Annotated in this window: 51 protein-coding genes (2 of these 51 cut by a window edge); 41 read left to right on the top strand and 10 right to left on the bottom strand. The window is 68.7% G+C overall.

What is annotated here, in order from left to right; genetic code table 11:
• From tsf to AAHA49_RS06130, 7 genes are all read left to right on the top strand, one after another.
• Positions 1 to 30, top strand: partial view of a translation elongation factor Ts gene (gene tsf / locus AAHA49_RS06160; RefSeq protein ID WP_339392542.1) — the final stretch only. The gene continues 798 nt to the left of window position 1, outside the view; the window shows 30 of its 828 coding nt (coding positions 799–828); its start codon lies off the left edge, out of view; it ends in the stop codon at positions 28 to 30.
• 161 nt (positions 31 to 191) lie between these two features.
• Positions 192 to 944, top strand: coding sequence for a UMP kinase (gene pyrH, locus AAHA49_RS06155; protein ID WP_339392541.1), 753 nt, complete (start codon positions 192 to 194; stop codon positions 942 to 944).
• A gap of 88 nt (positions 945 to 1,032) precedes the next feature.
• The gene (frr, locus tag AAHA49_RS06150; protein WP_339392540.1) at positions 1,033 to 1,590 is read left to right on the top strand and encodes a ribosome recycling factor; all 558 of its coding nucleotides are present in this window, start codon (positions 1,033 to 1,035) and stop codon (positions 1,588 to 1,590) included.
• Positions 1,590 to 2,738 carry a phosphatidate cytidylyltransferase gene (locus tag AAHA49_RS06145; protein ID WP_342037617.1) on the top strand — a complete coding sequence of 383 codons (1,149 nt, stop codon included), beginning with the start codon at positions 1,590 to 1,592 and terminating at the stop codon, positions 2,736 to 2,738. The genes frr and AAHA49_RS06145 overlap by 1 nt, the downstream gene beginning before the upstream one ends.
• Before the next feature lie 176 nt (positions 2,739 to 2,914).
• Positions 2,915 to 4,153 (top strand): 23S rRNA (adenine(2503)-C(2))-methyltransferase RlmN, encoded by a 1,239-nt coding sequence (rlmN, locus tag AAHA49_RS06140; protein ID WP_342037766.1) that lies wholly within the window; start codon positions 2,915 to 2,917, stop codon positions 4,151 to 4,153.
• Between the two features lie 184 nt (positions 4,154 to 4,337).
• Positions 4,338 to 4,898: a DivIVA domain-containing protein gene (locus tag AAHA49_RS06135; protein ID WP_342037616.1), complete on the top strand. Its 561-nt coding sequence runs from the start codon at positions 4,338 to 4,340 to the stop codon at positions 4,896 to 4,898.
• Positions 4,891 to 5,601, top strand: a complete 711-nt coding sequence (locus AAHA49_RS06130; protein ID WP_342037615.1) for a hypothetical protein — start codon at positions 4,891 to 4,893, stop codon at positions 5,599 to 5,601. The genes AAHA49_RS06135 and AAHA49_RS06130 overlap by 8 nt, the downstream gene beginning before the upstream one ends.
• A gap of 95 nt (positions 5,602 to 5,696) precedes the next feature.
• On the opposite strand, the gene AAHA49_RS06125 is transcribed toward AAHA49_RS06130, so the two are convergent.
• Positions 5,697 to 6,896 carry an acyl-CoA dehydrogenase family protein gene (locus tag AAHA49_RS06125; protein WP_339392535.1) on the bottom strand — a complete coding sequence of 400 codons (1,200 nt, stop codon included), beginning with the start codon at positions 6,894 to 6,896 and terminating at the stop codon, positions 5,697 to 5,699.
• Between the two features lie 96 nt (positions 6,897 to 6,992).
• Here AAHA49_RS06125 and dxr point away from each other — a divergent pair, with 96 nt between their 5' ends.
• Genes dxr through AAHA49_RS06110 form a run of 3 tightly spaced genes read left to right on the top strand, consistent with a single transcriptional unit; the run spans position 6,993 to position 10,448 of the window.
• The gene (dxr, locus tag AAHA49_RS06120; protein ID WP_342037614.1) at positions 6,993 to 8,264 is read left to right on the top strand and encodes a 1-deoxy-D-xylulose-5-phosphate reductoisomerase; all 1,272 of its coding nucleotides are present in this window, start codon (positions 6,993 to 6,995) and stop codon (positions 8,262 to 8,264) included.
• Positions 8,261 to 9,796, top strand: coding sequence for a M50 family metallopeptidase (locus tag AAHA49_RS06115; protein WP_342037613.1), 1,536 nt, complete (start codon positions 8,261 to 8,263; stop codon positions 9,794 to 9,796). Before dxr ends, AAHA49_RS06115 begins: the two co-directional genes overlap by 4 nt.
• A gap of 4 nt (positions 9,797 to 9,800) precedes the next feature.
• Complete coding sequence (locus tag AAHA49_RS06110; protein WP_342037612.1) at positions 9,801 to 10,448, top strand: hypothetical protein; 648 nt, start codon at positions 9,801 to 9,803, stop codon at positions 10,446 to 10,448.
• Between the two features lie 128 nt (positions 10,449 to 10,576).
• On the opposite strand, the gene AAHA49_RS06105 is transcribed toward AAHA49_RS06110, so the two are convergent.
• Together AAHA49_RS06105 and AAHA49_RS06100 are read right to left on the bottom strand one after the other, a co-directional pair.
• Positions 10,577 to 12,022: a serine hydrolase domain-containing protein gene (locus AAHA49_RS06105; RefSeq protein WP_342037611.1), complete on the bottom strand. Its 1,446-nt coding sequence runs from the start codon at positions 12,020 to 12,022 to the stop codon at positions 10,577 to 10,579.
• Positions 12,019 to 13,461, bottom strand: a complete 1,443-nt coding sequence (locus AAHA49_RS06100; RefSeq protein ID WP_342037610.1) for an APC family permease — start codon at positions 13,459 to 13,461, stop codon at positions 12,019 to 12,021. The genes AAHA49_RS06105 and AAHA49_RS06100 overlap by 4 nt, the downstream gene beginning before the upstream one ends.
• A 251-nt stretch (positions 13,462 to 13,712) precedes the next feature.
• Between AAHA49_RS06100 and ispG the strand changes: the two genes are divergently transcribed.
• Together ispG and AAHA49_RS06090 are read left to right on the top strand one after the other, a co-directional pair.
• Positions 13,713 to 14,861, top strand: coding sequence for a flavodoxin-dependent (E)-4-hydroxy-3-methylbut-2-enyl-diphosphate synthase (gene ispG, locus AAHA49_RS06095; RefSeq protein ID WP_342037609.1), 1,149 nt, complete (start codon positions 13,713 to 13,715; stop codon positions 14,859 to 14,861).
• Positions 14,862 to 14,872: 11 nt separating this feature from the next.
• Positions 14,873 to 15,751, top strand: a complete 879-nt coding sequence (locus tag AAHA49_RS06090) for a GNAT family N-acetyltransferase (protein WP_339392529.1) — start codon at positions 14,873 to 14,875, stop codon at positions 15,749 to 15,751.
• On the opposite strand, the gene AAHA49_RS06085 is transcribed toward AAHA49_RS06090, so the two are convergent.
• The gene (locus AAHA49_RS06085; protein ID WP_342037608.1) at positions 15,673 to 16,155 is read right to left on the bottom strand and encodes an RNA-binding S4 domain-containing protein; all 483 of its coding nucleotides are present in this window, start codon (positions 16,153 to 16,155) and stop codon (positions 15,673 to 15,675) included. The genes AAHA49_RS06090 and AAHA49_RS06085 overlap by 79 nt on opposite strands.
• Before the next feature lie 9 nt (positions 16,156 to 16,164).
• Entirely contained in the window at positions 16,165 to 16,938 is a 774-nt protein-coding gene (locus AAHA49_RS06080) for an NUDIX hydrolase (protein WP_342037607.1), read from the bottom strand.
• 154 nt (positions 16,939 to 17,092) lie between these two features.
• Between AAHA49_RS06080 and AAHA49_RS06075 the strand changes: the two genes are divergently transcribed.
• On the top strand, positions 17,093 to 19,003 hold the full coding sequence (locus AAHA49_RS06075; protein WP_342037606.1) for a proline--tRNA ligase: 1,911 nt from the start codon (positions 17,093 to 17,095) through the stop codon (positions 19,001 to 19,003).
• A 10-nt stretch (positions 19,004 to 19,013) separates the two neighbouring features.
• Positions 19,014 to 19,823 carry a TSUP family transporter gene (locus AAHA49_RS06070; RefSeq protein WP_342037605.1) on the top strand — a complete coding sequence of 270 codons (810 nt, stop codon included), beginning with the start codon at positions 19,014 to 19,016 and terminating at the stop codon, positions 19,821 to 19,823.
• 48 nt (positions 19,824 to 19,871) lie between these two features.
• Here the strand turns inward: AAHA49_RS06070 and AAHA49_RS06065 are convergent, their stop codons facing one another.
• On the bottom strand, positions 19,872 to 20,891 hold the full coding sequence (locus AAHA49_RS06065; RefSeq protein ID WP_342037604.1) for an aminoglycoside phosphotransferase family protein: 1,020 nt from the start codon (positions 20,889 to 20,891) through the stop codon (positions 19,872 to 19,874).
• Positions 20,888 to 21,910 carry a hypothetical protein gene (locus AAHA49_RS06060; protein ID WP_342037603.1) on the bottom strand — a complete coding sequence of 341 codons (1,023 nt, stop codon included), beginning with the start codon at positions 21,908 to 21,910 and terminating at the stop codon, positions 20,888 to 20,890. Before AAHA49_RS06060 ends, AAHA49_RS06065 begins: the two co-directional genes overlap by 4 nt.
• Before the next feature lie 154 nt (positions 21,911 to 22,064).
• Here AAHA49_RS06060 and AAHA49_RS06055 point away from each other — a divergent pair, with 154 nt between their 5' ends.
• The 21 genes from AAHA49_RS06055 (at position 22,065) to AAHA49_RS05955 (ending at position 45,972) form a co-directional block, all read left to right on the top strand.
• A complete protein-coding gene (locus AAHA49_RS06055; RefSeq protein WP_342037602.1) occupies positions 22,065 to 22,529 on the top strand; it encodes a ribosome maturation factor RimP in 465 nt (154 codons plus the stop codon).
• Positions 22,530 to 22,638: 109 nt separating this feature from the next.
• Positions 22,639 to 23,601, top strand: coding sequence for a transcription termination factor NusA (nusA, locus tag AAHA49_RS06050; RefSeq protein WP_339393533.1), 963 nt, complete (start codon positions 22,639 to 22,641; stop codon positions 23,599 to 23,601).
• Between the two features lies 1 nt (position 23,602).
• Positions 23,603 to 23,983, top strand: coding sequence for a YlxR family protein (locus AAHA49_RS06045; RefSeq protein ID WP_342037601.1), 381 nt, complete (start codon positions 23,603 to 23,605; stop codon positions 23,981 to 23,983).
• Between the two features lie 133 nt (positions 23,984 to 24,116).
• Positions 24,117 to 26,963 carry a translation initiation factor IF-2 gene (gene infB, locus AAHA49_RS06040; RefSeq protein WP_342037600.1) on the top strand — a complete coding sequence of 949 codons (2,847 nt, stop codon included), beginning with the start codon at positions 24,117 to 24,119 and terminating at the stop codon, positions 26,961 to 26,963.
• A 115-nt stretch (positions 26,964 to 27,078) separates the two neighbouring features.
• Positions 27,079 to 27,516 carry a 30S ribosome-binding factor RbfA gene (gene rbfA / locus AAHA49_RS06035; protein ID WP_342037599.1) on the top strand — a complete coding sequence of 146 codons (438 nt, stop codon included), beginning with the start codon at positions 27,079 to 27,081 and terminating at the stop codon, positions 27,514 to 27,516.
• Positions 27,517 to 27,721: 205 nt separating this feature from the next.
• On the top strand, positions 27,722 to 28,579 hold the full coding sequence (locus tag AAHA49_RS06030) for a VldE C-terminal domain-containing protein (protein WP_342037598.1): 858 nt from the start codon (positions 27,722 to 27,724) through the stop codon (positions 28,577 to 28,579).
• A 19-nt stretch (positions 28,580 to 28,598) separates the two neighbouring features.
• Entirely contained in the window at positions 28,599 to 29,531 is a 933-nt protein-coding gene (gene truB, locus AAHA49_RS06025; RefSeq protein WP_342037597.1) for a tRNA pseudouridine(55) synthase TruB, read from the top strand.
• 119 nt (positions 29,532 to 29,650) lie between these two features.
• Positions 29,651 to 30,289, top strand: a complete 639-nt coding sequence (locus AAHA49_RS06020; protein ID WP_342037596.1) for a hypothetical protein — start codon at positions 29,651 to 29,653, stop codon at positions 30,287 to 30,289.
• A gap of 110 nt (positions 30,290 to 30,399) precedes the next feature.
• Positions 30,400 to 31,338 carry a bifunctional riboflavin kinase/FAD synthetase gene (locus AAHA49_RS06015; RefSeq protein WP_342037595.1) on the top strand — a complete coding sequence of 313 codons (939 nt, stop codon included), beginning with the start codon at positions 30,400 to 30,402 and terminating at the stop codon, positions 31,336 to 31,338.
• A 93-nt stretch (positions 31,339 to 31,431) separates the two neighbouring features.
• A complete protein-coding gene (gene rpsO / locus AAHA49_RS06010; protein WP_342037594.1) occupies positions 31,432 to 31,701 on the top strand; it encodes a 30S ribosomal protein S15 in 270 nt (89 codons plus the stop codon).
• 348 nt (positions 31,702 to 32,049) lie between these two features.
• Complete coding sequence (locus AAHA49_RS06005) at positions 32,050 to 34,287, top strand: polyribonucleotide nucleotidyltransferase (RefSeq protein WP_342037593.1); 2,238 nt, start codon at positions 32,050 to 32,052, stop codon at positions 34,285 to 34,287.
• Positions 34,263 to 35,660, top strand: a complete 1,398-nt coding sequence (locus tag AAHA49_RS06000) for a M16 family metallopeptidase (protein ID WP_342037765.1) — start codon at positions 34,263 to 34,265, stop codon at positions 35,658 to 35,660. The genes AAHA49_RS06005 and AAHA49_RS06000 overlap by 25 nt, the downstream gene beginning before the upstream one ends.
• 114 nt (positions 35,661 to 35,774) lie before the next feature.
• On the top strand, positions 35,775 to 36,470 hold the full coding sequence (locus tag AAHA49_RS05995; RefSeq protein WP_342037592.1) for a TetR/AcrR family transcriptional regulator: 696 nt from the start codon (positions 35,775 to 35,777) through the stop codon (positions 36,468 to 36,470).
• Positions 36,471 to 36,585: 115 nt separating this feature from the next.
• Positions 36,586 to 37,815, top strand: a complete 1,230-nt coding sequence (locus tag AAHA49_RS05990; protein ID WP_342037591.1) for a glutamate dehydrogenase — start codon at positions 36,586 to 36,588, stop codon at positions 37,813 to 37,815.
• Positions 37,816 to 37,822: 7 nt separating this feature from the next.
• Positions 37,823 to 39,961, top strand: a complete 2,139-nt coding sequence (locus tag AAHA49_RS05985) for an acetate--CoA ligase family protein (RefSeq protein ID WP_342037590.1) — start codon at positions 37,823 to 37,825, stop codon at positions 39,959 to 39,961.
• A gap of 16 nt (positions 39,962 to 39,977) precedes the next feature.
• Positions 39,978 to 41,606, top strand: a complete 1,629-nt coding sequence (locus tag AAHA49_RS05980; protein WP_342037589.1) for a thiamine pyrophosphate-dependent enzyme — start codon at positions 39,978 to 39,980, stop codon at positions 41,604 to 41,606.
• 100 nt (positions 41,607 to 41,706) lie between these two features.
• Entirely contained in the window at positions 41,707 to 43,041 is a 1,335-nt protein-coding gene (locus AAHA49_RS05975; protein WP_342037588.1) for an acyl-CoA dehydrogenase family protein, read from the top strand.
• 57 nt (positions 43,042 to 43,098) lie between these two features.
• A complete protein-coding gene (locus AAHA49_RS05970; protein WP_009378466.1) occupies positions 43,099 to 43,725 on the top strand; it encodes a superoxide dismutase in 627 nt (208 codons plus the stop codon).
• A 229-nt stretch (positions 43,726 to 43,954) separates the two neighbouring features.
• Positions 43,955 to 44,497 (top strand): GNAT family N-acetyltransferase, encoded by a 543-nt coding sequence (locus tag AAHA49_RS05965; protein WP_342037587.1) that lies wholly within the window; start codon positions 43,955 to 43,957, stop codon positions 44,495 to 44,497.
• A 285-nt stretch (positions 44,498 to 44,782) separates the two neighbouring features.
• Complete coding sequence (gene dapB, locus AAHA49_RS05960; protein ID WP_342037586.1) at positions 44,783 to 45,523, top strand: 4-hydroxy-tetrahydrodipicolinate reductase; 741 nt, start codon at positions 44,783 to 44,785, stop codon at positions 45,521 to 45,523.
• Positions 45,523 to 45,972, top strand: coding sequence for a tetratricopeptide repeat protein (locus AAHA49_RS05955; RefSeq protein WP_342037585.1), 450 nt, complete (start codon positions 45,523 to 45,525; stop codon positions 45,970 to 45,972). The genes dapB and AAHA49_RS05955 overlap by 1 nt, the downstream gene beginning before the upstream one ends.
• A gap of 24 nt (positions 45,973 to 45,996) precedes the next feature.
• Here AAHA49_RS05955 and AAHA49_RS05950 read toward each other — a convergent pair whose 3' ends face one another.
• Entirely contained in the window at positions 45,997 to 47,238 is a 1,242-nt protein-coding gene (locus AAHA49_RS05950; protein ID WP_342037584.1) for a heparan-alpha-glucosaminide N-acetyltransferase domain-containing protein, read from the bottom strand.
• A 56-nt stretch (positions 47,239 to 47,294) separates the two neighbouring features.
• Between AAHA49_RS05950 and ypfJ the strand changes: the two genes are divergently transcribed.
• The 3 genes from ypfJ (at position 47,295) to AAHA49_RS05935 (ending at position 50,884) form a co-directional block, all read left to right on the top strand.
• Positions 47,295 to 48,173, top strand: coding sequence for a KPN_02809 family neutral zinc metallopeptidase (ypfJ, locus tag AAHA49_RS05945; RefSeq protein WP_342037583.1), 879 nt, complete (start codon positions 47,295 to 47,297; stop codon positions 48,171 to 48,173).
• Positions 48,174 to 48,263: 90 nt separating this feature from the next.
• Complete coding sequence (locus AAHA49_RS05940; RefSeq protein WP_342037582.1) at positions 48,264 to 50,252, top strand: oxidoreductase; 1,989 nt, start codon at positions 48,264 to 48,266, stop codon at positions 50,250 to 50,252.
• Positions 50,249 to 50,884: a TetR/AcrR family transcriptional regulator gene (locus AAHA49_RS05935; RefSeq protein WP_342037581.1), complete on the top strand. Its 636-nt coding sequence runs from the start codon at positions 50,249 to 50,251 to the stop codon at positions 50,882 to 50,884. Before AAHA49_RS05940 ends, AAHA49_RS05935 begins: the two co-directional genes overlap by 4 nt.
• Before the next feature lie 97 nt (positions 50,885 to 50,981).
• On the opposite strand, the gene AAHA49_RS05930 is transcribed toward AAHA49_RS05935, so the two are convergent.
• Positions 50,982 to 52,289, bottom strand: a complete 1,308-nt coding sequence (locus tag AAHA49_RS05930) for an ATP-binding protein (protein ID WP_342037580.1) — start codon at positions 52,287 to 52,289, stop codon at positions 50,982 to 50,984.
• 148 nt (positions 52,290 to 52,437) lie between these two features.
• Between AAHA49_RS05930 and dapA the strand changes: the two genes are divergently transcribed.
• The 3 genes from dapA (at position 52,438) to AAHA49_RS05915 (ending at position 55,938) form a co-directional block, all read left to right on the top strand.
• On the top strand, positions 52,438 to 53,358 hold the full coding sequence (dapA, locus tag AAHA49_RS05925; protein WP_342037579.1) for a 4-hydroxy-tetrahydrodipicolinate synthase: 921 nt from the start codon (positions 52,438 to 52,440) through the stop codon (positions 53,356 to 53,358).
• Positions 53,359 to 53,396: 38 nt separating this feature from the next.
• Positions 53,397 to 55,043: a ribonuclease J gene (locus AAHA49_RS05920; protein ID WP_339393581.1), complete on the top strand. Its 1,647-nt coding sequence runs from the start codon at positions 53,397 to 53,399 to the stop codon at positions 55,041 to 55,043.
• Positions 55,044 to 55,185: 142 nt separating this feature from the next.
• Positions 55,186 to 55,938, top strand: coding sequence for a class I SAM-dependent methyltransferase (locus AAHA49_RS05915; protein WP_342037578.1), 753 nt, complete (start codon positions 55,186 to 55,188; stop codon positions 55,936 to 55,938).
• 135 nt (positions 55,939 to 56,073) lie between these two features.
• Here AAHA49_RS05915 and AAHA49_RS05910 read toward each other — a convergent pair whose 3' ends face one another.
• A protein-coding gene (locus AAHA49_RS05910) for an L-lactate permease (RefSeq protein WP_342037577.1) crosses the window boundary here: on the bottom strand, positions 56,074 to 57,671 show its 3' portion. Its footprint extends 316 nt past the window's final position; 1,598 of the gene's 1,914 nt are visible here — the last part of the coding sequence; the start codon falls outside the window, past its right edge; it ends in the stop codon at positions 56,074 to 56,076.

Raw genomic sequence — 57,671 nt, 5'->3', positions numbered from 1 at the left:
GGCTTCCTCCGCTACCGCGTGGGAGCCTGAACCGCCGCTTGATCATTGCGGGACTCGCCTGAGCCTCCCGTGCGATCCGATGACGGGGTCGGACCGATTGGTCCGGCCCCGTTTTCGCTAGACTGACCCAGACGAACCACCCGGATCGGCGCTGCCTGCGGCGGCGCCGAACGCATGGAAGAAGGACCTCAATGACATCCACCCCGGTACACGAATCGAGTCACGCCAGCCGTGCGGTGCGCACCCACCGCCGTCGCGTGCTCCTCAAGCTCTCCGGCGAGGTCTTCGGCGGTGGCAGCATCGGCGTCGACCCCGATGTCGTCGCTGCCGTCGCCCGGGAAGTCGCCCCCACCGTCGACGAGGTGGAAGTGAGCATCGTCGTCGGCGGCGGCAACTTCTTCCGCGGCGCCGAACTCTCCCAGCGCGGCATGGACCGCACCCGCGCCGACTACATGGGCATGCTCGGCACCGTGATGAACTGCCTCGCCCTCCAGGACTTCCTCGAACAGCTCGGCGTCGACACCCGCGTCCAGACCGCGATCCCCATGTCGCAGGTCGCCGAGTCCTACATTCCCCGCCGCGCGATGCGGCACATGGAGAAGAACCGCGTCGTCATCTTCGGCGCCGGCGCCGGTCTGCCCTACTTCTCCACCGACACCGTCGCCGCCCAGCGCGCCCTGGAGATCCACGCCGACGAGGTGCTCATCGCCAAGAACGGCGTCGACGGCGTCTACACCGCCGACCCGAAGATCGACCCCAACGCGGTCAAGATCGACGAGATCACCTACCAGGAGGCGCTGCAGAAGGGCCTCAAGGTCGTCGACGCCACTGCGTTCTCCCTCTGCATGGACAACAAGCTGCCCATGCACGTCTTCGGCATGGAAGGCGAGGGCAACCTGCGCAAGGCCATCGCCGGGGAGAAGATCGGCACCCTGGTCAAGTAGCCCAAACCGCAACGGTCCGTGTCAGCACAACGTGACGTCGGACCCATAGAATGTTCACACAGCTCCAATCGACTGAAAAGAGTGTCTCGTGATTGAAGAAACACTGGCAGAGGCCAGGGAGAAGATGGACAAGGCCGTGGAATTCACGCAAGAGGACTTTGCGTCGATCCGCACCGGCCGCGCGAATCCCGCCCTCTTCGCGAACATCGAGATCGACTACTACGGCGCTCCGACGCCGCTGCAGCAGCTCGCGTCGTTCCAGACGCCGGAAGCCCGCACGATCCTCGTCACCCCCTACGATCGGGGCACCCTCGGCGACATCGAGACCGCTCTGCGCAACTCCGACATCGGCGCCAACCCGGCCAACGACGGCAACGTCATCCGCGTCGTTCTGCCCGACCTCACCGAGGAGCGCCGCAAGGAGTACGTGAAGATCGTCAAGGGCAAGGCCGAAGACGGCAAGGTCTCGATCCGCAACATCCGCCGCCACGCGAAGGAGACCCTCGAGCGGATCAAGAAGGACGGCGAAGCCGGCGAGGACGAGGTCACCCGGTCGATCTCCGAACTCGACGACATCACGAAGAAGAAGGTCGACGCCATCGACAAGCTGCTCGCCCAGAAGGAAGCCGAGCTGCTCGAGGTCTGATGATCGCGTTGACCGGGCCGAACAGTCCCACCTCCGATCCGACCCCCGAGAAGGGGTCGGATCGGGGTACCCCTGCATCGGCCGAGCAGGCTTCCCCCGCGCCCATCCCGCCCCCACCGTCGTCACCGCCGACGGTGCCGGCGTGGACCGCGGGGGCTCCTGCGCCGACTCCTGAGACCCCCGCGGCTACCGCCGAGGCTCCTGCCCCGCCCGCAGGGGCTCCTGCGCAGAAGCCGTTCCCGAGGCGGCGTGACCTGCGCGGCACCGACACCGTCTACACCCAGGAGACGCTTGCCGCCGAGGTGGAGGTCGAGGTCGTCCCCGAACCCAAGGACTACGGCCGGGCCGGCCGCAACCTCCCCGCGGCGATCGGGATCGGGCTGCTCATCGGCGGAGTCGTCCTCGTCTCCCTGATCTTCTTCCCCGTCTCCTTCCTCTTCATCATCCTCGTCGCGATCGTCGCCGCGATGTGGGAGCTGGCGAACGCGCTCTCCCGCTCGGGCTCTCTCGTCTCGCGCATCCCGACGATGATCTCCGCGGCCTGCATGGTCGTCGCCACCTACTTCGGCGGCCGCGAGGCACTGTGGGTGACCTTCGCCGCGAGCGCCGGCGCCGTCATGCTCTTCACGATGGTCGAACGCCGCAAGAACGCCGTCAAGGACGTCTCCCTCTCGCTCTTCGCGCTCACCTACGTCGGCCTCATGGCCTGCTTCGTCGTCTACCTGCTCACCCAGCCCGACGGCAACCTCTACGTCATCCTCTTTCTCGCCAGCGTCGTCGCCTCCGACACCGGCGGCTACGTCTTCGGCGTCCTCTGGGGCAAGCACCCCATCGCCCCGCGGATCTCGCCGAAGAAGTCCTGGGAGGGCTACCTCGGTTCGGTCGTCTTCACCGCCGCCGTCGCCACGACGCTGGCCGTCACCCTCTTCGACGCCCCGTTCTGGACCGGGCTGGTCATCGGCGTCGTCATCCCCGCGTTCGCCACCCTCGGCGACTTCAGCGAATCGATGATCAAACGCGACCTCCACCTCAAGGACATGGGCACCCTGCTGCCCGGCCACGGCGGCGTCATGGACCGCCTCGACTCGATCCTCCCAACCGCGCCCGTCGCGCTGGTCATGTTCTCCTTCCTCCCCGGCTACCTCTGAGCGGTCCCGGCTCTGCCTCGCCGAGGCGGTCCGCCGAGGTTCGCCTCACACTGCGGTCCCGGAACTGAGTGGAGTCCGGGCGACCATGAGACAATAAGGAAGTGAATTCACCAGCCGGAAGCAGACAGGTCAGGCCCGTCGTCGAGCACGCCGACGGAACCACGTCGACAACGCCGATGCGCGACGGTCGCCCGCTGCTGAACTTCAAATCCCCCCGTGTCACCCAGCCGCAGCAGCATCTGGCGGACATGACGATGGACGAACGCGTCGCGGCCGTCACCGAGATGGGTCTGCCCGCGTTCCGCGCCAAGCAGCTCTCCACCCACTACTTCACGCGGTATCACACGGATGTCGAGTCGATGACCGACCTGCCCAAGGACCTGCGCACACCCCTGCAGGAGCGCTTCTTCCCGCCCCTGCTCACCGAGGTGCGCCGTCTGACGACGACCAACGGGGACACGATCAAATTCCTTTGGCGCCTCTTCGACGGCGCTCTCGTCGAATCCGTGCTCATGCGCTACCGCAACCGCATCACGCTGTGCGTCTCGAGCCAGTGCGGGTGCGGCATGAACTGCCCGTTCTGCGCCACCGGTCAGCAGGGTCTGACCCGGAACATGTCGACGGCCGAGATCGTCGAACAGGTCATCCGCGCCAACCAGGCCATCGCCGCCGGTGAACTCGCCCCCGCGAAGGCGAACACCGATGCCGACGACGAGGTCGCCCTCGGCGCCGAAGCCGACGAGGAGCAGGGGGAGACCCCCGGCGAGACCGACTCCACGGGGCCCGGCGCGGGCACGGCCGCCTCGGCGGGAGGACCCGAGAGGGTGACGAACATCGTCTTCATGGGCATGGGCGAACCCCTGGCCAACTACAAACGCGTGATGAACGCGGTGCGCCGCTTCGTCGCCCCGGCCCCCGAGGGCCTCGGCATGTCGGCGCGCCGGATCACGGTGTCGACGGTCGGGCTCGTGCCCGGCATCAACAAGCTCGCCGCCGAGGACATCCCCGTGACCTTCGCGCTCAGCCTCCACGCCCCCGACGACGAACTCCGCGATGAGATGATCCCGGTGAACACGCGGTGGAAGGCCGACGAGGCCATCGACGCCGCCTACAACTACTACAAGGTCACCGGTCGACGCGTGAGCATCGAATACGCGCTGATCAAGGACATGAACGACCACGCGTGGCGCGCGGACCTGCTCGCGAAGAAGCTCATCGCGCGCGGGCGCGGCTGGGTGCACGTCAACCCCATCCCGCTCAACCCGACCCCGGGTTCGGTGTGGACCGCCTCGGACCCGGCTGTGGCCGACGAATTCGTCCGCCGCCTCGTCGACGCGGGCGTGCCGACGACGATCCGCGACACCCGCGGCTCCGACATCGACGGAGCCTGCGGCCAGCTCGCCGCCGCGGACTGAGCCGGCGGCGGACCGAGCCGGCTGCGGCCCGACCCCGCTGCGGACCGACCCGGCCGGCCGGTCCCTGCTGACCCGACGGGACCGAATCGGCTCGCCGATGACGACCTGCCTGCCGCCTGCCGCGGCACACGACCGATGCTTCCATCTATCATGGTGGAAACGACACACGCTAAACGGAGGAATCATGGCGGACACGACGTTCCCCCGCATGTCCGGATGGAAGAACGGCTACGACCCGAAGCAGGTCGACAGCTTCTTCAAGAGGGCCAGGGAGTCCTTCGAACGACCCACCCCGCAGCCCGGTGACCTCGACTCCCGGGCCGTGCGCACCGTCGGCTTCGACCTCGTCCGCAAGGGCTACCACGTCGCCGTCGTCGACGCCGCCCTCGACCGTCTCGAGGACGCCTTCGCCAAGCAGGCCCGTGACCGGCTCATCGCCCAATCCGGTCAGGATGCTTGGGTGCAGGAGCTCACCCGCGTCGCCGCGTCCCTGCGGGGACGCCTCGTCCGGGAGTCGGGGGAGCGGTTCGACAACCCGCCCGCCAGCGTCATCGGCTACGACATCGCCCAGGTCGACGACATGTGCGAGAAGGTCAACTCCTACTTCACCCAGGGTGTCGCGATGAGCGTCGACCAGGTCCGCCGCGTCCTGTTCAAGACCGCGAAGGGCAACAAGGCCTACGACGAGGACCAGGTCGACGCGTTCATCGACCGCGTCGTCGAGGTGATGGCCTCCGTTGACTGACTTCCACTACTTCACCAAACCCGACGCGTCGACCCCCGGCACCCTCAACCCGGTCTACGAGGTCCTCGACTACCCGATCGTCATGGGGCGCGCCGACGACACCGTCGTCACCGGGGACGTCCCGGAGACCCCGCTCGTCGACGGCCGCGAGGTCACCGACCCTCGCCTCATCAAGGCGCTGTCCGTGCCGGTCGAACTCGACCGCGCCGAGGCGCTCGACCGGTCCGCGAAGCTCGCCGGCATTCTCCGGGCGATGGGTGTCGACAACGGGTCCACCCGTCTGCGCATCGCCCCCGACGTGCCTGCCGTCTCCCGTGCCCTGAGCATCCTGGCCGCCATGCGCCTCGGCGTCGTCGTCGACGCGCGCACCGGCGGGGCTGCCGGAGACGGTGCCGGCGGTGACAGTGCCGCCGGCGACGCCGATGCCGCTCCCGTTCTCGTCGATGTCGAGACCATCGACGCCGATCCGATCGCACCGGGCCGCGCCTCGGTCAAGGTCGTCCGCTCCCGCTTCGAGGGCGTGGGCGTGAGCATCGCCGGGCAGACGGCGAACCTCGACCAGGCGATGCGCGACTCCCGCGTCGAATCCGCCGAGGTCGTCGCCCTCGATCCGAACCGACTGCTCGTCCTCACCGACGACGGTCCGCTCACCGCCGCCGAGAGCCTGCCCTGGCTGCGGGAGACGCTGGGCACCGAGGGCTGATACGCGAACCGCCCCGCACCTCGGCGCTGGTGACGGCACGGAGGAACGGGGCGGGAACGACTGTGCCGGCCGGATTCCCCGACCGGCGCGCAGCCTCAGTTCGCGAAGGCGTTGATCCCGGTGAGAGCCCTGCCCAGCGTGAGCTGGTGGACCTCATGGGTGCCTTCGTAGGTGAGCACGGTCTCGAGGTTGACGGCGTGACGCAGCGGCGGGTACTCGCTCGTGATGCCCGAACCGCCGAAGAGCGCACGCAGGTCCCGGCAGACGTTCATCGCCGTGTCGACGTTGACCATCTTGCCCAGGCTGATCTGCTCGGGGCGCACACCCTTCTCGGAGTCCTTGAGCCGGCCGAGGTGAGCGGCGAGCAGCGTGATCTGCGAATACTGGCCGAAGGCCTTCGCGAGCTTCTGCTGCGAGATCTGGAACGAGGAGATCGGACGGTCGAACTGGATCCGGGTCCCCGTGTACTCGATGGCCGAGAGCAGGGCGTCGCGGGCGGCACCCGTGACACCGAAGACGATGCCGAAGCGGGCCTCGGACAGGCAGCTCAGCGGGGCCTTGAGTCCCTTCGCCTTCGGCAGCATCGCATCCTCGGGGAGGCGGACGTTGTCGAGGACGATCTCACCGGTGATCGAGGCGCGCAGCGAGATCTTGCGGTGGATCTCCGGGGTCTGGACGCCCTCGGTGTCCGAGGGGACGACGAAGCCGCGGATGACCGGGCGGCCCTTGTCGTCGGTCTCCTCGGTCTTCGCCCACACGACCATGACGTCGGAGACCGGCGAGTTGGTGATCCACATCTTCGCGCCGTTGAGGATCCAGTCAGAGCCGTCGCGGCGGGCCGTGGTCTTCATGCCCGACGGGTCGGAGCCGACGTCGGGTTCGGTCAGACCGAAGCAGCCGAGCGCCTTGCCGGCGGCCATCTTCGGCAGCCACTCCTCCTTCTGCGCCTCCGAACCGTAGTGGTGGATGGCGAACATCGCGAGCGATCCCTGCACGGAGACGAGCGAACGCAGTCCCGAGTCGATGGCCTCGAGCTCACGGCAGGCGAGACCGTACTGGGTGGCCGTCGACCCGCCGCAGCCGTAGCCCTCGAGGTGCATGCCGAGCACGCCGAGCTCACCGAGGCCCTCGGCGAGCTCACGGGCGGGAATCGTCGCATCGAGGAAGTAGTCGCCGATCTTCTCGCGGACGTTCTCGTCGAGCCACTTGCGGACGACGTGCGCGAACTCGAGGTCATCGGCGTCGAAGACCGAATCCAATCCCAGAATCTCATCGGGGCTCATCGTTGCACTCATCTATACCTCTCTCGCCATTGATCTGGTGTGCTTCGCCCACGCCGAGAACTCCTGTGTCGAGTCATTTCCCAGAGAACTTTGGCATCATCGGTAGGCGTGAACGAACGTAATGTCATTGTAGTCGGGTCGACCGGGTCGGTCGGCACTCAGGCCCTCGACGTCCTGGCCGAGAACGCAACGGATTTCGCAGTCGTCGGCCTCGCCGCAGGGTCCCAGATCGACCTTCTGCTGGGGCAGGCGCTCGACTTCTCCGTCCCCGTCATCGGGCTGACCTCGCCCCCTGCCGGCGGCGAAGCAGAAGTGCGGAAACGGTTGTCAGAACTCGCCGCAGACCGCGGAATCGATGTTCCCGTGTCCGAGATTCATCTGGGAGACACCGCCGCCGAGGCAGTCGCCGCCCATTCCGCCGACATCGTCCTCAACGCGGTGACCGGTGCCGCCGGGCTCGGCGCGACCCTCGCGGCCCTTGCGGCCGGCACCGATGTGGCTCTGGCGAACAAGGAGTCCCTCATCATCGGCGGCTCTCTCGTCCTCGACGCCGCCGCAGCCTCGGGGGCCAGGCTCATCCCCGTCGACAGCGAGCATTCGGCGATCGCGCAGGCCCTGCGCTCAGGCACCCACGGTGAAGTCGCCAAGCTCGTCATCACCGCCTCGGGCGGGCCGTTCCGCGGCATGACCCGGGAAGCGCTGAGCCGGGTCACTCCCGCCCAGGCGCTCAAGCATCCGACATGGTCGATGGGGTCGATGATCACGATCAACTCGGCCACCCTCGTCAACAAGGGGCTCGAAGTCATCGAGGCCCACCTGCTCTTCGGCATCGACTTCGACCACATCGAGGTCGTCGTCCACCCGCAGAGCCAGATCCATTCGATGGTCGAGTTCGCCGATGCCTCGACGATCGCCCAGATCTCCCCACCCGATATGCGACTGCCCATCGCGTACGCCCTGGGCACCCAGGACGACGGCAGCACGAGGCGGATCGCCTCGGGGGCCGTGCCGAACAACTGGGGTCAGCCCATGCACTGGTCGTTCGAACCGGTCAACCATGTCGCGTTCCCCGCGCTCGGCCTCGCCATCGAGGCGGGGAAGAAGGCGCGCAGCTACCCGGCGGTCTTCAACGCCGCCAACGAGGTCCTCGTCGAGGCGTTCATCGCCGGCGACATCCCGTTCACGGGAATCGACTCGGGGCTGGAGAAGGCACTGGCCGTGCACGAGCCGGCACCCGAGCACACGGTCGAGACCGTGCTCGCCGCCGATGCCTGGGCAAGGGACTTCGCCCGGGAGCATGTCGCCGGTCAGGCCGGCTCCGTCCAGCCCGGCTCCCGCACGGCTGTCGCCGCCGGTGCTGCGGGCGAGGGCGTACGATGACCGCGGTCCTCTTCATCATCGGGATCCTCCTCTTCCTGCTGGGGATCTCGATCTCGATCGCCCTCCACGAACTCGGCCACCTCACCCCGGCGAAGAAGTTCGGGGTCAAGGTCACCCATTACATGGTCGGATTCGGTCCGACCCTCTTCTCGTTCAAGCGCGGTGAGACCGAGTACGGGATCAAGGCGCTGCCGCTGGGCGGATTCATCGCGATGCCGGGCATGTACCCGCCGCTCGAGGCGACGAAGAAGCGCATGGGGGAGCCCGCCCTCACCGCCCCGGTCGATGACGAAGCCACGACCGACCGCCTCGGCGAGGCGGCAGCGACGCCGGCGGCATCGACAACCCCGGACCCCGAGACTCAGCCGGCAGGGTCGAGCGATGAGGACGTCCTCGGCGCGGACGCAGACGGCACACGGCCGCGGAAGCGGAAGGGGCGGCTGTTCGAGAACACGATGGCCGATGCCCGGGAGATGTCGAACGACGAGATCGCGCCGGGGGAGGAGCATCGAACGTTCTACGCGCTCAGTGTGCCCAAGCGGCTCGTCGTCATGTTCGCCGGACCGTTCGTCAACCTCGTCCTCGGGATCATCATCATGGCGATCTCGCTCATGGGGATCGGCGTGATGACGCCGACGACGACGGTGGCCACCGTCGTCGAGTGCGCCGTGCCCGCCTCGGAGGCGGCGCAGCGCCCGGCCGCGCAGCAGAACACGTGCCAGCCCGGCGACCAGCTCACCCCCGCGTGGGAGGCCGGGTTCAAACCCGGCGATGAGATCACCTCGGTGGCCGGGGTGAAGACCGGAAACTGGGACGAACTCTCCTCCGTCATCAAGGACCACGCCGGTGAACGGGTCGAGATCGACTACGTCCGTGACGGACAGGCGCAGACGGTGACCGTGCCGATCATCGCCCACGAGCGCCCGCGCGTCGACGATCGCGGACGGCCGATGACGAACCCCGACGGCACCCCGCAGACCGTGACGCAGGGATTCCTCGGCATCGGTCCCGTCCAGGAGCGACAGCCGCTGCCGCTGGACGAGTTCCCCGGTGCGGTATGGGATCAGGTCACCGGAGTGTTCAAGGCCATCATCACCCTGCCCGTCAAGCTCGTCGACATCACCCAGGTCGCGACCGGCGCGAAGGAACGCGACGCGGAAGGACTCGTCGGCATGGTCGGCGTCGGCCGGGTCGCCGGTGAGATCGTCTCGACCGATGAGCTGCAGGTCGTCGAGAAGGCGCAGCTGGGCCTCGGCGTGCTCGGTTCCCTCAACATCTTCCTCTTCGCGTTCAACATGATCCCGCTGCTGCCGCTCGACGGCGGACACATCGCCGTCGCCCTCTATGAGGGGGCCAGGCGGCGGATCAACCGCTGGCGGGGCCGAGGGAAGATCGGGCCGTTCGACACCGCGAAGCTGCTGCCGCTCACGTATGTCGTCATCAGTCTCATGCTCGCCATGACGGCGCTGCTCGTCTACGTCGACCTCGTCAAACCGATCACCCTCGACGCGATCTTCCGTTCGGCCGGGTAAGACGGTGACGCGCCGGCGCATCGACCTCGACCTCGACGTCCATCGCGGGGCCGCGGAGTCGTTCGGGCACGGCTCCCTCGTCGACGGCGCACGGCTGCCCCATGCGGGGCGAGAGTTCCTCAGGGGTCCCGACGGTCCGCCGCCGACGGTGTGCGCGGCGACCGCAGATGGGTGGGCAGGTCCCAGCGTGCCGGTCCTCGTCCGCGGTGCCGCAAGGATCGTGCCCCTGGCGTGGCGCGGAGACGTCTCCCGCGGAGGCGGAACCGGGGTGAGCGCCGAAGAGGTCGAGGCCTACCGCTTCGCGATCGAAGCGGACGGCATGCAGTGGGCAGGGTACTGGCACATGATCGACCTCGAGGAGCAGCCCGTCGACCGCATCGGAGAGTACGCGACAGCGCTTCGCAACGCGGGTGGCACCCGAGCCGAACGCTGGGTCCTCAGTCCGACGCTCGGTGCTGTCCTCGTGTGGGCCGGTGACGTCGATCGCGGCGACGCCTCGCTTGCACTGCACATCGTCCCCGCCGACTGGGTCTCCGATGTCAGCTGGGTGACCCGGAATCGGGGGCCCGATTCGGCGGGCGACCTCGACGTGCGCTGGTCGTGGGCCGACGTCATCGCGCTGACCGGCGAACACGGGTCGCCGACGACATGACGGATGACCCCACGGGAGTGATCGCGCCCCGCCGCTGACGGCGTCGTCTCGCCGCCGTCCACGCGACGGTCGCCGTCTGCGCAGAGGTCGCCGCCGTCCACGCGACGGTCGCAGTCGGCGCCTCGGACTCAGTCGCTCAGGGTGATCGCCTGCACGTCGCCGAGGTGGTCGAGCCGGACCGTGACCGTCACTCCTTCCGCGATCGCCACCGATCCGAGCAGACGGTGCTCCATCGTCAGGTCGTCGACCGTGACCGGCCGGGTCATGTCGACGCCGTTCTCTCTCACCCATTCCGCGGTGCGTTCCCTCCTCTCCGCTCGCGGTTCGTCGAGGTCCATGTTCACCGCGAAGTGCGCATCGGCGAACGCGTCGTCCCAGTTCAGGGTCGCAGCGACGGCACCGAGCACGGTTCTGCCCGTCCGCGGCCCCGACGGCAGCGGGTGAGTTGCTGCGGGGACGGACTCGCGGGCGAGGACGGGTGTCGCACTGACCAATGGCTCATCGGTTCCGAGGTCAGGGATCTCCTCGGCCCGTCCGGTCGCAGTCAGCCAGCCGGCGTCGACGGCATCGCGGACGATGCGCTCGGCCGGGTAGTACGTCGTGTTGCCGAGCACGACGATGCCGAAATCGAGGTCGGGGAACCACCGCATGTGCGAGCCGTAACCGGGGTAGCCGCCCGAATGGCAGAGCACCGTCCCGAAACGGGAGTCGGCCCGGTGCATGAGCCCGTAGCCGTAGTGGACCTCCTCCGTGTGGTGGCGGCTGGTCTCGACGGAGATCGGGCGCCGCGGCTGCTGGTTGTCGGCGAGCACATGCGACCACGCTCCGGGGGCCGTGCTCGCCTCGGAGTCGAGTGAGTCCATGTGGACGTTCATCCAGTTGCAGATGTCGGCGACCGTGGAGACCATGCCGCCGATCGGGGAGAACGCACCGGGCCGAGTGGGTGCGAGAGGGTGTGCTCCGCCGTACCGGTCGATGCGCAGCCCGGGGACGAGGTCGGGGAAGTCGGCGACGTCGAACCCGGTGCGGGTCATCTGCAGGGGAGCGGTCACCTCGGTGGTCACCATCTCCGGGAACGTTCGTCCGGTCACGGATTCGGCGGCGAGGCCGAGCAGCGCATAGCCGAGGTTGCAGTACTCGAAACCGGTGCCCGGTTCGGCGATGGGGATGAGCGGGCGTTGGAGGAAGGTGAGGAAGTCGAAGGTGCTCATCGACTCCATCCGGTCCGCCCACGGATCGTCCTTGGCGAATCCGGTGCCCATCGTCAGGCATTCGCGGGCGGTGAGCTCGCCGACGGCGGTGCCCTTGAGGTCGGGGACCATGAAGTACATGGGGTAGTCGTAGTTGAGTCCGCTGTTCTCGAGCGAACCCATGATCGCGGCCGTGAACGACTTCGTCATCGACGCGATCCGGTAGGGCCGGTGCGGACTCGGCGACACTGCCTGCGCATCGCCCGGCCCGCGCCGGTGGAGCACCCCGTAGGACAGCTCGCCGCCGATCGCCGCCAGCTCGTCGGCGGCACGACGCAGACGAGCCGTGACGACGTCGAGGTCGGGGCGCACGAATTCGTTCATCGGGTCTCACCGGAATTCGACTCAGCCGTGGCTGCCCGCCGTGCGGGAATCTCTCCGTCGGGTAAGTCATGTCCGAGCAGAGCCCTGAGCGACGTCTGCGGGTCGGTGCGCCGAGACACCGCGTAGAGAATGGTGCCGAGGACGAACCAGACGAGGAGGATGAGGTACTCCGAGGGCCACACGAGAGAGGAGCCCGTGCCCGGCCACAGGGCGAGGACGATGACCGCAAGCGCGCCGACCGCACCGACGACGCTGAGCACGGTGGCCGGCAGCGATCGGGGCACGCGTGAGGCCGGCAGCCGAAGATTGGCGATGACGACCATGATCCACACGACGCCGAGGTAGATCCCGCCAGTGTCGAGGAACCACGTCACCGCCCCGGGCCCCAGCCAGCCCAGACCCAAGGTGATGACGAGGGTGAAGACCAGGGCCGTGCGGGGCGTGCCCGTGCGTTCGTCGACGGCAGCCAACCGGCGAGGCAACAGGTCGGCCCGACCCATCGCGACGAGGATCCGCGAGGAGGCGACGAAGAGGCCGAGGAAACTCGTGAGCAGACCGAGCACCGCGATGCCGTAGGCGACGGTGCTCAGGGCGGGGAACCCTGCGGCCCGGAACGCATCGACAGTGCCGAGCTTCATCGCCGCGACCTCCTCCCACGGTTGGACCCACGCGGTGGCGAGGAGGACGAGGACGTAGAAGCTGCCGGCCACGATCACCGTCCACACGACTGTCAGCCCGATCTTGCGCGGGGAGATCTTCGCGTCCTCGGCGAGCACGGCGACGAGTCCGAAGCCGGCGAGGAATGTCATCCCGGGCACGACGAAGCGCAGCGTGTCGAGCAGCGGGGAGGCGTCGGGGGCGAAGGCCGGGAAGAAGTTCTCCGGACTGCCGACGGTGAACCCCGTGACGATGAGAGCGAGGCCGCCGAGGATGATGAGGGCGAACATGAGGATCTGCACCTGGGCTCCGACGCTGATCCCGAACCAGTTGAGCGCGAAGAACGCGAACGTCAGTGCGACGCCGATCGCCAGCCCCGGCAGGTACACGGTTTCGCCGTTGATCGTGTAGAGCTGGAGCGTGTCGAGCGCGGGGATGAACCGGCCGAGCAGGTAGCCGAAGGCCGTGACGTAGAACGCGAGCGAGGAGACGTAGGCGCCCAGAAGCATCCACCCGGTGAAGAAGGACGGGCCGCGACCGAGCGCGGCGAAGGAGAAGACGACCTCCCCGCCGGCCCGCGGGAACGCCTGGGCGAGGCGCGCGTACGCGAGCGCCACACACGCGGCCAGGGCCACGCCGAGGCACAGACCGAGGATGACGCCGCCGGCCCCGTAGGCGGCGAAGAATGTGGAGTTCGTGTAGATCCAGCTCGCCCCGACCACGCCTGCGACTCCGAAGGCCAGCAGTTGGAGGGTTCCGAGGCTCTTCCTCAGCTCGCTCATGATCACTCCCTCGTCGACGACACCGGACTGCTCCGCACCCTACCGAAGACCACTGACATGTCGTGACGGCGATCACGGCTGTGACTGCGGACGCCTTGGCACTGACAGGCAACGCCCAGGTCGTGAGGGATCCCACCGGGGCCGACCGGTTGCAGAGGCAGTTGTCGTCCTACAATGAGACTGACTCGTACTTACCCGGCTGCGACGGCTGCGATCCAGCCGCTGACAGCCGAAATGAAGGGATCGTCTTCGTGACATCGGTCAACCTCGGAATGCCCGCGCCTCCGCCTCCCGTCCTCGCACCTCGGCGGAAGACCCGGCAGATCCACGTCGGGAAGGTGGGAGTCGGATCCGACTACCCGATCAGCGTGCAGTCGATGACGACGACGCCGACGACGGACATCAACGCGACCCTCCAGCAGATCGCCGAGCTCACCGCCTCCGGCTGCGACATCGTCCGCGTCGCCTGCCCCTCGGCCGACGACGCCGCCGCTCTGCCTGCCATCGCGCAGAAGTCGCAGATCCCCGTCATCGCCGACATCCACTTCCAGCCGAAGTACGTCTACGCCGCGATCGACGCCGGCTGTGCCGCCGTGCGCGTCAACCCCGGCAACATCCGCAAGTTCGACGACCAGGTGAAGGAGATCGCCGCCGCAGCCAAGGACGCCGGGACCTCGATCCGCATCGGCGTCAACGCCGGATCCCTCGACAAGCGGATCATGGAGAAGTTCGGCAAGGCCACCCCTGAGGCCCTCGTCGAATCCGCCGTCTGGGAGGCCTCGCTGTTCGAAGAGCACGACTTCCACGACTTCAAGATCTCCGTCAAGCACCACGACCCCGTCATCATGGTCCGGGCGTACGAGATGCTCGCCGAACGCGGCGACTGGCCCCTCCACCTCGGCGTCACCGAGGCGGGACCGGCGTTCCAGGGCACGATCAAGTCCGCGACGGCCTTCGGTGCCCTGCTCTCCCGCGGCATCGGCGACACGATCCGCGTCTCGCTGTCCGCGCCGCCGGTCGAAGAGGTCAAGGTCGGCAATCAGATCCTCGAGAGCCTCAACCTCAAGCCGCGCAAACTCGAGATCGTCTCGTGCCCGTCCTGCGGTCGCGCCCAGGTCGACGTCTACACGCTCGCCGAGAAGGTCACCGCCGGACTCGAGGGCATGGAGGTGCCGTTGCGCGTGGCCGTCATGGGCTGCGTCGTCAACGGTCCCGGCGAAGCCCGCGAAGCCGACCTCGGGGTGGCCAGCGGCAACGGCAAGGGCCAGATCTTCGTCAAGGGCGAGGTCATCAAGACCGTTCCCGAATCGCTCATCGTCGAGACCCTCATCGAAGAGGCCATGCGCATCGCCGAGGACTCCGACGTTCCCTCCGGTCCGCCGGAAGTCGTCGTCGGCTGAGAGATCCGGATGTGTTGAGAATCGCTCCACTCGGGCATCGGCACACGGCGTGGCTCAAGAGCCAGCTGACCCTCAACCCGTGCGAGAACGTCTACCTGCTCGCGCTCCTCAACGTCACCGGCACCGCACAGACCGGCTCACCCGGGGGGACGCTCTACGGCATCTTCGACGGTGACCGCCCGGTCGCCGCGTACTGGGTGGGCGGGAACATCATCCCCGTCTCGGCGACCCCGGCGACGAACGAGGTGCTCGCGCGCAAACTCAACGCCGACGGACGCTCCTCGTGCTCGCTCATCGGCCGGCGCGAAGTCATCATGGACCTCGACAGCCGGCTCAACTGGGGCCGACCCCGCGGCGTCCGCGACCGCCAGCCGCTGCTGGCGATCAGCTCCGACCCGCTCGTCGACCCCGACCCCGATGTCAGCCTCGCGACCGTCGACCAGCTGCCGACCGTGTTCCCCGCCAGCGTCGACATGTTCACCAAAGAGGTCGGGTTCTCACCCGTCGAAGGCGGGGAGTCGAGCTACCTCGCCCGGGTCCGCGGCATCATCCGCGGCGGAAACTGCTTCGTCCGCGTCGACACGAGACTCCCGCAGGGCGGTCCAGCGCCGAGGTGGCCGGCCACCGACCGTGCCGAACAGGTCCTGTTCAAGGCCGACATCGGCATCCGCTCACCCCGGATCGTCCAGGTCCAGGGCGTGTGGGTCCACCCCGAGGTGCGCAACCAGGGTCTGGGTGCGGCGGGCATGGCCGCCGTCGTCGCCCAGACCCGAGCGGCCGGGCACCCGACCGTGAGTCTCTACGCCAACGACTACAACGAGGCGGCCCTGCGGATGTACCGACGGGTCGGCTTCGACCAGGTCGGGACGTTCGCCACCGTCATGTACTGATCCGGGCAACCCTCCGGGCGGCGGCCGCGCAACTTGTCGAGCTCACGGCGGTCCTTCTTCGTCGGCCGCCCGAGGCCCTTGTCGCGTTTGGGGACGAAGCCGCGCAGCGCCGGATCGGGGGCCGGAGTGAGATCCTCGTACGCGCCCACAGCGATCTGGGCCCCCGGCCTCGTCGGGAGGATGCCCGTGATCCTCCAGACGAACTCGGCGCCTGACTTGCGCACCCGCACCTCCTGGCCGATCGTCACCTTCTGCGCGGCCTTGACCCGCTGACCGTCGACCTGGACATGACCGCCGCGGCAGGCCTGCGTGGCCATGCTGCGGGTCTTGAACATCCGCACCGTCCACAGCCACACGTCGATGCGCACCGTGCGTCCCGGACTGCGATCGATCTCCATCGTCATGCCCTGGGCTCACTCTCCATCGAGACCGCCCCGGGCATCCTGGCGCAGCGCGATCTCCGAGCGGCGGGTGAAGGTCTGCGCGGGGCGACCACGGCCCTGTGTGACCGCGCGCCCCGTGGCGTCGAGCAGGGGCAACATCGTGCGCCGGAACGTGTCCGCCTGCAGCTCCTCCCCGGCGACGACCTCATGCAGGGCGCGCAGCTGGCGCAGCGAGAACTCCGCGGGCAGCAGACCGAACGGGTCGGGGGTGCGCTCGTGCAACGCCCGGAGCCGGTGCACGGCGACGCGGACGATCTCCTGATGCTCCTCGCTGAGCTCGTGGACGGCATGGACGGGCACGAGCTTGCGGGCGAGCCCGGACTCCGCGCCGGACTCCGCACCGTCGCCACCGTCGGCCCCGGACTCACCGGACTCGCCACCCTCGGCCCCAGGCACGCCATCGTCACCGCCGGCCGCCTCGGCGAGGCCGACATCATCGGCCGAGAGCACGTCGAGGTGGGCGACCGAGATCACCCAGCCGCGGTCGTCGCGGTCGGGCTGGTCGAAGACGTGGAGCTGGACGGGGGAGCGGTCGAGGAGGCGGGCCTTCTCGCGCAGGCACCGGGCGACCGCCTCGGCGAGACGCTCCTGCGGACGCAGGATCGAGCCGGGCAGCTGCCAGTGCCCGTCGCGGGCGAGGGTGAGGAGCACATGGAGGCCACGGTCGGGAACCGGGCAGAGGACGGCAGTGTCGACGGCGACCGAGGGCCGCGGAAACTGCGAAAGCTGGGTGGTGTCAGGCATGCTCTTCACGATCGGGTCAACGGAATCGACAGCGCTGACCAGTCTAGTTGCCCGGCTGAGCGGGGGAGAAACGAACCCCGCGGCGGCGAATGGACGCGCGCGCACGCGTGCGGATAGTCTTCGACTGATACCCCCAGCCCAAGGAGACACACCCATGGCCCTGCGCATGTCGTCGCTGTTCGTGCGGACACAGAAGGAAGACCCGGTCGGTGCCGAGGTCGCCAGCCACAAGCTGCTGCACAGGGCGGGCTACATCCGCAGGGCCGCCCCGGGCATCTACACGTGGCTGCCGCTCGGGCTCGCCGTGCTCCGCCGCATCGAGGCGATCGTGCGCGAGGAGATGGCCCGCGCCGGATCCCAGGAGGTCCACTTCCCGTCGCTGCTGCCCGCCGAGGTGTACAAGCAGTCCGGCCGCTGGGAGGCCTTCGGCCCCGACCTCTTCAGCCTCCAGGACCGGAAGAAGAACGACTACATCCTCGCGCCCACGCACGAGGAGTTCTTCACCCTCCTGGTCAAGGACCTCTACTCGTCGTACAAGGACCTGCCGCTGTCGATCTACCAGATCCAGACGAAGTACCGCGACGAGGCGCGCCCCCGCGCAGGCCTGCTGCGCGGACGCGAGTTCATCATGAAGGACGCGTACTCCTTCGACATCGACGATGCCGGCCTCGACGCCGCGTACGAGGCGATGCGCGTGGCCTACCTGCGCGCCTTCGCCCGCCTCGGCCTGCCCTGCCTGCCGGTCAAGGCGACCCCGGGTGCGATGGGCGGCTCGGGCACCGAGGAGTTCATCTACCCCTCCGAGGTCGGCGAGGACACGTTCGTCCGCTCGCCCGGCGGCTACGCCGCGAACGTCGAAGCCGTCACCTCGATCGTGCCCGCGGCGATCCCCTACGAGGGCACCCCTGCCGCCCATGTCGAGGACACCCCGGACACGCCGACGATCGAGACCCTCGTCGCCGCCGCGAACGCGAACCACCCCCGCAGTGACCGCGAGTGGACGGCCGCGGACACGCTGAAGAACGTCGTCTGCGCCCTCACCCATCCCGACGGCACCCGCGAGGTCATCGTCATCGGCCTGCCCGGTGACCGCGAAGTCGATCTCGACCGGGCCGCCGGCACCGGCATGCTCTCGAACGGTGAGGTCGACCTCGAAGCCGCCACCGCCGAGGACCTCGCGATGCACCCCGAACTCGTCAAGGGCTACATCGGCCCCGGCCTCGACCTCGACAACCCGGTCCTCGGGGCCGAGAGCGCCACGAAGCTGCGCTACTTCCTCGACCCCCGCGTCGTCGACGGCACCCGCTGGATCACGGGAGCCAACGAGCACGGCAAGCACGTCTTCGACCTCGTCGCCGGCCGTGACTTCGTCGCCGACGGCACGATCGAAGCCGCCGAGGTCGTCATCGGCGATCCCGCCCCGGACGGTTCGGGTCCCCTCGAACTCGCCCGCGGCGTCGAGATCGGCCAGATCTTCAAGCTCGGCCGCCGTTACGCCGAAGCCCTCGACCTCACCGTCCTCGACCAGAACGGCAAGGCGACGACCGTGACCATGGGCTCCTACGGCCTCGGAGTCACCCGGGTCATGGCCTGCATCGCCGAGGAGTACCACACCGATGCCGGTCTCCTCTGGCCCCAGCATCTGGCCCCCGCCGACGTCCACATCATCGCCGCCGGCAAGGGCGAGGACATCGCCGAGGCGGCCGAGCAGCTCACCGCCGACCTCGAATCCGAGGGCGTGAGCGTCCTCCTCGACGACCGCACGAAGGTCTCGCCCGGGTTCAAGTTCGCCGACGCCGAGCTCATCGGCATCCCCACCGTCATCGTCGTCGGCCGCGGCCTGGCCGACGGGGTCGTCGAACTCCGCAACCGGTTCGCCGATGAGAAGCGTGAGCTTCCCCTCGCCGAGGTGGTTCCCACGACCGTGGCCGACATCCGTGCCGCGTACGCCCGGGCGGCTGCGGCAGGCGACGCCGCGGTGACCGAGGACGCGATCGAAGCCGCGATCGACGATGCCGAGGCCGCCGCCGAGACCGCCGAGGCGGACTCCGCACCCCGGGCCTGACCCGCAGGCGATGAGCGAGGTCCTCACCGGAGGCATCGACGTCACCCTCGTCATGCTCCTGTGGCTGCTCGCCGCAGGGGCACTGGCGGGGTGGATCGACGCGGTCGTCGGCGGTGGGGGACTCATCCAGCTGCCGGCGCTCCTTCTCGTGCCGGGGATGACCCCGGTGCAGGCGGTCGCGACGAACAAGGTCGGGTCGATCGCCGGCACGACCGCCTCGGCGGTGACCTACCTCAGACGGGTCACCCCGGACCGGTCGGCGACGATCCCCGCGGCGGCGACCGCGTTCCTCGGCGCCGTCCTCGGGGCGAAGCTGGCCACCCTCGTGCCGAGTCAGCTGTTCACCCCGATCATCCTCGCAGCCCTCGTCGCCGTCGGACTCTTCACCCTGCTCAACCCCAGCCTCGGCGCCGATGCCAGCCTCCGGTTCGGGGAGACCTCGAAGCGCCACCATGCGCTGTCGTGGCTCATCGGGCTCATCGTCGGCATCTACGACGGGGTGCTCGGGCCCGGCACCGGATCGTTCCTCGTCATCGCGTTCGTCTCGATCATCGGCTTCTCCTTCCTCCAGGCCTCGGCGACGGCGAAGGTCGTCAACTGGGCGACGAACTTCGGCGCGCTCGTCTACTTCGTCCCCGACGGCCAGGTGGTGTGGCTGCTCGGTCTCGTCGTCGCCGCCGGCAACGTCACCGGCGGGATCATCGGGGCGCGCACGGCGATCGCGAAGGGCTCGGGGTTCGTGCGCATCGTCTTCATCGTCGTGGTCTCGGCGATGGTGCTCAAGCTCGGCTACGACGTCGTCACCGACCTCATCCGGTGACGGCGCGCTGTCTCTGAGGCCCGCCGCTGCGCGGGCGAGGGGCCCGCTTCAGCCGATGGCTTTGAGGGCGTGCGCGTCGACGCCTGCGACGTCGGCGCCCGAGAGGGCGCGGGCGACCCACAGCGAGCGCGCCGCATCGGCGAGCGACTCGGGTGAGCCGCCGCGGGCCGAGCGCAGATACCAGAACATGTTCGTCACCTCACGGGCGACCGCGGCACCGATCCCGTACTGCGGGTCGATGCCGGCATGGACGGCGAGATCGGCGGCGAAGCCCCGCAGCCAGGCCGCCTGATCACGGGGGATGCGCGCGGGGATCTCGCCGAGGCGGTTCCACAGCACGGGTGCGATCGTGTACGCGGTCGGTCCCGACAGCGGCTGCGGGTCGATCGCCTTCCACGTCGCCACCCCCGAGGCGTCGGGGTTGCCGGCGAGGATGTTGTAGTAGTGGAGGTCGGCGTGGATGAGCCAGTTCTCCTCCGAGGCCGCGAGCGTGTGCATCCACGTCCGGGCGTACGAGAGCACGTGCCCGTCCTCACGCCCCGTCTCCGACCAGCCGCTGAGCAGCGCCGTGTCCGCCTCGAACGTCGACAGCCACCCGGTGGCCATGTCCTGGACGCGCATGAAGTCCGGGCCCGCAGGGATCTCGAGCGACTTCTGCAGTGCACCCCACACCGGAGGCACATCGGGCAGCGGCAGCACGGAGAGGTTCGCCTTCGTCCGCAGCCGCTCCTGCAGTGTCACCCGGAAGCTGCGATCGTCCCTGATCACCCGCACCGCCCCGTGACCGTTCCACATCTTCAGCGCGCGCAGCGCCTGGGAATGGGCGGCCGTATGCGCCGAGGTGGGGGCCGCGAACCGGAGCACCCCCTGGTAGTTCTCCTGGGTGAGGACGGGGATGACGAGGCTCTCGCAGCCCGCCCACGGGGAACCGGGCACCTCGTCGAAGCGGAGGTTCCACCGGTCGCAGAGCTCATTGGCCATGAAGTCGAGCGCCGAGACCCACGCGTCGGTGCGTGCGGTGCCGATGATGTCCCGCGTCGACCGGTAGAGGACGGGCGGAACCTTCACGTCCCGGCTCCGGCAGACTGGGCTCCAGCGGTCTGGGCTCCGGCGGTCTGGGCTCCCGCGGTCTGGGCTCCCGCGGTCTGCGGGCCGTCGGCGTAGGAATAGCGCAGAGGCTGGGGGGCGGCGAAGACCTCACGCGCCCTGGCCGACTCCCACAGCCGCAGGGCCGCGCGGGGTTCGGTGCGCAGCCACGGCAGCAGTGCGGCCGTCACGGCGTCTTCGAGGTTGAGCGCGAGCTGCCCCGCCGAGCGCGCATCCGTCGGGGTGGGGTCGAGCGTCCAGGCCGGAGCGTCGGGGTTCGCCGCCTTCTCGCCGAGGTTCTCCAGCATCTCACCGGCCAGCGAGCCCAGCGACTCGAGCCGGGCGACGGCACTCTGACGTTCCCGGCTCTTCCGGTCGAAGCGCACCGCGAGACGCTCATAGCCGTACGCGGCCGCACGCGCCTGATCGAGGATCGTGTTCCACTCCTTCGCCCCTGCCGGAGGGCTCGCGGACTCCTCGGACCCATCGGCCGCCTCGGTGGGAGGGGCAGTCGCATCGTCGTCGGCGTCGACGAAGGCGGCGCGGATGCGGGAGTCCGCGCCGTCACGGATCTGGCCGCGCACGGTGCCCGCGGTGAGCGCGCACCCGGTTGCGACATCGGTCAGGACGGGGATGAGACCCGATCCGAGATCGGCGACGACGTCGAAGACGGCACTCGACACCGCCTCGGCGGCCTCGATGAAGGTCCGGGGCTGCTCAGTCGGGGGAGCCTCTGTGGCAAGCTCAGTCGGCGGGGCCCATTCGGGACCGATCGCCGCCCGGAACGCTTGGAGATCCTCCCCGGCGGTGTCGGGATCGCCGTCGGACACGGTGGTCTGGGCGAGGATGCGGGCGATGCGGTTGCGCAGCGCCTCACTGGCGTCGAGCCGAGGAACGTCCGGGGGAGTGTCGAGGCGCAGTCCGCACCCGGAGAGGAGACCGAGTCCCGCCCCTGCCGCGCCGACGATGAGGACGGAACGACGACTGACGGGAAAACGCATAGGCCAATCGTAGCCGATGCCGGGCATCTGCCCGGGGTCTCGCATAGGGTGGGATGAACCGGTGACGGGACGGTCGCCAGGGTGCCCGAGGCACCAGGCGATCAGGCTGTCTATCGGGACGGGAACGGGAACCGAGGAGAGGATCGGAGAGAGCATGGACGAGGACGTCGCACGGATCGAGGGACTGCTGCGCGAACCCCTGGCAGCGGCCGGATTCCACCTCGAGACCGTCAAGGCGGTGGCAGCAGGACAGCGGCGCACGCTCACCGTCGTCGTCGACCTCGACGAGTCGAGTGCGGAGCCGATGTCGATGGACAAGATCGCGGAATCGACGCGGATCGTCGGCGACACCCTGGAGACCGTCGAGATCTTCCGCGACAAGCCCTACCAGCTCGAGGTGACGAGCCCCGGGGCGACCCGCAGGCTCGAATGCCCGCGGCACTTCCGGCGGGTCCTGGGACGCCGCCTCGACGTGAGCACGAAGAAGGAGAACTTCAAGCTCGATCTCGAGGAGGTCGGCGAGGAGGCGATCACCGGCACGGATCCGGCTCGGAAGGAGAAGCGGACCGTGGGTATTGACGACATCGTCAAGGCTCAGGTGGAGCTGAAGTTCCGGTGAGCCCGACTGCGATAGACTGTTCTGCCTGCATAAGTGAACACCGACAATTCAATGCTCCCGGGGCACGACAGCACGCCTGCGCACCCAGGGGCCGGAGAGGATAAGGGCCATGGATATCGACCTCGATGTTCTGCGCGTCATCGAACGTGAGCGCGAGATCCCGTTCGACACTCTGATCGAACTCATCGAGCAGGCACTGTTCCTTGCCTACCAGAAGACCGAGGGGGCGTGGCCCGATGCCCGGGCCGAACTCGACAAGTCCAGCGGCGAGGTCCGCATCTGGGCCGTCGAGTTCGACAACGACGACAACCCGATCGGCGAATTCGACGACACCCCCACCGGTTTCGGCCGCATCGCCGCGCAGACCGCGCGCCAGGTCATCCACCAGCGGCTGCGCGACGTCGAGGACGAGACCCTGCTCGGGTCCTTCAAAGGCCGTGAGGGTGAGATCGTCTCCGGCATCATCCAGCAGGGCCGAGATCCGCAGATGGTTCAGGTCGACCTCGGCGAGGTCGAAGCCGTCCTGCCCCCGCACGAGCAGGTCCCCGGCGAGGAGTACAAGCACGGGACCCGACTGCGCGTCTACATCGCCGACGTCCACAAGGGACCCAAGGGCACCTCGGTGACGGTCTCCCGCACCCACCCCAACCTCGTACGTCGGCTCTTCGCCCACGAAGCCCCCGAGATCGCCGACGGCACCGTCGAAATCGTCTCGCTCGCCCGTGAGGCAGGCCACCGGACGAAGCTCGCCGTGCGGGCGACGAAGCCGGGGGTCAACGCGAAGGGCTCATGCATCGGCGAACTCGGCTCCCGGGTGCGCGCGGTGATGAACGAACTCGGTCAGGAGAAGATCGACATCGTCGACTACAGCGACGACCCGGCGAAGTTCGTCGCCCACGCGCTGTCCCCGGCGAAGGCGACCCGCGTCGACATCCTCGATGCCGCGAACCAGGAGTCCCGGGCCGTCGTGCCGCGCGACCAGCTCTCGCTGGCGATCGGCAAGGAAGGGCAGAACGCCCGCTTGGCCGCGAAGCTCACCGGCTGGAAGATCGACATCGTCGCCGAAGACTGAGGTGCGGCGGCAGGTCGCTGACAAGGCGCCTGAGCGCCATCGCGTGATCCCGACCACGTCGGTCGGTGGCGCCGGGCGGAATAGAAGTGCTGTAGAATTGTTGACTGTGAATGCTGGCGGTGCACCTCAACGGACGTGCATCGCCTGCAGGCAGACAGCGGATCGGGACGAACTCACACGCTTCGTGTATCGCCCCGACGAGCAGCCGGCCATCGTCCACGACGTGTCAGCGACACTGCCGGGACGGGGAGCCTGGATGCACCCGGATGCGAAGTGCCTGGAGAAGGCACGGACATCTGCTCCCTTCGCTCGAGCGTTTCGAACGAAGATCACCGCTTCGGATCTCCCGAAGCCGGACACCGAACCCAGACTGAACGGGTAGCCAAGAATGGATGACAAGTAGTGAGTGTCGTGCGATGACACCCTCACCGGAATTCGAGAGAGCAGTGTAATGAGACCTGCTCTTCATTGATGAGGTTCTTTCCTGACCGGGAAGGAACCCGGACAGGAGAACTGTGGCAAAGCCCCGTGTCCATGAGCTCGCGAAAGAGCTCGGCACAACCAGCAAGATCGTCCTCGAGAAACTCAAGGACATGGGCGAATTCGTTTCGTCCGCCTCCTCGACTCTCGAAGCCCCCGTCGTGCGACGGGTGAAGGAGGCATTCGCCGATTCCGCGCCTGCCTCAGGCAAGGCCGGCGGCGAGACCGCCAAGAAGCCGGCCGCCAAGCCCGGCCAGAAGTCCGCGGCCAAGCCCGGAGCCCCGGCGGCCAAGCCCGCCGCGAAGCCCGGAGCCAAGCCGGCGGCGAAGGCCGAGACCCCGGCGAAGCCCGCCGCGAAGTCGGCTCCCAAGCCTGCCGCGAAGCCCGCACCCGAAGCCGCACCGGCACCGGCCGCCGACGAGGCGCCCGCACGTCCCGCGGCTCCGAAGCCGGCCGGCGCACCCAAGCCGGGTGCAGCCAAGCCCGGTGCCCCGAAGCCCGGCGGTCGCTCCGGCGGCGCGGCAGCGCGTCCCGGCAACAACCCCTTCGCCGCCTCCCAGGGCATGCCGAAGCCCGGCGGACGCTCCGGCGCCCCGAAGCCCGGCGGCCGTCAAGGTGGCCAGGGCGGTGCCCGCCCCGGCAACAACCCGTTCGCGAACTCGCAGGGCATGCCCAAGCCGGGTCAGCGTCCTCCGCGTCCCGCCGGTGAGGCCGGCGCTGCCGGACCGCGTCCGGGCGCCCCGCGTCCGAACCCGTCGATGATGAAGAACTCCGCGCTGAACAAGCCCGCCCCCGGCAGGGGACGCGGCGGCGGTCGCGGCAACGCTCCGGCCGGTGGACCCGGGGGAGGCCCCGCGGGCGCTCCCGGCAACGCCCCGGCAGGTCGTCGCGGACCGGGCGGAGGCCCCGGCGGCGGCGGTCGCGGTTCCGGTCGCGGTCGCGGCAGCACCCAGGGTGCGTTCGGTCGCGGCGGCGGACCCCGGCAGAAGGGCCGGAAGTCGAAGCGGGCCAAGCGCGCCGAGCTCGAGCAGATGCAGGCACCGTCGATCGGCGGCGTCACCGTTCCGCGCGGTGACGGCGAGACTCCGCTGCGCCTGCGCCGCGGCTCCTCGCTGGCTGACTTCGCCGAGAAGATCAACACCGACCCGACGAACCTCGTCACGGTGCTCTTCCACCTCGGCGAGATGGCGACGATCACCCAGTCCCTCGACGAGGACACCTTCCAGGTGCTCGGTGAGGAGCTCGGCTACAAGATCGAGATCGTCTCTCCCGAGGACGAGGACCGCGAACTGCTCGAGACCTTCGACATCGACCTCGACGCCGAAGCCGCCGAGGAGGACGACGACGATCTCGTCGCCCGCCCGCCGGTCGTCACCGTCATGGGTCACGTCGACCACGGTAAGACGAAGCTGCTCGACGCGATCCGCTCGGCCAACGTCGTCGCCCGTGAGGCCGGCGGCATCACCCAGCACATCGGCGCCTACCAGGTCGCCGTCGAGCACGAGGGCGCCGAGCGTCAGATCACCTTCCTCGACACCCCGGGTCACGAGGCGTTCACCGCCATGCGTGCCCGCGGTGCGAAGTCGACGGACCTCGCGATCCTCGTGGTCGCCGCCGACGACGGTGTGATGCCGCAGACGATCGAAGCGCTCAACCACGCGCAGGCGGCGAACGTGCCGATCGTCGTGGCGGTGAACAAGATCGACAAGGACGGCGCCAACCCGGCCAAGGTGATGCAGCAGCTCACCGAGTACAACCTCGTGGCCGAGGAATACGGCGGCGACACGATGTTCGTCCCGATCTCCGCGCTCAAGCGCGAGGGCATCGACGAGCTCCTCGAGTCGGTCCTGCTCACCACGGATGCCGCACTCGACCTGCGGGCGAACCCGAACAAGGCCGCCCGCGGCATCGCGATCGAAGCGAAGCTCGACAAGGGCCGCGGCGCCGTCGCGACCGTCCTCGTCGAGTCCGGCACCCTGCGTGCCGGTGACGCGATCGTCTGCGGCACCGCCTTCGGACGTGTGCGTGCGATGTTCGACGAGAACGGCAACGCCGTCACCGAGGCAGGACCCTCGCGTCCCGTCCAGGTGCTCGGCCTGTCCTCCGTCCCGCGTGCCGGCGACTCGTTCATCTCCACCGATGACGACCGCACGGCCCGTCAGATCGCGGAGAAGCGCGACGCCATCGAGCGCAACGCCGCCCAGGCCCGTGGCCGCAAGCGGATCAGCCTCGAGGACTTCACCAAGGCACTCGCCGAGGGCAAGGTCGACATGCTCAACCTCATCCTCAAGGGCGATGTCTCCGGTGCCGTCGAGGCGCTCGAGGACTCGCTGCTCAAGATCGACGTCGGCGACGAGGTCGACCTCCGGATCATCCACCGCGGCGTCGGTGCGATCACGGAGAACGACATCAACCTCGCCACCGTCGACAACGCTATCGTCATCGGCTTCAATGTCCGGCCGGAGGCCAAGGCCCGCGACCTGGCCGACCGCGAAGGCGTCGACGTGCGCTACTACTCGGTCATCTACCAGGCGATCGACGACATCGAGAACTCGCTCAAGGGCATGCTCAAGCCCGAGTTCGAAGAGGTCTCGACGGGCACCGCGGAGATCCGCGAGGTCTTCCGGTCCTCGAAGTTCGGCAACATCGCCGGCTCGATCGTCCGCTCCGGGGTCATCACCCGCAACTCGTCGGCGCGGGTCACCCGCGACGGCGTGGTCATCGGGGACAACCTCAAGGTCGAATCGCTGCGTCGGTTCAAGGACGATGCGACCGAGGTCCGCGAAGGCTACGAGTGCGGTATCGGACTCGGCACCTTCAACGACCTGCGCGTCGGTGACATCATCGAGACCTTCGAGATGCAGGAGAAGCCTCGCGACTGAGTCCTGAGGCGATGACAGACGGCGGCCGGTGCGTTCACGCACCGGCCGCTGTCGGACCCGTAGACTTCTTTCCAGCACAGGCCGGTGTCCCACCGGCACGGACAAAGGACAGCACATGGCAGACGCAACCCGCGCACGCAAGATCGCCGACCAGATCAAGGTCATCGTCGCGAGCACGATCGAACGCAGGCTCAAGGATCCCCGGCTCGGCTTCGTCACCGTCACCGATGTCCGCGTCACCGGCGACCTCCAGCACGCGACGATCTTCTACACCGTCTACGGCGACGGCGCCGACCTCGAATCCACGGGCAAGGCCCTCGAATCCGCGAAGGGCTTCATCCGCTCCGAGGTGGGCAAGGGCCTGACGATCCGGTTGACCCCGAGCCTCGAGTTCATCGCCGACGCCGTCCCCGAGGAGGCCCTGCGCCTCGACAACCTCCTCGCTCGAGCCGCTGCCGACGACGCGCGCATCGCCGATCTCAAGAAGGATGCGAAGCCGGCCGGGGACGCCGATCCCTACCGGAGGTCCGAGACGGAGACCGACGAGGCCTGAGCCGTCCGTCGAGGTCAGGGCCGTATGGCGCGTGCCCTGACCTCACCGGCCCGTCCCGCCGAGACGGGCCCCGGATCGGGTGCGGAATGCGAGGGTGCTCACAGCGGGCAGAAAAATCCTGCGTAACAGTTTTGTTATCTTTCCGAGATGGTCTAGACTTTTTCGGGTAACGATCTGATTACGACTCTGTTAAGGGATTTCTGCATTGGGTAAGCACTCCTCACCAAAGCCCGGTTTCGCCAAGCAGCTGTTCCGGGACCTCGCTCCCGCGGCCAAGCGCTCGACGGGCCGGCACTCGGCTGATGCCCCCTCGACGGCCACGTCGGTGCTCGCCACGGTCAAGCAGCGGCCCGTCGTCGCAGCGATCGCTGTGCCGGCTGCCGCCACGGCCGCCGTCGTCGGCTCGACCGTCGTCATGGGACCGCCGCAGACCGGCGAGGTGACGACCGAGGCCGCGAGCACGACGCAGCAGGAAGCGACCGCCTCCACCGGTGTGAGCCAGGAGGAGATCGAGAAGCAGCGCGACGAGGCCGGCGAGAAGTACATCGAGGACATCAAGAAGGATCCCAAGTACAAGAACAAGACGTCGAAGACGACGCTCAACGTCAAGACCCCGAAGCCCGAGCCGACCGAGTCCTCGAGCGCGAAGGCGAGCAAGGGCTCGAGTGAGAAGTCCTCGAAGAGCTCCGGCAGCACCCCGTCGGGCGTCGAGACGCCCCCGTGCAAGGTCTCGTCCTCGATCGAGTCGACCCTCCTGCCCAACGCGGTCAACGGCTACCGCGCCGTGTGCGCGAAGTTCCCCGAGGTCAAGACCTACGGTGGACGCCGTTCGGGTTCGGGCACCTCTGACCACTACACCGGTGAGGCCGTCGACATCATGATCGCCGGGTCGACCGGCGACCGCATCTCCGAGTACCTGATCAAGAACGCGAAGGCGCTCAACGTCAAGTACGTTATCTTCGAACAGCGCATCTGGATGCCCGGTCGCGGCTGGAAGTCGATGGAGGACCGCGGTTCGGCGACGCAGAACCACATGGACCACGTCCACGCCTCGTTCAACTGATTTTCGACCCGAGCCTCAGGTGAACGACTCTTCCCCACAGGGCATCCTCGTCTGCGACAAACCGCAGGGGCTGTCCTCCCACGCTGTGGTCTCGCGCATCCGCCGGTGGTTCGGCACCCGCAAGGTCGGCCATGCCGGCACTCTCGACCCGATGGCCACGGGCGTCCTCGTCCTCGGGCTCGGCCGCGGCACGAAGCTGCTCGGCCACATCACCGGGGTCTCGAAGACCTACGATGCGACGATCCGCCTCGGCGCGGGCACTCCGACCGACGATGCGGACTCCGAACCCGACCTCATCACCGACCCCGCCGTCCTCGCGGCGGTCGCCGATGCCGACATCGAGACAGGCGTCGCGGCACTGCGCGGTCCCATCGATCAGGTGCCCAGCGCGGTCTCGGCGATCAAGGTCGACGGCAAGCGCTCCTATGCCCGGGTGCGCGCCGGTGAGGACGTCGTCCTCGAGCCCCGCCGGGTCGAGATCGACCGTTTCGACATCCTTGAGACCCGCCGCGACCTCGGTGCCGGGCACATCGACGTCGACGTCGTCGTCGACTGCTCCTCGGGCACGTATATCAGGGCACTGGCCCGCGACCTCGGCGCCGACCTCGGCGTCCATGGACATCTCACCGCACTGCGCCGCACCCGGGTCGGGCCCTTCGACCTCGGGGCGGCTGTGACGATCCCCGAGGACCTCGACTCTCCGACACCGCCGCTGCTTCCCCTCGCCGAGGCGGCCGCGGCCCTCCTGCCGACCGTGAGCGTCGATGCCGCCGGGGCGAAGGCCCTCATGCAGGGCAAGTCCCTCGCCGGCCCCTGGGCATCCGGGGGAGAGGCGCTGGCATCGGGTGCCGAGGTGGCCGTCATCGGCGACGGGGAACTCGTCTCGGTCGCGGAGATCCGCGGGGACAGCAGCCTCAAATCCCGCACCGCCTTCGCCATCGGCCTCGCCTGAGCGGAACCGTGGTCACAAGGGGGCGACGTGTGGATCCAAGTTACAAGCAAAAAGCTTGTAATAGGAAAATACAATCAAATCTCTTGTGAAGCTTCACTGGAGTCTGCTCTACTGGACTCATGTATGTCATGACGATCGATCAGTGGGCATCGCGGTCAGACGGCGATGATGTACCCACTCTGCTTACCGCCCTCGCCGGTGTGCCCACCGTGCTGCCCTTCGCACGGACGATCGGCGATGAGGCGCAGGGGGTCATCGATGACCCCGGTGCAGCGACCATGGCCGTGCTGCTGACGGCGCAGCTGCGGCGATGGCACATCGGAATCGGCATCGGACCTGTCGACACCCCGCTTCCCGAGATGGCGGCAGAAGCTCACGGTGATGCCTTCTATCGCGCACGTTCCGCGGTCGAGGCTGCGAAGAACGCGCCGGCGCATCTTGTTGTCGACTCAGGCGGTGACACTGCTGCGGGAGGTCTGGCGGAGGGAGCCCTGCGGACGTTGGTGTGGACCGTGGAGACCATGCGGCCCGAATCGATGCGGTACATCCTTGCGCGACTGACTTCGCCCGATGCGCCGCAGGCGGCCATCGCATCGCAGTTCGACGTCTCCCAGCAGGCAGTGTCCCGAGTGCTGTCCCAGGGTGGTGCGGACATCGTCGCCGCTGCGATGCGCCTGGCCGAAACTCACCTGCGTGAAGCCGGCGACCAGGCGATGTCGGCTGCGGAAGGCGCGGCCCCACATGGAGGCGGCGCATGAGCATCTGGATCGACGTTCTCAGAAGAGCTCGCCTCGCCTGAGAGCCGCGGTTCGCACGCGCCACACCTCTGCGATACTCTGAGTCGGTGCACGGAAGGAGCAGGGCTCGAGTGGAGATCTATCACGGACTGGACGAGGTCCCCAGAGACGGCATCGGCACCGTCATCACCCTCGGCAACTTCGACGGCGTCCACCGTGGCCACCAGACCGTGCTGCGGGCCGTGGCCGCCGAGGCGAAGGCGAACTCACTGCGCTCGGTCGCGATGACCTTCGACCCGCACCCGCGCACGATCCACCAGCCGCAGACGCCCACGCAGATGATCACGAGCATCCGCCAGAAGTCGCAGCTCATCGCCGAGACCGGCATCGACGCCCTCTTCATCCAGCCCTACGACCTCGACTTCGCCGCGCAGACGCCCGAGGAGTTCGTCTCCCGCTACTTCGTCGACGGCCTCGACTGCCGGTGCGTCGTCGTCGGCGACGACGTCCGCTTCGGCCATGACAACGCCGGCACCATCGACACGCTGCGCCGCCTCGGCGAGGTCTACGGCTTCACCACCGTGACGATCGACGAGGTCGGACGTGGGGGACGGTTCTCCTCCTCCCGGATCCGCGACCAGATCATCGCAGGCGATGTCGCCGAGGCGGCCGATCAGCTCGGCCGCTACCACCGGGTCGAGGGCACCGTCGTCCACGGCGACGCCCGCGGCCGCGACCTCGGCTTCCCTACGGCGAACCTCTCCGCCGACGGCGAGGGCCTCATCCCCGCCGACGGCGTCTACGCGGGCTGGGCGAGCTTCTCCGGTGAGGACCACCCGTTCCCGGCCGCGATCTCCGTGGGCACGAACCCCACCTTCAACGGCTGCGACCGTCGGGTCGAGGCGTACGTGCTCGACAAGGAGTTCGGGGAGTTCGACGTCTACGACCGGCACATGGTCCTCGAATTCGTCGCCCGCATCCGCGGTCAGGTGGCCTTCACGGGCCTCGACGCGCTCATCGCGCAGATGCACGAGGACATCGCCGATGTGCGCGAGGTCCTCCACACCTGATAAGCTGATCTCTGCCGTTTTCACCGGCCGCGGTCCCATAGTGCCGGAACTGTCAGGTTCCGACGCCGCGCAACGAAACGTTAGGAGAACTCCATGGCTCTCGACACTGCCACGAAGCAGGAGATCATCAAGGAATACGGAACTCACGAGGGCGACACCGGTTCTCCCGAGGTTCAGGTTGCCCTGCTGACCCGCCGGATCACGGATCTCATCGAACACTTCAAGGATCACAAGCACGACCACCACTCGCGTCGCGGCCTGCTGCTCCTCGTCGGTCAGCGCCGTCGTCTGCTCAAGTACCTCCAGCAGGTCGACATCGAGCGCTACCGTTCGCTCATCAAGCGCCTCGGTCTGCGCCGCTGACGTCCTTCGGCCGAGGACTCCTCGGCCGGCTCAGCCTCGCTGAGCGGACACAGACCTGACGAACGCCCCGCCACCTCGGCGGGGCGTTCGTCGCATTCACACCACGAAGCGCGGGTGAGCGGCGGCTGGGAGCAGGCTCACCGTCCGGACAGGCCACCTGCGGTAGACTGACCGGCGGACGCCCATGGACGTTTCGGTCCTCGGTAGTGGCCTCCGGAGTCAACCCCGTGCGGGACAGGTTCCGTGGGCCCCGATCGATGACCGGCCCCGGTTCCATGGCGTCTGAGACACTGCCCGCCGGGGCGGCGACCCTCTGTTGCCGCGTCCGGCATCGAACAAGGAGATTACGTGGGAACCACCCCTGAATCCACGGTCGCAACGATCGACAACGGTCGCTTCGGCTCGCACACCATCCGCTTCGAGACCGGACGCCTGGCCAACCAGGCCGCCGGCTCCGCCGTCGCCTTCCTCGACGACGACACCATGCTCCTGTCGGCCACGACCGCCGGCAAGCACCCCCGCGAGGGCTTCGACTTCTTCCCCCTGACCGTCGACGTCGAAGAGCGCATGTACGCCGCCGGCCGCATCCCCGGCTCGTTCTTCCGCCGTGAGGGCCGCCCCTCGACCGACGCGATCCTCACCTGCCGCCTCATCGACCGCCCGCTGCGCCCGTCCTTCGTCAAGGGCCTGCGCAACGAGGTCCAGGTCGTCGTCACCGTGATGTCGATCAACCCCGACCACCTCTACGACGCCCTGGCCATCAACGCGGCCTCGATGTCGACGCAGCTCTCCGGTCTGCCGTTCTCCGGCCCCATCGGCGGCGTGCGCATCGCCCTCATCGACGGCCAGTGGGTCGCCTTCCCCAACTACTCGCAGCTGGACGACGCCGTCTTCGACATGGTCGTCGCCGGTCGTATGGTCGGTGACGACGTCGCCATCATGATGGTCGAGGCCGAAGCCACCGACCACGCCCTCGACCTCGTCGCCACCGGTGCCAAGGCCCCCACCGAGGAGGTCGTGGCCGAAGGCCTCGAAGCCGCGAAGCCCTTCATCGCCGAACTCTGCCGCGCCCAGCAGGAGCTCGCCGACCTCGCCGCGAAGCCGACCGTCGAGTTCCCCGTCTTCCGCGACTACCAGGACGACGTCTTCGAGGCCGTCAAGGAGCTCGCCGAGGCGAAGCAGACCGAGAACTTCCAGATCGCCGACAAGCAGGAGCGCGAAGCCGCCGGCGAAGAGCTCCTCGCGGAGCTCTTCGACAAGCTCGGCGAGCGCTTCGCGGGTCGCGAGAAGGAGATCGCCTCGGCGCTCAACGCCCTGACGAAGCAGATCGTGCGCAAGCGCATCCTCACCGAGCAGATCCGCATCGACGGACGCGGACTCAAGGACATCCGTCCGCTCTCGGCCGAGGTCGACGTCATCCCGCGCGTCCACGGCTCCGCCCTGTTCCAGCGCGGTGAGACCCAGATCCTGGGCATCACCACGCTGAACATGCTCAAGCTCGAGCAGCAGATCGACTCGCTCTCGCCGGTGACGAGCAAGCGCTACATGCACCACTACAACTTCCCGCCCTACTCGACCGGTGAGACCGGCCGTGTGGGCAGCCCCAAGCGCCGCGAGATCGGCCACGGGGCACTGGCCGAGCGGGCGCTCGTGCCCGTGCTGCCCAGCCGCGAGGAGTTCCCGTACGCGATCCGTCAGGTCTCCGAGGCCCTCGGCTCGAACGGGTCGACCTCGATGGGCTCGGTGTGCGCCTCGACCCTGTCGATGCTCTCCGCCGGTGTGCCCCTGCGCGCCCCTGTGGCCGGCATCGCCATGGGCCTCGTCTCCGACGTCATCTCCACCGACCAGGGCGAGCAGACCGCGTACGCGGCGCTGACCGACATCCTCGGTGCCGAAGACGCCTTCGGCGACATGGACTTCAAGGTCGCCGGCACCCGTGACTTCGTCACCGCGATCCAGCTCGACACGAAGCTCGACGGTCTGCCCTCCTCGGTGCTCACCGCCGCCCTCAAGCAGGCCCGTGAGGCCCGCATGGTCATCCTCGACGTCATGGCCGAGGCCATCGACGCCCCGGGTGAGATGGCTGCCACGGCACCGCGGATCATCTCGGTGACCATCCCGGTCGACAAGATCGGCGAGGTCATCGGGCCCAAAGGCAAGATGATCAACCAGATCCAGGAGGACACCGGCGCCGACATCAGCATCGAGGACGACGGCACCGTGCTCATCGGCGCGACCGACGGCACCTCCGCCGAGGCGGCCCGGTCGATGATCAACGCGATCGCCAACCCGCAGGTCCCCGAGGTCGGCGAACGCTACCTCGGCACCGTGGTCAAGACGATGAGCTTCGGCGCCTTCGTCTCGCTCACCCCGGGCAAGGACGGTCTCCTGCACATCTCCGAGCTGCGCAAGCTCAACGACGGCAAGCGCGTCGAGGACGTCGAGGACGTCGTCAGCGTCGGCCAGAAGGTCCAGGTCGAGATCACGAAGATCGACGACCGCGGCAAGCTCTCGCTCGCTCCCGTCGTCGACGGCGATGACGAGTCCGAGGGCGCCGAGGGATCGGACGAGGAGTCGGAGAACTGATCTCCCGCTCAGCGCACACCGGGGAGGACGCACCGATCGCTCGGTCCGTCCTCCCCGGTGGTCTCACCGTCATCACCGAGCACATGCCGGGACTCGCCTCCGAGACCATCGGCATCTGGGTCGCGGCCGGTTCGCGTGACGAATCGGCTGCGACGGCCGGTTCCACCCACTTCCTCGAGCACATGCTCTTCAAGGGCACCTCGACGAAGGACGCCCTGACCATCGCCGCCGCCTTCGACCGCACCGGCGGGGACTCGAATGCGATCACGGCGAAGGAATTCACCTGCTACTACTCGCGGTGCCTCGTCACCGACCTGCCCGCGATCACCGCGCTGCTGCTCGACATGGTCTCGGACTCCACCCTCGATCCCGGTGAGTTCGAACGCGAACGCGGCGTCATCATCGAAGAGCTCGCGATGGCCGCCGACGATCCGGGCGACGTGCTCTTCGAGGACTTCGACGCCCTCGTCTTCGGCGATCACCCGCTCGCCCGACCGGTCGGAGCGACGAAGGAGCAGATCCGCGTCCTCGGCCACCACACCCTGCTCGACCACTACGCCTCGACGTACGTGCCGGGCCAGCTCATCATCGCCGCCGCGGGAGGTGCCGACCACGCAGAGGTCGTCGGCATGGTCGAGGCCGCTCTGGCCGAGACCGGCGCCTTCGCCACCACGGTCGCCCCGGAGGCGACGGCTGCCGCGGACAGCCTCGGTGGGAACGGCATCATCGGCGGGAACGGCATCATCGGGGCGGGCGGACGTCCGCACGCGGCCGCCTCGGCGCGGACCGAACCCGTCTTCCACACCGGGCGCTCGCACACGTCGAAGGACACCGAGCAGCTGGGGATGCTGCTCGGCTGCCAAGGACTGCCCGAGGGCCACCCGGACCGGTTCGTCTACTCCGTGCTGCTCACCCTGCTCGGCGGCGGGATGTCCTCGCGGCTGTTCCAGAGCATCCGCGAGGAGCGCGGACTCGCCTACGCCGTCAACGCCACGGCCAGCCAATTCACCGATGCGGGCACCTTCGGGATCTACGCCGGCTGCAGCCCCGAGAACGGCCAGGCCGTCCTCGACCTCGCACTGACCGAATGGGACCGGCTGGCCCAACGCGCACCGAGTCGCGCCGAACTCGACGAGATCGTCTCCCAGCTCTCGGGGTCGATGGTGCTCGGACTCGAATCCTCGGCCGCGCGGATGAACCGCCTGGCCCGAGCCGAGATCTTCGGCATCCCGATCGAACCCCCGCTCGACCTCATCGAACGGATCCGCTCGGTCACACCCGAACAGGTCTCCGGCATGGCCGGGCAGCTGCTCGGCCAGCCCAAGGCGCTCTCCCTCGTGGGACCGCCCACCGACGTCGCCCTGCGGGACTGAGTGCCGGCGGGTCTGTTCGCCGATGAGGACTGAACGCCGATGAGGACTGAACGCCGGTAGGGACGCGCCGCGGAAGTGGGGAGGCGTGGCCGGAGTGAGAGGGAGGAGTCGAGCATGAGTCGCAAGAGCGCCTCGGCGCGCCGTGAGGAGATCCTCGCGGCCACCATCGACGAGATCGAGACGACCGGGCTGCGGGCCCTGCGCGTCGCCGACGTCGCCGCGCGCCTGGGCCTGAGCCCCAGCCTCGTCATCTACCACTTCCAGACGAAGGAAGCCCTCGTCGCCGCCGCCTTCGCCCATGCGGGGGAGAACGATCTCGTCCTCGCCCGCGAGATCGCAGGCGACGACGAGCCGGCGACCGAGCGGCTCACGCGTCTGCTCACGTGGTATCTGCCCAGCGGGTCGACCCGCAGCTGGACGATCTGGATGGACGCGTGGTCGTCCGCCCTCTTCGACGAGCAGATCCGGTCGACTCTCACCGTCCTCGACGAGGAATGGCACGCCGTCTTCGCCGGAGTCATCCGCGACGGCGTCGGGACCGGGGAGTTCGCCGTCGACGACAGCGCGGGCGACGACGGCGACGACTCGGGCAACGGCGACGGCGACCCGGTTGACGTGAACCCGGACGAAGCGATTCCGGGCGACGGGGACTCGGGCGACGCGATCACAGTTGCGGCGACCCGGATCCTCGCCTTCCTCGACGGTCTCTCCGTGCGCCTTCTCGTCCGCGGCGGCGAGGTCGAAAGAGCCACGATGATCGGCTGGGTCACCGACTTCGCCGACTCCCTGCTCGGCCGCGGCGAAGACTGAGGAGAAAGCCTCTGCGGCGCTCTTGACGCGCCCCGGTCCAAGGCGACAGACTGGTGTCGGAATCTTACTGAACCGTGGTTCAGTAAGCGCTCGTGCACACCACCTCGGAGGCCCCATGTTCATGGACATCACCTGGCAGGATCCCGTCACCGGCACCCGCGGCTTCGTTGTCGTCGACACCCTCGTGCGCGGGGCGGCCTCCGGTGGTCTGCGGATGCGTCAGGGCTGCACGCTCGAGGAGGTGCGCGGCCTGGCCGAAGGGATGACCCGCAAGGAGGCGATCCACCTCGTGCCCGGCCGGAAGTACGTGCCCGTCGGAGGCGCGAAGGGCGGCATCGACTTCGACCCCCGCGCCGAAGGCGCACTCGACGTCCTCGAACGCTTCCTCGTCGACCTCAACCCGATCATGCGCACGTACTGGGCGCTCGGCGAGGACCTCGGGGTGCGGCAGGACGATATCGACGAGATCCTCGCCCGCCGCGGACTCGGCAGTGGGATCAGCGCCGTCGAGAAGCTCATGGACGACCCCGAGGAGGCCGGTCGGCGGTCGATCACCGCGTTCGACACGATCGTTGCGGGCATGCCCCAGGATGAGCTCGTCGGCGGACTCGGGGTGGCCACCTCGGCGATCGCCGCGCTCACCGCTGACGGCCGCAGCCCGGAGGGCACGACCGCCGTCATCCAGGGGTTCGGGTCGATGGGCGGGGCGACCGCCCGCTTCCTCGCCGAGGCGGGGGTCCGGATCGTCGGCATCGCCGACGCCGACGGGCTCGTCTCCAACCCCGCCGGACTCGACGTCGAGGCCCTGCTCGCCACCCGCGATCCCTTCGGCGGTGTCTCCCGTGACGCGCTGCGACCGGAGGATAAGGTCACCGACAGGGACGAGTGGCTCGCCGCCGACTGCGACATCCTCATCCCCGCCGCCGTCAGCTATGCGATCACCCCGGACAACTGCGAGCGGATCCGCGCCTCCTACATCGTCGAGGCCGCGAACATGCCCGTCCTGCCCGAGGCCGAGGCGATGCTCGCCGAACGCGGAGTCGTCATCGTCCCCGACTTCCTCGCGAACTCCGCGACGAACGCGTGGTGGTGGTGGGTCGCCTTCGGCGACATCGACGGCAGTTGGGAGCAGAGCCGGACGATCATCGAGGACACCCTCACCGCGCTGACGACCGAGGTGCTCACCGCAGCCAAGGACGCGGGCATCAGCCCACGGCGAGCCGCGCAGGCGCGGGTCGATGCGAACCTCGAGACTCTGAGCGGGCGGGAGCCCTCAGTGGGATCGGCTGCCTCAGAGGGCACGCCCGCCTCGGCGGGATCATCAGCCTCGGCGGGCGCAGAGTAGACCCGACGTGGACCCGTTCTTCGATCCCAGCAGCGTCGCTGTCCTCGGAGCCTCGAACGACCCGGCGAAGTGGGGTTTCTGGCTCGCCGCGGGAGCACTGACCGGTGCCGACCGGCGCCGCGTCCACCTCATCAACGCCCGGGCCACCTCGATCCAGGGCGCACCCGTCCACGCGAGCCTGTCCGAGCTGCCCGAAGCACCCGAACTCCTCGTCATCTCCGTGCCCGGACCCGGCGTGCCGGCCCTCGTCGCCGAGGCGCTCGATCTCGGTGTGCGCGCGTTCCTCATCGTCTCCACCCGGGTCCCGCAGGCGACAGAGCTTGCCGAGACGATCACGGCAGCTGGCGCCCGACTCATCGGCCCCGGGTCGCTCGGTCTCGTCGATGCGGGCGCGGACCTGCTCCTCGCCTGGGGCCACTTCACCCCCGGTTCGCTCGCCGTGGTCACCCAGAGCGGACAGCTCGGCTCCGAGATCGCCACGCTCTCGGCCCGCAGCGGCCTCGGGATCTCCCGGTTCGCCTCGATCGGCGGTCAGTCCGACGTCCGGGCCGCTGAGATCCTCGACTCCCTCGTCACCGACCCGAACACGAGCCAGGTCGCCCTCTACCTCGAATCGTTCACCGGGGGCGCGGCACTCGTGTCCGCGATGCAGCGCCTGCGCGCGGCGGGCAAACCGACGATGATCCTCACCACCGGCGCCTCGAATGCGGGCAGACGGCTGGCGCGCTCCCACACGGGGGCGCTCACCTCGGCGATCGACGCCGTCGACGCCGCGTGCCGCAAGGCGGGGGCGATCCGGCTGTCCTCGCCCTCGGAGATCGTCGAACTCGCCGGATTCTTCGCCTCCTCATGGCTGCCGGCCGGCCCGCGGGTCGCGATCGTCTCCGATTCCGGCGGGCAGGGCGCGATCGCCGCGGACATGGCCGAGGTCCACGGGCTGAGAGTCGATCCCGTCGCGGCGGACGTGCGGGCCCGCATCGAAGCGCTCCTGCCCGAGGCCGGACACATCGACAACCCCGTCGACCTCGACGGCGCAGGAGAAAAGGACCTCGGCATCTACGCCCGGGTCGTTGCCGAACTCCTCGCCGATGACTCCGTCGACGCCGTCGTCCTCAGCGGCTACTTCGGCTGCTACGGGGAGAACGCTCCCGAACTCCTCACCGCCGAGCTGGCCGAGGTCGAGGAGCTCGGGCGGGCGGCACGCGAGCACCGCAAGCCCCTGCTCGTCCACTCGATGAGCGCCGACTCCCAGGCCGTGGCCGACATGTGGTCCCGCGCCGTGCCCTGCTACCGCTCGATCGACACGACGGTGCGGGTGCTCTCGCGTGCCGTGTTCTACTCCTCCCATGCCGGTCGGATCGCCGAGGCGCTCGAGCTCTCGGGGGCTGTGACCCCGTGGGGTCCCGGCTACGCCGCGGCCCGGGACACGATCGTCGCGGCCGGCGTCGAGGTGCCCCGTGCAGCCGCTGTCGGCCCCGGTGAGGACCTCGCCGAGGCGGTCGCCGCGGCCGGGATCGACCCGCCGTTCGTCCTCAAAGCCGGGTGGCCTGCGCACAAGACCGAGGTCGGAGGCATCGCCTTGGGCCTTCCCGACGTCACCGCGCTGGAGGCCGCGCACACGGACATGGTGGGCCGCCTCGGCGAGGGGGAGTACATCGTCGAGGAGATGGACTCACGCGATCACGTCGTCGAGATCCTCGTCGGCGGGCGGCAGGACGAGAACTTCGGTCCCATCGTCATGGTCGGGGCAGGCGGGACGGAGACCGAGCTCTACGGTGACACCCGGCTAGAACTCGCTCCCGTGTCACGGGCCGAGGCCCACGACATGCTCTCGAATCTCAAGTGCTTCCCGCTGCTGCAGAAGTGGCGCGGCCGGCCCGCCCGCGATCTCGAGGCGCTCATCGACGTCGTCGTCTCCGTCTCCCGCCTCATCGCGGCGAACAATGCCATCGCCGAGGTCGAGATCAACCCGGTCCGGGTCGGGGAGACCGGCGCGATCGCCGTCGACGCCCTCGTCCTCACCGATCCGGCTGCGACCGAGGACGAGGGGGCCGGCGCACCGAGCGCAGCGGAGGTCGCAGCACACGACAACTTCGACACCGTCGGACACGACAACTCCGAGCCCGTGAGCACATCTCACCCATGAGAAGGGACGCGCAAGCATGATCACCACCGGCGGCGGCCACCTGGCCAGAGCCCTGGCCGCGGAGGGCATCACCCGGGTCTTCGGCATCCCCGGCACCCACAACCTCGAGATCTTCGCGCAGCTGAGCGAGCACGGCATCGAGATCGTCTCCCCACGCCACGAGCAGGGCGCAGGCTATATGGCCGACGGGGCCGCACGGACGAGCGGGGACGTCCAGGTCGTCGTCACGACGACCGGACCCGCAGCGCTCAACGCCCTCACCGCGCTCCTGCAGTCGTACACGGATTCGGTGCCCGTCCTCCTCATCAGCCCCGGCATGCCGCTCGACCATCCGGGACGCGGCAACGGACTCCTCCACGAGGTCCGCAACCAGGGGCTGGCGATCGAGGCGGTCCTCGGCGAGAGCCACCGGGTGAGCAGCGTCGGCGAGGTACCGCTCGCCGTCGGTCAGGCCCTGTCCGCGATGTGTTCGGGCCGACCGCGCCCGGCCTACATCGAGATCCCGCTCGACCTCATCGAAGCCACCGGGCCCGGCGTCGACCACCCTGCCGTGGCCCGTCCGCACCCGCAGGTCGATCTTGCTGCGATCGAGACCGCCGCCGAGGCGCTCACCGACTCCCAGCGTCCGCTGCTCATCGTCGGGGCCGGGGCGCGTAGGGCCGGTGAGGCGATCGCGGGTCTCGCCGGGGCGCTCGGGGCGGGGATCATCCTGTCCTCGAACGCGAAGGGAATCGTCTCCGACTCCGACCCCTCCGTGCTCGGAGCCATCGGGTTCCTGCCGGAGCTGCCGACCGTCCTCGAGCAGGCCGACGCCGTCGTCGCCATCGGCACCGAACTCGCCCCCAGCGACTTCTGGCCCGCACCCCTCCCGGTGCCGGAGACCGTCGTGCGCATCGACATCGACGAACAGCAGATGCTGACCAACGCCGTCGTCACCGCACCGATCCTCGCCGACGCCGCCGACGCCTCGGCGTTGCTTGCCGAGGCCGTCCGCACCCGACGCAGCGCCGCAGCCGTCGAGGCCGCCCGCCGATGGCGTTCGGATCTGGCGGAGACCGTCGCCGAGGCGGCAGCCCGGGAGGGCGAACCGTGGGCGGAACTGTGCGAAGGCCTCAACGCCTTCACCGCGCTCGCCGAGTCGCCGGTCATCGTCGCCGCGGATTCGACGATGGCCTGCTACTACGGCGTTCAGACCGGGTGGCGGGCGAGGCCTGGCGACCGGTTCCTCTACCCGGCGGGTGCCGGCACCCTCGGCTACGGGCTGCCGGCGGGCATCGGAGCGAAGCTCGCCGAACCCGGGGCGCGTGTCGTCGCCGTCGAAGGCGACGGCGGGTCGATGTTCACGATCGCCGAACTCGCCGCCGCCGTCCAGGACGAGGTCACCGTCGCCCTCGTCATCGTCGACAACGGCGGCTACGGGGAGATCCGAAACGAGATGGTCGACCGCGGGGACACCCCCTCCGGCGTCGTCCTGCGCGGCCCCGACTTCCCCGCACTCGCCGAGGCGATGGGCGCACGGGGCGTCCACGTCGACGGTGCGGGCGAGCTCACGGCGGCGCTCGCCTCGGCGATGGAGCACCCCGGACCCACCCTCATCCACATCACCGAGGACTCCCGAGCCGCCGCGGACATGCTCGGTCGGTGATCCCGACCCGGCTGACGCACCGCCTGAACCGACCACACCGACCACACCGATCCCACGATCGCCGTCATCGCGACGGCCGAGATCGTGACGAAGGAGAGCAATGACCTACACCCCCTGGCCGCTCAGCGACGAGCAGGCCGCCGTCATCGACCTGTGCCGGACGTTCGCCCGCGAGCAGATCCGCCCGGCCGCGCGCGCCGTCGACGAGGCCGACACAGAGTCGCCGGTCGGGCTGTTCGCGCAGGCGGCGAAACTCGGCATCACCGATTTCATGATCCCTGAGGAGTACGGCGGGGGAGGGTTCACCGACGTCTTCACCCAGTGCCTCGTCCAGGAGCAGCTGTGCTTCGGGGATCCGGGCATCGGGAACTTCGTGTGCTCGAACGGGTTCTTCGCCGATCCGATCCTCGCACTCGGCACCGAGGAGCAGAAGGAGGCCTGGTTGCGCCCGCTGACCGGGGACGCCCCGGTCTTCACGGCGCTCGCGACGACGGAACCGGGCTCGGGATCGGACTCGGCGTCGATCATCACCCGTGCCGACAGGGCCGAGGGCGGGTACGTGCTCAACGGGCAGAAGGCCTGGATCTCCAACGCCGGGCTCGCCGACTTCTACGTCGTCTTCGCCAAGACCGACCCCGTTCAGCGTTCGCGAGGGGTCAGCGCGTTCCTGCTCGAGAAGGGCACCGCCGGCATGGAGTTCGGGGCGCCGATGAAGAAGATGGGGCAGCGGGCCATCGTGTGTCGGGAGATCTTCTTCTCCGACGCGTTCGTGCCTGAGGCGAACCGCCTCGGCGGGGAGGGGCAGGGGTTCTACGGGCTCATGCGCACCTTCGACATCTCCCGGGTCGTCCTCGGTGCGGCGGCGCTGGGCACCGCGCGCGCGGCCTACGAATACGCCCGCGACTACGCCCGGGAGCGCACGCAGTTCGGGAAGCCGATCATCGACCACCAGGCGGTCGCGTTCCGTCTGGCCGACATGTCCGCGCGCATCGACGCGGCATGGCTGCAGGTGCTCAACGCCGCCCGGATGATCGACGCGGGTGAGGCGGTGTCACGGGAACGGGTGACCGCCTCGGCGGCGATGGCGAAGCTGGGCGCCTCGGAGACGGCGATGTTCTGCACGTGGGCGGCCGTCCAGACCCTCGGCGGCTGGGGGTACTCGCGGGAGCATCCCGTCGAGCAGTGGATGCGCGATGCCAAGCTCGAGGAGATCGAGGAAGGCACGAGCGACATCATGCGTCTGCTCATCTCCCGCAACCTGNGGGGGCCCCCCCCCGGCGGGGGTGGGCAGTGGACGCCGGCAGACGCCAACGGCGGGGTTCGGCGGGGACGATGGGCCGCCTCGGCGGGGGTGGGAGGGAACGTGAGAATCGTTCGCGATCCCCGGAATAGCCCGGCGCTGGACTGTGTTGTTCGAGATGAGGCCCTGATATAGGGTCGAAAATGAAGCCGCCGGTCAAGGCGGGCATCAATTCTCTTCAGGAGGAATCTCATGGCTGAGCAGTACACACTTCCGGAACTGCCCTACGACTACTCCGCTCTCGAGCCGCACATCTCGGCTCGCATCATGGAGCTGCATCACGACAAGCACCACGCGACCTACGTCAAGGGCGCGAACACCGCGGTCGAGCAGATCGCCGAAGCCCGCGAGAGCGGCAACCTCGCGAACCTGCCCAAGCTCATCCGTGACCTCTCGTTCAACCTCGGCGGCCACGTCAATCACTCGATCTTCTGGCAGAACATGTCCCCGGACGGCGGTGACAAGCCCGTCGGCGAGCTCGCCGCGGCGATCGACGACCAGTTCGGCTCCTTCGACAAGTTCCGCGAGGTCTTCACGACCGCTGCGACGACGATCCAGGGTTCGGGTTGGGCCGTGCTCGTCTACGATCAGCTCGGCGGCAACCTCTTCGTCGAACAGCTCCACGACCAGCAGTCGGACATCCAGCAGGGCGGCACCCCGATCCTCCAGCTCGACATGTGGGAGCACGCGTTCTACCTCGACTACCAGAACGTCAAGCCCGACTACGTCAAGGCGTGGTGGAACATCGTCAACTGGGAGGACGCCGGCGCTCGCTTCGACCGCGCGGTCAACCAGACCAAGGGTCTCCTCCTCGGCTGAGACGCCTTCCTGATCTGAGCGTGCACGCTCGAACATTGACGCTCGCTCACCCGGCGGCCCGGACTCCATCGCAGAGTCCGGGCCGCCGTCGTCGTCGGGGCGTCGTGCCCCATCTCAGAAACCCTCCGGGCGCTCAGCCACCCGGCGCCAGGTTGCTCAGCGCCCGGAAGGTGGCTCGAACGCTGGCAATGCGAGCAGGCCTGAGTGGTTCGCTGGGTAGGGTGAGTGCATGTCCGTACATCTGCGCGCATGGCGGCCCTCCGACGCCGAGGCGCTTGCCGAGATCTTCGACGCCGCCGATCCCGAGCTTCTGAGCAATATCCCCGATGACCGAAGCGCCACCGGTGCAGGGGAGTGGCTCGACCGGGTGAGTGCCTCCGAGTCGGACGGCACCGCGTACGCCTGCGCGATCGTCGGGGACGACGACAGCCTCCTCGGCAATGTCATGGCCTCGGGCATCGAACGGCGACATTCGACGGCGTGGATCTCCTACTGGCTCAGATCCGCGGCTCGCGGTCGGGGACTGGCCTCGGCAGCACTGCGCACTCTCGTCGACACCCTCCACGACGATCTTGAGATCCACCGCCTCGAACTCGGGTACCGGGTGAACAATCCCGCTTCCGGCATGGTGGCGAAATCAGCCGGATTCCTCGTCGAGGGCCGTGAACGCGAGAAGCTGCTCTATGACGGCGTCCGCTTCGACACCGAGGTGGCCGCACGACTCGCGACCGACCCACGCGGTTCCGGTCACCGCCTTCCGCTTCGCAGATGATGCCTCATTTGCCGCGGCATCGCCGTGCTCTGCCGAGGCATCGACGTGCCCGAGTGCTCATTCGCCTCGACTCGGANCCCCCCCCCCCCCCCCCGGAAGGTGGCTCGAACGCTGACAATGCGTGCAGGCCCGAGTCGCTAGACTGTTCTGCGGGCGAAACCGTCCGTCACCGGTCAACTCCGGTCACAGACGAATCGTCAGTGCACATGGACGAATCGCCCGCGCAGACGGACAGACTGTCACCGTCAACAGAGTCAACTGAAGTTCGCAAAAGGGAGTGAGCGCATGAAGGTCGCCGTCATCGGAGCGCACGGGCGCATGGGTGCGCAGGCCGTCGAGGCCGTCAAGGACGCCGAGGGGCTCGAGCTCGTCGCCGCACTCGGCAGCTCCGACTCACTCGAGTCGCTGCTGGACCTCGATGTCGACGTTGCCGTCGAACTCACGGTGCCCAAGGCCACCGAGGACAATGTCCGCTTCCTCGTCGAGCACGACATCGACACCGTCGTCGGCACCACCGGCTGGAATGCCGAGCGCCTCGACCGCATCAAGGCCCTCCTCGCCGAGCACCCCGAGACCGCGGTGCTCATCGCCCCGAACTTCTCGATCGGCGCGGTGCTCGCGATGCGCTTCGCCGAGGTGGCCGCCCCCTACTTCGACTCCGCCGAAGTCGTCGAGATCCACCACCCCCGCAAACTCGACGCCCCGTCCGGCACCGCAGTGCACACGGCGCAGCGCATCGCCGCCGCCCGCAAGGCAGCCGACCTGCCGGCCGTGCCCGACGCCACCGACTCCGATCCCGACGGTGCCCGCGGAGCCGTCATCGACGGCATCCACGTCCACGCGATCCGCCAGCTCGGGATGACCGCCTCGGAGGAGATCCACTTCGGTGCCGCCGGGGAAGCGCTGACGATCCGCACGGACTCGTTCTCCACCTCGGCGTTCATGCCGGGGATCATCACGGCCGTGCGCGCGATCGGGGACCGCACCGGCCTCGTGCACGGCCTCGAGAACATCCTCGACCTCTGATGTCGAAAGCCAAGATCGGGGCGATCGTCGTCTCCGTCCTGCTCGCCTTCTACTTCGTCATCATGGGGCAGCGGGCATGGATCCTCATCCGCGAACCCGACCTCGTGCCCAAGCTCATGGGCGTCGCGCTCTTCGTCCTGCCCGTCGTCGGCGCGTGGGCGCTCATCATGGAGCTCCTCTTCGGTTCCCGGATGGAGAAGCTCGCCCGGATCCTCGAGACCGAAGGCGGACTGCCCGTCGATGACCTGCCCCGCACTCCCGGTGGCCGGATCGTCCAGGAGGCCGCCGACGAGGCGTTCGCCCAGTATCAGGCCGAAGCCGAGGCCGCTCCCGACGACTGGCGTTCGTGGTTCCGGCTCTCGTGCGCCTACGATGCCAGCGGCGACCGGCGTCGAGCGCGGTCGACGATGCGCAAGGCGATCACGATGGAGCGCGCCGGCCGGGCCTGAGGCCACAGCGGCATCGAGACCGGGTCACCCGTCGCGAGGCTCTGCCGGTTGCGGCCGCTTCGGGCTGACGGCCTTGACGAGTTTGGCGATCACCCCTTCGAGCGGTCCCCGCGGACTGACGAACAGCTTCCACACGATCGCAAAGACGATGAAGCCCACGGCGTGGATGGCGTACTCCGTGGTCAGCTTCACCGGGTCACCGGCCTCGACCATCGGCGCCGGCTGGAAGATCGGGTGGGTGATCTCGACGAGGGCGACATGGGCGGCATAGACGGTCAGCGGCATCGATCCCGGAGCGCTGAGGGGAGCGAGCAGCCATGCGCGTCTGCCCAACAGGACTGCGGCGGCCTGGCACACGGCGATCGCCGCGAGTGAGGTGCCGGCGGTGGAGATGAGGTCGAAGGGTGTGGCCGAATGCGGTCCCGCGATCGTCAGCCACCACCACGAATCTGGTGGAGTGACGCCGTAGCTGTTGATGTAGAGCGCGGCGTTGAGGTCTGCCCCGCTGGCATTGGCCACCGCCTCGAGTTCCTGACGACCGCCGGCGACATTGAGCAGCAGCCACGAGGATCCGCGGCCGAGTGCGACGAGCGCGACCCCGACGAGGAAGAGCTTCGTGAGCTGCTTGTTGATGTCGGTCTTCGCCACGGCCATGCCGAGGAGGATGTAGGCCATCCACTGGATGATCGGATAGTACCCGGTGAGGACGAGCTCGAGCACAGCATTCTCAAGCGATGCGAGATCGGTCCACGACAACGCCAGATAGGACGGCTCCAGGCCGAAGCTGCTGCGCACCCACATCGACACGATCGGGCTGAGCACCATCCACACGCCCGCGAGCGTGAACAGTGCCCAGGGCCGCAGCCGCAGGAAGAGCAGAGCGATGCCGAACATCACGCCGTAGTTGACGAGGATGACCGCGAGGTTCGTGGTGATCGCACCGAGGATGAGGCCGATGACGATGATCGAGGCCGCCCGGACGAGCACGCCGGGTGCGACGTCGCGCAGGCGTCCCGTGGCCGCCAGCGTTGAGCGCGTCGAGAGCACAAGCGAACATCCGGCGAGGACGGCGAAGAGCGCTGAGGCCCGTCCGGAGAAGATCGCGGCGAACGTCGGCATGCCGGCATCGTCGGTGAGCGGGTAGATGTGCGTGACCATCATCGTCAGCAGCGCCAAACCGCGTGCGGCATCGAGGCCGACGAGGCGACCCTGCGGGCTCAGTCTGGCGAGGATGCCCGCCGAGGCGGTCGCCGGGTGAGTGCTCATGGAACGATTCTCACACGCTTGGTCACAATTCGGTAAGGCTTCGGTATCTTATTGCCATGACCTTCAACCCGAACGCCGACATCAGCACCAATCGGACAAGCCGCCGTGGCCGAAACACGGCGATCGCCGGTGGCGGCGTCGGTGTCGTCGGACTCCTCATCTTCCTCATCGGCCCACTCCTCGGTGTCGATCTCACCGGTCTCATCGGTGACACGGCGATCGAGAGCGGGGAGCGACCGGGATCGTCGAACGAAGCCGCGATGCTCCAATGCGACACCGGCGCGGACGCGAACCGCTCGACCGACTGCCGGATGGCAGGTGCCCAGGTCGTCCTCGACGACTACTGGGCGCAGCAGGTCAACGGGTACACCCCGCCCCGACTGACGATCGTCGACGGACAGACGCCCACCCAATGCGGCACCGCATCGAACGCGGTGGGACCGTTCTACTGCCCGCCCGAACGCGGCGTCTACATCGACCCGACGTTCTTCGACGTCATGCGCCAGCAGTTCGGGGCCTCCGCCGACGACCTCGCGCAGCTCTACATCGTCGGCCACGAGTGGGGCCACCACATCCAGAACATCACCGGCACGATGGACCGCTACCCGAACAACGGCACCGGACCGGAGAGCAACGGGGTTCGCACCGAACTCCAGGCCGACTGCTACGCGGGGGCGTGGCTCGGGGACGTCACGACGCTCACCGACGACAACGGCACCCCGTACCTCGAACCGCCCACGCAGAAGCAGCTTGACGATGCGCTCAACGCCGCCTTCGTCGTCGGCGACGACTACATCCAGCAGCAGTCCGGGTTCGTCAACCCGGAGAGCTTCACCCACGGCACCAGCGAGCAGCGCCAGCGCTGGTTCACCAACGGCTACGACAGGGGGCTCGGCAGCTGCGACGCCTTCGCCGTGCCGGGCAGCCAGCTCTGAGCCGCGACCCGGCCCCCTACGCCTCTTCCCCGGTTATCTATACCGTGATATGAATAATGGGTCAGCTCCCGCATGCATCAAGGTCGATCCATGTCTCACCTCTTTCCCCATCTCTTCGAACCGATCACCCTGGGCCCTCGGACCATCCGAAACCGCATCGTCTCATCCGGTCATGACACGGTCCTCGACGAGCACGGGCAGATCGGCCCCGACCTCGTCGCCTACCACGAAGCCCGAGCCGCCGGCGGCTGCGGGCTCATCGTCCTCCAGGTCTCCGGGGTCCACGAGACCGCGCGCTACACCAACCACGTCCTCATGGCCACCGACGACTCCGCGGTCCCCGGCTACCGCGCGGTCGCCGGGGCCGTCCACCGCCACGGTGCGACGATCTTCGCCCAGCTCTTCCATCCCGGCCGGGAGGTCATGGACGGTGAACGCGGGATGGCACCGCGCGCGGTCGCCCCGAGCGACGCCCCGCAGGAGCGCTTCAAGGTCGTCCCCGAAGCGCTGAGCACCGCCGAGGTCGAAGACATCATCGCCGGCTATGCCACCTCGGCGGCCCGCATCGCCTCAAGCGGCATCGACGGCGTCGAGATCGTCGCCAGCCACGGTTACCTGCCCATCCAGTTCTTCAACCCCCGCATCAACACCCGCACCGACCGGTACGGCGGGTCCCCGGAGAACCGCCGCCGCTTCCTCGCCGAGGTGGTCACCGCCGTCCGTGCCGCCGTCGGCCCCGGCATCGTCGTTGGCCTGCGGATCTCCGGTGAGGAGAAGACCGAGGACGGCCTCGTCGCCACCGAGATCCTCGACCTCATCGGCCACCTCGACGACCTCGAGGCCCTCGACTACTACTCGGTGACCGCCGGGGACTCCTCGACCCTCCAGGGCGCCGTCCACATCGTGCCCTCGATGCAGATCGACCCCGGCTACGCGACGAACCTCTCCGCCCAGGTCAAGAAGGTCACCGACCGGCCCGTCATGGTCGCCGGCCGGATCAACCAACCTCACGAAGCCGAATCCGCGATCGCGGAGGGCCGCACGGACATGGCCGTCATGACCCGCGCGATGATCTGCGACCCCGAGATCGCCGCGAAATCGCAGCGCGACGCCGTCGACGAGATCCGCGCCTGCATCGGCTGCAACCAGGCGTGCATCGGCCACTTCCAGCAGGGCGTGCCCATCTCGTGCATCCAGCACCCCGAGACCGGCCGCGAACTCACCTTCCTTCCGCGCCCACGCGTGCGTCGGGCCCACCGCGTCCTCGTCATCGGCGGGGGACCGGGCGGTCTCAAGGCCGCCGCCGTCGCCGCCGAACAGGGCAATGACGTCGTCCTCTGCGAACGGGGACCCCACCTCGGCGGGGCCGTGCTGCTCGCCCAGACCCTGCCCTACCGGTCGGAATTCGGGGGTGCGGCGACGAACCTGTCCGCCGAGGCGGCCCGTGCCGGGGTCGAGATCCGCACCTCGACGCCGGTCACCCAGGACATCGTCGACGCCATCGCCGCCGACCATGTCATCGTCGCCACCGGCGCCGCCGAGCGGATGCCCGAGCTCGAGATCGCCGACGATGCGCTCGTCCTCGGTGCCCGCACCTACCTCGCCGACGAACCGAGACTGCCTGCGGGCCGGATCCTCGTCACGGATTGGAAGGGCGACTGGATCGGCCTCGGCATCGCGATCCGCCTCGCCGAGGCGGGCCACCCGGTCACCCTGGCCACCGCCGCGAACTTCGCCGGAGCCGCGATCCAGCAGTACACCCGCACTCTCCTCGTCTCCCAGGCGATGCGGGCGGGCGTCGAATTCCTCGGCGATGCCCGGCTCGTCGGCGTCGACGAGGACACCGGCTACCTCCAGTCGACGTTGTGCGAGATCGTCCACGAAGTCGAGAATGTGGCCGCGACGATCGTCTCCGGGGCCCCGCGAGCGGTGCGTCCCGACCTCGACTTCGGTGCCGCCGGCGTCACCGTCATCGGCGACGCTCTCGCCCCGCGGACCGTCGAGGAGGCCGTCTACGAGGGGCTTCTCGCCGCGACCGAGCTGGCGGACCGTGACCGCGCCGAAGCAGCGTCCGCATGAGTCCGCGACCGCAGCTGCCCGCCGAGGAGGTGGAGGCCAGGCGTGCGGCGATCCTCGCATCGGCCCTCACGGAGATCGTCCAGCGGGGTCCCGAGGCGGTGCGGATGAAGGACGTCGCCGCCGGTGCCGGGGTCTCCGTGGGCACCGTGCAGTACTACTTCACCAGCCGTGACGACCTCCTCGTCGAGGCGTTCTCGGCCCACAGCCGCGCTGTCATCGCGGAGATCGCCGCGCTGTCCGCGCGGTCCGGGACCGCGTGGGAGCGACTGCAGGCGACCTTCGCCGCCGTCCCGACCGTCGGATCCTATGAGCAGCGGTCGATCGTGTGGGTCGAACTCGTCGCCGCGGCCCGGCGCAGTCCCGTCCTCAACGACTGTGTCGCCGAGGTGTTCGCCGGGTGGCGCGGACACCTGCGGACCGTCATCGAGGCAGGCATCGCCGACGGCAGTCTTACACCCCGCCTCGATCCCGATCTCGTCGTCGACACGCTCATCGCTCAGATCGACGGCTTCGACCTCGCCGTCGCCGCAGGCCGCGAGGGCCTGAGTCCGGGGCAGATCGCAGCGAGCCTCGAATCGACGGCCGCCGCCCTCCTCGGGGTGCCCTGCGCGGTGCCGGCGGACTCGGTGTGAGACTCGACTCCGGCGTCTCGGCGACCGGACACCGAGGGACTACGCCCCGACACAGGCTGAGTCCGCGTCGCAGGCCGGACCGGAGACATCCTGGTCCTCACAGCCTCGCGATCGTCTGCACGTCGTCGCGGAACTCCCGCACCGTCTCCTCGGACACCGTCGCCCGGGTCGCCCGCAGGGCGTCGAGGTAGTTCTCCGTGCTCAGCACGTCCGAACGGGCATCGATGGGCACCTGATCCTTGCCCAGCGAGGCTGCGAGCGCCTCCTGCGAGGCCCGCCTGGCCGCATACTCGATGTCGGCCGGGGTGAGGCCGCTGCTCGCATCGACGAGCGCATCGACGTCGATGTCGGCGATGACGTGGTCGGGGATGTAGCGGGTCCAGATCGCATGCCGAGCCGTCTCGTCGGGCAGGCCGATGGGGATGACGTAGTCGAAGCGGCCGTGCCGGAGGAACGCGGCGTCGAGCGCGCGGACGAAGTTCGTCGCACAGATGAGCAGTCGGCCCTCCCGATCCCGGAATTCCGCGACCTGCTTGAGCAGCTCGTTCGTCACCCCCTGCGTCGGCGAGGGCGGCTCACCGCCGCGCTTCGAGGCGATCTCCTCGACCTCGTCGATGAAGACCACGGCATGCTCGAGTTCGCCGATCTGCTCGAACGACGTCCGCAGCCCCGCCGCCACCCCGCCGGGCTCCCCGGAGAGCCGGGAGGGGAAGAGTTCGACGAACGGCCAGTCGAGCCGTGAGGCCACCGCCTTCGCGAACGTCGTCTTGCCCGTGCCGGGCGGGCCGAAGAGCATGACCGCCCGGGGCGGGACGACCCCGAAATGATCGGCGAGGTCCGGTTCGGCCAAGGGCACGACGAGGCGGTCCTCGAGCATGTCCTTCTCCTCCTGCATCCCGCTCACCGCATCCCACAGGTGGCGGGGGAGGATGCGACCGCCGACGCTGCGGAGCAGATCGAGCTCCCGCCTCTGCACCGGCATCTGCCGCTCGAGGTATCGCAGCTGGGAGCGCACCTGGAAGCCGTTCGACTCGAGTCCCGCGAACGCCGGGGACTCCTCGGGCACGAGGATCGAGAGCTTCCCGAGCCCCAGCGGCATGAAATGGCGTTCGAGCGCATCGAGGAGCCCCGCCTCGGCGCCGTCGGCACCCGATGCCGAGGTCAGCACCTCGTCAAGGACATGGAAGAAGACGATCCACCCCTGCGCATGGGCGGCCCGCCCGACGGCGGCGCCGACGATCTCCTCACCCTGGACGGCGACGACGGCATGGTCGTTCTGGCACGAGGCGATGACCTCGGGCAGGGAGTACACGGGAGCTGAGACCGAGGACTGGGCGGCCTCCCAGAGGCGGACGATCCCGTCGAGGTCGTCGTCGTGGAAATCGCGGATGCGTGTGCGGCTCATCGAACTCTCCTGTCGGTGCAGTCGGCTCGGGGCGGGGCGGTCGTCGCGGGGCGTGAGCACAGCCTATGTGATCTGCGTCTCGGGCGACCACCTCGGCGCGCCTGGACCGGTTCCCTCCAGGTGAGGTGCACGGCGGTATCCTTGTCCCATGGCGATTCTCGGGGACAGCGCGGCGACCGCCGCCATCGATGCGTTCGGCACCGTCGGCACGGCAATGGTGACACCGTTCAACGACGACGGCACCATCGACTGGGCGGGTGTGGAGAAGGTCGCCGACCACCTCGTCAACCTCGGCAACGACATGCTCGTCGTCTCCGGCACCACCGGTGAGTCCCCGACGACGACCGATGAGGAGAAGATCGAACTCCTCCGCGTCGTCCGCTCCGCCGTGGGCACGCGGGCGAAGCTCATCGCCGGGACCGGGAACAATGTCACCGCGCACACCGTTGACCTCAGTGAGCGCTCGGCAGCCGCCGGCGCCGACGGCCTCCTCGTCGTCACCCCCTACTACTCGAAGCCGACGCAGCCGGCGATCGCCGCGCACATGCGGGCCGCCGCCGACTCCACCGACCTGCCGGTCATGCTCTACGACATCCCCGGACGCTCCGGAGTGCCGATCGACACGGACACGCTCATCGGGCTCGCCGACCACCCGAACATCCTCGCGGTCAAGGACGCCAAGGGCGACCTGTTCGCCTCGCAGACGGTGATGGCGCAATCCTCGCTCGCCTACTACTCGGGTGAGGACGCACTCAACCTGCCGTTGCTGGCCATCGGCGCCCTCGGCGTCGTCTCGGTGGCCGGGCACGTGTGCTCCGACCGCTTCGCGCGCATGGTCACGGCCGTGTACGAGAACGATCTCAACACAGCGCGCCGTCTCAGCTACGAGACCGCCGGCGTCGTCGACGCCCTCATGAACCACATGCCGGGAGTCATCTCGGCGAAGGCCGCACTGGAGGCCCAAGGAATACTGACCAACCGCGGAACCCGGATGCCGCTGCTCCCAGCAGATGAGGAGCAGTGCGCGTTCATCACCGCCCAACTGACCAGGAGTGGTTACCCAACGTGAATAACGCATTGACCCAAGAACTCGGCCCACCGCCGAAGATGGACCCCGAAGCGGTCCGCATCGTCGCCCTCGGCGGCCTCGGCGAGGTCGGGCGCAACATGACCGTGTTCGAATACCACGGCAAGATCCTCATCGTCGACGCCGGCGTCCTCTTCCCCGAAGAGGAGCAGCCCGGTGTCGACCTCATCCTCCCCGACTTCTCCTACCTCGACGACCGCCTCGACGACATCGTCGGCCTCGTGCTCACCCACGGCCACGAAGACCACATCGGCGCCGTCCCCTACCTGCTCAAGCGCAAGCCCGACATCCCGATCCTCGGCTCGAAGCTGACGATCGCGCTCATCGAGGCCAAGCTCAAGGAGCACCGGATCAAGCCGATCACCCGCGTCGTCGCGGCTGGTGACCTCGACCAGCTCGGTCCCTTCGACCTCGAGTTCGTCGCCGTCAACCATTCGATCCCCGACGCGCTTGCCGTCTTCATCCGCACCGGTGCCGGCAACATCCTCCACACCGGCGACTTCAAGATGGACCAGCTCCCGCTCGACGGTCGGATCACGGACCTCCGTGCCTTCGCCCGCCTCGGCGAGGAGGGTGTGGACCTGTTCATGACGGACTCGACGAACGCCGAGGTCCCCGGCTTCACGGCACTGGAGAAGGACATCGGGCCCGTGCTCGAGAACCTCTTCGGCCACGCTGAGCGGCGCATCATCGTCGCCTCCTTCTCCTCGCACGTCCACCGCGTGCAGCAGGTGCTCAACGCCGCGAGCGCGCACGGCCGCAAGGTCGCCCTCGTCGGCCGGTCGATGGTGCGGAACATGAAGATCGCCGCCGACCTCGGCTACCTCGACGTGCCCCAGGGCGTGCTCATCGACATCAAGGACGTCGACGACCTGCCCGATGACCAGGTCGTCCTCATGTGCACCGGCTCCCAGGGCGAGCCGATGGCCGCGCTGTCCCGGATGGCCAACCGCAACCACCGCATCGAGGTCGGCGACGGCGACACCGTCATCCTCGCCTCCTCGCTCATCCCCGGCAACGAGAACTCCGTGTTCAAGGTCATCAACGGCCTGATGAAGCTCGGCGCGAAGGTGATCTCGAAGGCCGACGCGAAGGTCCACGTCTCCGGTCACGCCTCCGGCGGCGAGCTCCTCTACTGCTACAACATCGTCAAGCCCCGCGGCGTCATGCCCGTGCACGGCGAATGGCGGCACCTGCTCGCCAATGCCCGTCATGCCGAGGCGACCGGGGTCGACCCTGACAACATCGTCCTCGCCGACGACGGCTGGGTCGTCGACCTCAAGGACGGCCACGCCGAGGTGGTCGGCGCCGTCGACTGCAACTACGTCTTCGTCGACGGCTCCTCGGTCGGTGAGATCACCGAGGCGGACCTCAAGGACCGACTCGTCCTCGCCGGTGAAGGCTTCGTGACGATCTTCCTCGCAGTGAACTCGCAGACGAAGACCCTCATCGCCGGGCCGGAGATCCACGCCCGCGGCGTCGCCGAGAACGACTCCGTCTTCGACTCGATCATCCCGAAGGTCACCAAGGCCGTCGAGGAGGCGCTCGAGTCCGGCACGACGGACCAGTACCAGCTCCAGCAGGTCGTCCGCCGCACCGTCGGTCGATGGGTGTCCTCGAAGCTGCGGCGCAAGCCGATGATCGTGCCGATGGTCGTCATCGTCTGATCCGGCGTCATCGGCTCATCCGATGAGCAAGCGAGCGGGCGCCTGCCCGGACGGTCGACGTCCGCGCGGGCGCCCGCTCGCGTTCGTGGAGGCAGGTGGGGATCCCATAGCGACAGTGGCGAGCAGGGAGACGGAGGAGCAGATGAGCACAGGTTTCGGGAAGAACTTCGGGTCGGCGCGCGGGGAGTACGATCGCGGTCGCCCCAGCTATCCGGCCGAAGCGGTGGCCGCCCTCATCGGGTCCGCGGTCGACATCACCGACATCGGTGCCGGCACGGGCAAGCTCACGGCGGGCCTCCTCGGCGAGGGGAGGGACGTCGTCGCGGTCGATCCGGATGCGCGGATGCTCGAGACCCTGGCCGCGCACCTGCCCGAGGTCGAGACGAGGGTCGGCATCGCCGAGGACCTGCCGCTGGAGAACGACAGTCGGGATCTGCTCACCTTCGGTCAATCCTGGCACTGGGTCGACGCCGACATCGCCTCCGCCGAGGCGGCCCGCGTGCTCCGTCCGGGAGAGGTGCTCGGCCTCATCTGGAACATCCGCGATGAGAGCGTCGACTGGGTGGCGGCGCTCACCGAGATCATCACCCCGAGCGCGGCCGAGCAGTACGTCGCCCGCATCGCGGGTGGGTCGGACGGTGTCGGCGTCTCACCGTTCGCGCCGCCCTTCACGGACGTCGAGCACACCCGCGTCGACTGGGTGCGTGAGATCAGCGTCGACGACCTCGTCGCGCTCGTCGCCTCACGCTCGGTCGCGATCTATGCGGAGCCCGAGGTGCGCGGGCAGATGCTCGAGCAGACGCGCAGCCTCGGCGACCAGGTCCGGGGTGCGGACGGATTCGTCCGCCTGCCGTACGCGACGCACGTCTTCCGGTCGCGCGCCGTCGAGCAGTAACCGGGGCTGCGAGGGCTCCTTGGGACTGCGGGGGAGCCAGCTCGGGGTTGAGGGGGGCCGGCGCAGAGGATTTTGGACTCTGAGTGTCGATTCCCGGCGCTGAAATCGACACTCAGCGTCCGGGATCCGCGTGTTCTACGCGCTCGCGGGGACGAGCGGCTTTCCTGCTGACCGGCGGGCGAGGACGACGAGGACGATGAGCCCGACGATCACGGCGCTGAGCACGACCGTGCCGGCGTTCGCGCCCAGACCGTTGATGCCGATGAACGCGAGCGCACCGGCGGTGAGCGCGTAGACGAGCATCGGGATCGAGGTGCGGCGGATGAGCTCGCCCTCGCGCCCGATGAGCCCGACCGTCGCCGAGGCTGCCACGACGTTGTGCACGGCGACCATGTTGCCCGCCGCCCCGCCGACGGCCTGCGCTGCCACCACCGTCTCGGGCGAGGCCGCGCCGATCGCGACTCCGGTGGAGAACTGGAACTGGGAGAACATGATGTTCGAGACCGTGTTCGACCCGGCCACGAACGCCCCGAGCGCCCCGATGAAGGGGGCGAGCAGGGGCCAGGCGTCGCCCACGGTGGAGGCGGCCGCCTCGGCGAGGGTGACCGGCATCGAATCGAGGCCGGCGTTGTTGTAGTCGGACCCGGAGTTGATGAACACGCGCACGAGCGGCAGGGAGCACAGCAGCGCCACGGCGGCCCCGGCGATCTGACCGCCCGCGATCTTCCACGACGAACCGATCTGCTCCTTCGTCATCCGGTGGATGAGGTACGTCAGGCCGCACGCGAGGACGAAGATCGCGCCCGGGGACCACAGCAGGTCCATGTTCTGGTTGATCGGGGTGCCGAAGATCCCCTCGATCTTGATCACCGCCGGCCCGTTGAGGAACTCCTTGATCGGGGGCACGTTGCGGGTGATGAGGAGGAGGGCGACGACGATGAGGTAGGGCGCCCAGGCTCGGGCCAGGGACATCTTCTTGTGGAGGTGGGCGGCCTCGTCGGCGGGGTCGACGGTGCCCATCCAGAACGCCGGCCACATCGACCTCGGCGCGAAGTCCCACGTCGTCTTCGGCATGAGGAAGCCCATGCGTGAGGTCGTGACGACGATGGCCAGCCCGATGAGCCCGCCGAGGAGGGACGGGAACTCGGGGCCGAGGAACTTCGCGACGATGAGGTAGGGCACGATCATCGCCAGGGCCGAGTAGATCGCGAACGGGGCGACGGCGAGCCCATCGGCGAAGCGTTTGCGCTCCCCGAAGAACCCGGTCATCAGGCAGGACAACAGCAACGGGATGAGGATGCCGCACACCGCGTGGATGAGGGCGACCTGGACGGCGGTGTGGGCGACGAACTGGGACTGGTCGAGGCCGAGCTGGGCGGCGCGGGCGGCGACGTCAGGCGACATGCTCCCGTCCTCCTGGGACAGGCCCGTGCCGATGCCGACGATCATCGGGGTGCCGACCGCGCCGAAGCTCACCGGCGTCGACTGGATGATCAGACCCGCCAGGACCGCGGCGATCGCGGGGAACCCGAGGGCGAGCATGAGCGGGGCGACGACCGCGGCCGGGGTGCCGAAACCGGCTGCGCCTTCGATGAAGGACCCGAAGAGCCACGCGACGATGATGACCTGGACCCGCCGGTCGGGGGAGATCGAGACGAAGCCCGCACGGATCGTCTCGATCGCCCCGGAGCGAGTGATCGTCGCGAGCAGGAGGAGCGCGCCGAAGACGATCC

The organism is Brevibacterium ammoniilyticum, from assembly GCF_038429965.1.
GTDB lineage: Bacteria > Actinomycetota > Actinomycetes > Actinomycetales > Brevibacteriaceae > Brevibacterium > Brevibacterium ammoniilyticum.
The sequence above is the reverse complement of the archived record's forward strand: the minus strand, read 5'-3'. Positions and strand labels throughout refer to the sequence as shown.

Coding starts and splice junctions, on each gene's coding strand:
- pyrH (WP_339392541.1), top strand. CDS start 192: ATGACATCCACCCCGGTACACGAATCGAGTCACGCCAGCCGTGCGGTG.
- AAHA49_RS06145 (WP_342037617.1), top strand. CDS start 1,590: ATGATCGCGTTGACCGGGCCGAACAGTCCCACCTCCGATCCGACCCCC.
- rlmN (WP_342037766.1), top strand. CDS start 2,915: ATGCGCGACGGTCGCCCGCTGCTGAACTTCAAATCCCCCCGTGTCACC.
- AAHA49_RS06135 (WP_342037616.1), top strand. CDS start 4,338: ATGGCGGACACGACGTTCCCCCGCATGTCCGGATGGAAGAACGGCTAC.
- AAHA49_RS06125 (WP_339392535.1), bottom strand. CDS start 6,896: ATGAGTGCAACGATGAGCCCCGATGAGATTCTGGGATTGGATTCGGTC.
- AAHA49_RS06115 (WP_342037613.1), top strand. CDS start 8,261: ATGACCGCGGTCCTCTTCATCATCGGGATCCTCCTCTTCCTGCTGGGG.
- AAHA49_RS06105 (WP_342037611.1), bottom strand. CDS start 12,022: ATGAACGAATTCGTGCGCCCCGACCTCGACGTCGTCACGGCTCGTCTG.
- AAHA49_RS06100 (WP_342037610.1), bottom strand. CDS start 13,461: ATGAGCGAGCTGAGGAAGAGCCTCGGAACCCTCCAACTGCTGGCCTTC.
- AAHA49_RS06085 (WP_342037608.1), bottom strand. CDS start 16,155: ATGACGATGGAGATCGATCGCAGTCCGGGACGCACGGTGCGCATCGAC.
- AAHA49_RS06080 (WP_342037607.1), bottom strand. CDS start 16,938: ATGCCTGACACCACCCAGCTTTCGCAGTTTCCGCGGCCCTCGGTCGCC.
- AAHA49_RS06075 (WP_342037606.1), top strand. CDS start 17,093: ATGGCCCTGCGCATGTCGTCGCTGTTCGTGCGGACACAGAAGGAAGAC.
- AAHA49_RS06070 (WP_342037605.1), top strand. CDS start 19,014: ATGAGCGAGGTCCTCACCGGAGGCATCGACGTCACCCTCGTCATGCTC.
- AAHA49_RS06060 (WP_342037603.1), bottom strand. CDS start 21,910: ATGCGTTTTCCCGTCAGTCGTCGTTCCGTCCTCATCGTCGGCGCGGCA.
- AAHA49_RS06055 (WP_342037602.1), top strand. CDS start 22,065: ATGGACGAGGACGTCGCACGGATCGAGGGACTGCTGCGCGAACCCCTG.
- nusA (WP_339393533.1), top strand. CDS start 22,639: ATGGATATCGACCTCGATGTTCTGCGCGTCATCGAACGTGAGCGCGAG.
- rbfA (WP_342037599.1), top strand. CDS start 27,079: ATGGCAGACGCAACCCGCGCACGCAAGATCGCCGACCAGATCAAGGTC.
- AAHA49_RS06020 (WP_342037596.1), top strand. CDS start 29,651: ATGTATGTCATGACGATCGATCAGTGGGCATCGCGGTCAGACGGCGAT.
- rpsO (WP_342037594.1), top strand. CDS start 31,432: ATGGCTCTCGACACTGCCACGAAGCAGGAGATCATCAAGGAATACGGA.
- AAHA49_RS05995 (WP_342037592.1), top strand. CDS start 35,775: ATGAGTCGCAAGAGCGCCTCGGCGCGCCGTGAGGAGATCCTCGCGGCC.
- AAHA49_RS05990 (WP_342037591.1), top strand. CDS start 36,586: ATGTTCATGGACATCACCTGGCAGGATCCCGTCACCGGCACCCGCGGC.
- AAHA49_RS05980 (WP_342037589.1), top strand. CDS start 39,978: ATGATCACCACCGGCGGCGGCCACCTGGCCAGAGCCCTGGCCGCGGAG.
- AAHA49_RS05970 (WP_009378466.1), top strand. CDS start 43,099: ATGGCTGAGCAGTACACACTTCCGGAACTGCCCTACGACTACTCCGCT.
- AAHA49_RS05965 (WP_342037587.1), top strand. CDS start 43,955: ATGTCCGTACATCTGCGCGCATGGCGGCCCTCCGACGCCGAGGCGCTT.
- dapB (WP_342037586.1), top strand. CDS start 44,783: ATGAAGGTCGCCGTCATCGGAGCGCACGGGCGCATGGGTGCGCAGGCC.
- AAHA49_RS05955 (WP_342037585.1), top strand. CDS start 45,523: ATGTCGAAAGCCAAGATCGGGGCGATCGTCGTCTCCGTCCTGCTCGCC.
- AAHA49_RS05950 (WP_342037584.1), bottom strand. CDS start 47,238: ATGAGCACTCACCCGGCGACCGCCTCGGCGGGCATCCTCGCCAGACTG.
- ypfJ (WP_342037583.1), top strand. CDS start 47,295: ATGACCTTCAACCCGAACGCCGACATCAGCACCAATCGGACAAGCCGC.
- AAHA49_RS05940 (WP_342037582.1), top strand. CDS start 48,264: ATGTCTCACCTCTTTCCCCATCTCTTCGAACCGATCACCCTGGGCCCT.
- AAHA49_RS05935 (WP_342037581.1), top strand. CDS start 50,249: ATGAGTCCGCGACCGCAGCTGCCCGCCGAGGAGGTGGAGGCCAGGCGT.
- AAHA49_RS05930 (WP_342037580.1), bottom strand. CDS start 52,289: ATGAGCCGCACACGCATCCGCGATTTCCACGACGACGACCTCGACGGG.
- dapA (WP_342037579.1), top strand. CDS start 52,438: ATGGCGATTCTCGGGGACAGCGCGGCGACCGCCGCCATCGATGCGTTC.
- AAHA49_RS05920 (WP_339393581.1), top strand. CDS start 53,397: ATGGACCCCGAAGCGGTCCGCATCGTCGCCCTCGGCGGCCTCGGCGAG.
- AAHA49_RS05915 (WP_342037578.1), top strand. CDS start 55,186: ATGAGCACAGGTTTCGGGAAGAACTTCGGGTCGGCGCGCGGGGAGTAC.